Consider the following 56037-nt stretch of genomic DNA (forward strand, 5'->3'; position numbering starts at 1 on the left):
AAGTCGGTTCGTTTAGAGTAAGGCATAACGGCTCCTCAGTTTATGGATTCCTGTTAAGCCTGGCGCAACAGAATAAAAATACAAACAGCCACTTATCTCCCCTTCAAATTAAAAACCAGAAACAGGCCACACAAGTTACAATGATAAACAGATTTTACGGCATTTGGCGGTCAGATAGATGGTTAAAGAGAAATTGTTGTGGCCTGATTAATATTGCAATATTTGAGATAACTTCAGGTTAATACCGCTTCGACCATTTATTGCATTTAAGTAAAAAGCAGTAAATTTTTCCCGTTCGGACCGGTGAAAAGATAAACTGCGCCCTGCCCTAAAACTGATTATATTTCTAACAGCAGCACTCGCTGTGTCCGGATAATCATTAACCAGAGAGGATGGTGAATGCCTTCACATGAAAAAACACGTCACAAGGAATTCTCGCTGATACTTCCCCTTATCACGCTGGGTATACTCTATTTTTTTGGTGCAACCACATCATTTCCGATTGTAGTCGGTATCAACTTAGTGGCGCTGGTTGCCATTCTGAGCAGCGCCTTTAGCGTTGTACGACATGCCGACGTGCTGGCGCACCGGCTGGGCGAGCCCTATGGCTCTCTGATCCTGAGTTTGTCCGTGGTGATTCTGGAAGTGAGCCTGATCTCGGCGCTGATGGCGACCGGCGATGCTGCACCCGGGCTGATGCGCGATACGCTCTATTCGATCGTGATGATTGTAACCGGTGGACTGGTTGGCTTTGCGCTGCTGCTGGGCGGTAATAAGTTTGCGACACAATACGTGAATCTGGCGGGCGTGAAGCAATATCTGATCGCTATCTTTCCCCTGGCGATTCTGGTGCTGGTGTTTCCCAACGCACTGCCGGGCGGTAATTTCTCTGTCACTCAGGCACTGCTGATCGCGGCGATTTCAGCGGCGATGTATGGCGTGTTCCTGCTGATTCAGACCAAAACCCACCAGAGCCTGTTTGTCTATGAGCATGAAGATGAGAGCGATGATGGCGACCCGCATCATGGCAAACCGTCTGCCCACAGCAGCTTCTGGCATACCAGCTGGCTGATCGTGCATCTGATTGCGGTCATTGCCGTGACCAAGATGAATGCTAATACGCTGGAAAGCCTGCTGACGGATCTGAATGCACCGGCACAGTTTACCGGTTTTCTGGTGGCCCTGCTGATCCTCTCACCGGAAGGCCTGGGGGCGATCAGGGCCGTGCTGATGAATCAGGTGCAGCGCGCCATGAACCTCTTCTTTGGTTCAGTGCTGGCGACCATCTCACTCACGGTACCGGCGGTAACCATTATCGCCACCCTGACCGGACAGGAGCTGATATTTGGTCTGGAGCCGCCGCAGATGGTGATTATGATGGCGTCGCTGATTCTCTGTCAGCTCTCCTTCTCGACCGGACGTACAAACGTACTGAATGGTGCCGCGCATCTGGCGTTGTTTATCGGTTATCTGATGACCATCATGCTGTAACGTCACCCGTCTTCAGGCGAAAAAAAAGAGCGATTAATCGCTCTTTTTTTGCAGCAAACTTATTTGCTGGTATCGAGTTCCGGGAAGCTTTTCACCAGATCGTCAATCGCTTTCATCTGCACCAGGAATGGCTCCAGCTTATCCAGCGGCAACGCAGATGGGCCGTCACACAGGGCGTGTTCAGGATCCGGGTGCGCTTCGATAAACAGACCGGCAATGCCGACCGCCATACCGGCTCGCGCCAGCTCAGCCACCTGAGCACGACGACCGCCTGATGCCGCGCCAAACGGATCGCGCGTCTGCAGCGCATGGGTGACATCGAAAATCACCGGGCTGTTTTTGGTGACTTTCTTCATCACGTTAAAGCCGAGCATGTCGACAACCAGATTGTCGTAGCCGAAATTGCTGCCGCGATCGCACAGGATGACCTGCTCGTTGCCGCCTTCAGCGAACTTATCAACGATGTTGCCCATCTGACCCGGGCTGACGAACTGGGGCTTCTTGACGTTAATGACCGCGCCGGTTTTCGCCATCGCTTCAACCAGGTCAGTCTGACGCGCCAGGAACGCGGGCAGTTGGATCACATCAACCACTTCAGAGACCGGCTGCGCCTGGGACGCTTCATGCACATCGGTGATAATTTTGACGCCGAAAGCCTGCTTCAGCTCCTGGAAAATCTTCATCCCCTCTTCCAGGCCTGGGCCACGATAGGAGTGAATAGAGGAGCGGTTCGCTTTATCAAATGACGCTTTGAATACGTAAGGAATACCAAGTTTACTGGTGACGGTAACGTAGTGTTCGCAGATGCGCATCGCCAGGTCGCGCGACTCCAGTACGTTCATCCCGCCAAACAGTACAAATGGCAGATCGTTTGCGACTTTGATATCGCCAATACTCACGACTTTCTGTGTCATGCCCTTTCCTTTTCAGTGGGTCCGCTTAGTGCAGCGTGACCTGTTTTTGTTCGATTGCGTGAATCTGAACTTTGATCATTTCGCTGACCGGGTCTTCAGGACACTGCTCAACGAAGTACGTTAAATCATTCAGGGCGATATGTTCGCACTCCAGCTGCGCGTAGATCAAACCGCGATCGCGGATTTCGTAGGGATCGTCAGGATCGATACGCAACAGCACCTGACTGACGTTCAGCGCCAGCTCCATCTTCTTCTCTTCCATCAACGCCGCTTTCAGCGTGTCGAGCATCTTGCGCATCACCGTGACGGTTTTGGCTTCGTCGAGATCGTCGTCATACAGACGCGCTGTCGGGCTGATATTGCCTTTGAGCCACACTTCCAGCGTGTGCCGGTCAAGCGTTTCGCCATTAAACGGGTTGATCATCCACTTATCGCCATCAATCCAGTCGGCGCGCAGAATCAGCTGCGTCGGGAAGATCACCGGCATCAGCGGCAGTTCCAGCTCGGCGGCGATGTGCAGCAGGATAACGCCGAGTGACACCGCCGTGCCCCGACGGGTCTTCAGCACATTGTCGATCCAGAGGGCATCAGAAAGATTGTAGACGCCACTGGCACCGCAAAATCCCCACTGGCGATAGAACAGTTCCAGCAGCTTTTCGAGCTGCATGTCAGCATCTTCAGTATGGCTGACATAGTCACGTGCTTCGGCGACTAACGCCGCAAGTTGTGCTTCCACCGACAACGCCGGGAAATCGGCGCGGATGGCAAGCGTGGCACCAATCACCGCTTCACACAGCGGTGTCTGGCTGAAATCTAATTGTTCGGTCGAGGTCATGCTATCCCCATAACGGCATTTTGGTCAGCGCCAGCTTAATGATGGCCACCAGGGCGATTAACGCTACCAGAAAAGCGATCCAGCGGGTGCGATCAGTGCGTGGACGGCGACTCAATGCCACAAATCCTAAGGCGATGTAGATGATAACCGCTAAAAGCTTCTCCGTCAGCCAGCTTCCTTGCGGTGTAAAGGGATAGAAGTGGGTAATCATCACCAGCGAGACGCCGGTCACCAGTAACAGGGTGTCGTTAGCGTGCGGCAGGATGCGCACCCAGCGTTTCGTCATCATTGCCGATCCACGGCGCAGCCAGTAAAACCGCAGCAGGAACAGCGTCACGGTAAGCACCACCGTTAAGATGTGCAGATTTTTAATCAGGGGATAAAAGGCGAACATCATGAATCCTTTTCAAAGCGCTTTTATGAAGGGAACTGGCCTAAGGTCACACGCGGATTGCCACCGTAATCATCGACGGTTTCCACGGCGTGATAGCCTTTTTGCCGCATCAGCGTGGCCACCGCCTCGCCCTGCTGCCAGCCATGTTCCAGCAGCAGCCAGCCACCCGGCAGCAGCCACGTGGGTGCCTGCTCGATCAGCGTACGCAGATCCGCCAGTCCCGCTTCATCCGCCACCAGCGCGCTGCGCGGTTCAAAGCGCACATCGCCCTGCTCCAGATGAACATCGCTGGCATCTATGTAGGGTGGGTTGCTGACAATGAGGGTAAAGCGCTGTGGCGTCAGCGCCTGGAACCAGTGACTGAGCAGAAAGGTGGTGTTGGTGAGGCTGAGCTGCTGCGCATTACTGTTTGCCAGCTCAACGGCGGCTTCAATGCGATCCACGCCGGTGACCTGACAATCGGGACGCTCGCTGGCCAGCGCCAGCGCAATCGCTCCGGTGCCGGTGCCCATGTCCAGAATGGTTGCCGGTGTCGGGGGCAGATGCGCCAGCGCCTGTTCAACCAGCAGTTCGGTATCCGGGCGCGGGATCAGCGTGGCGTCATTGACGCGCAATGGCAGCGACCAGAACTCGCGTTCGCCCACCAGATGCGCCACCGGCTCACCGCGGGCGCGACGCGCCAGCAGGCTATCCAGCTGCGTCAGCTGCTCATCGCTGAGCACCGTTTCATCAAAGGCGATTAACCAGCTGCGTGGTTTGCCGGTCACAAAACCTAACAGGATCTCTGCGTCACGCTTCGGACTGTCACCACCGCACAGCGTGGCGACCGCCTGTTTCAGCCAGTGACGAATATCCATTAATCCTGACCAGCCAGCGCCGCCAGCTGATCGGCCTGGTACTCCTGAACAATCGGCTCAATCAGGCTGTCGAGTTTCCCTTCCATCACTTCATCCAGACGGTAGATGGTCAGGTTGATACGGTGATCGGTCACGCGGCCCTGCGGGAAGTTGTAGGTGCGGTTACGGTCAGAACGATCGCCGCTGCCCAGCAGGTTGCGTCGGGTACTGGCTTCGGCGGCGTGACGGCGGGCCATCTCTGCAGCGTGAATACGCGAGCCCAGCACCGCCAGCGCTTTGGCTTTGTTTTTATGCTGTGAACGTTCGTCCTGACACTCCACCACGATACCGGTTGGCAGGTGGGTAATACGAATAGCAGAGTCGGTGGTGTTAACGTGCTGACCGCCTGCGCCGGATGAGCGGAAAGTATCGATCTTCAGATCGCCCGCATTGATTTCCGGCAGTTCCGCTTCCGGGATTTCCGGCATCACGGCAACGGTACAGGCTGAGGTGTGAATGCGGCCCTGGGATTCGGTCTCCGGCACGCGCTGCACGCGATGGCCGCCTGACTCAAACTTCAGGCGTCCATAGGCACCTTCGCCGGTGACGCGGGCAATCACTTCTTTGTAACCGCCATGCTCGCCTTCGTTGGCGCTGATGATCTCCACGCGCCAGCGACGCGCTTCGGCATAGCGGCTGTACATGCGGAAGAGATCGCCGGCGAAAATCGCCGCTTCATCGCCGCCGGTTCCGGCGCGCACTTCGATAAAACAGGCGCGCTCATCATCCGGATCTTTCGGCAGCAACAGAACCTGCAACTGCTGCTCCAGCACGTCACTCTTCTCACGCGCTTCCTGTAACTCTTCCTGCGCCATGTCACGCATTTCAGGATCGTCGAGCATCTGCTGCGCGGTTTCGATATCTTCCTGCACCTGCTGCCAGTCGCGGAAGCAACGGGTCACATCGGTCAGCTGAGCATATTCGCGTGACAGCGCACGGAAACGCTCCTGATCGGCGATCACGCCTGCATCGCCCAGCATCGCTTCCACTTCTTCGTGGCGCTCCTGCAGGGCTTCCAGTTTGGCAACTATAGAGGTTTTCATTTAAATGTGGGATTCCCGTAACAGGTGGCGACAGCGGTGTGCCTAATCGAGACCCAGGCTGTCGCGTAAAATCTGCAGGCGTTCATTATCGCCGTCGCGGGCGGCCTGCTGAAGTGATTTGGTTGGAGCGTGTATTAAACGGTTGGTCAGCTTGTGCGCCAGTTCCTGCATGACTTTCTGCGGATCGGCACCCTGCTGCAGCGCCTGCAGCGCACGGCCTTCCAGCTCAGCGCGGATCTCTTCCGCCTGAGAACGATATTCACGGATCGTATTCACCGCGCCCTGTGAGCGCAGCCACGCCATGAATTCGCTGCTTTCCTGAACTACGATGCTTTCGGCCTGAACCGCGGCCGCTTTGCGCTGCGCCAGGTTCTGCTCGATGATCGCCTGCAGGTCATCCACGCTGTAGAGATAGGCGTTAGGCAGGTCGCCCACTTCCGGCTCTACGTCGCGCGGAACCGCAATATCGACCAGCAGCATTGGCTTGTTACGTCGCGCTTTCAGCGCGCGCTCCATCATCCCCTTACCGATAATCGGTAGCGGACTGGAGGTTGACGAGATAATAATGTCGGCTTCTGCCAGACGGGCGTCGATCTCCGCCAGGGTGATCACCTCTGCACCCACTTCCGACGCCAGCGTTTCGGCGCGTTCGCGGGTACGGTTGGCGATGATCAGATTTTTGACCTGATGTTCACGCAGATGACGCGCCACCAGCTCAATGGTCTCACCTGCGCCAACCAGCAAGACATTGACGGAGGAGAGCGATTCGAAGATCTGACGGGCCAGCGTACAGGCGGCAAACGCCACCGACACCGCGTTGGCGCCGATATCGGTTTCCGTACGTACGCGTTTGGCAACCGAGAAGGTTTTCTGGAACATGCGTTCCAGTTCACTGCTCAGCGCCTGACCGCGTGAGGAGTCGGCAAAGGCTTTTTTCACCTGACCGAGGATCTGCGGTTCGCCCAGCACCAGTGAGTCGAGTCCGCTGGCGACGCGCATCAGATGGCTGACCGCCTCGTTATCCTGATGCCAGTAGAGGCTGTTTCGCACATCCTCTTCATCCAGCTGATGATAATTGCATAACCAGCTCACCAGACGCGCCTGTAAGTCGGCCTGCTGCTCTACACTCAGGTAGAGTTCAGTCCGGTTACAGGTGGACAACACCACGCCGCTCTGCACCATTGGCTGTGATAACAGGCTGTTTAACGCCTGCTCAAGCGTCTCCGGCCCGAACGAGACGCGTTCGCGCAGAGCAATGGGGGCTGTCTTGTGATTGATTCCGAGAGCGAGCAGCGTCATAGCGGTTTTGGTTGGGATGTCCCAATAATGTCAGGGTTTTGTGAGGCGCATTCTACAAGATGCGGCAGATCAAGAAAAGCCATACAAAGGCTATGACTGTAATAAGATTAACCCGATCGTGCTCAATTTGCTGCATAACAGCATTGACGGTTAAAACCGGGACGGTTAGCGTTATCCGTTACGAATAATAAATGTGTCCGAGGAGATGACCACTTGATGCTTAATTCACCACGCAATCTGTTGCGCCTTTTGCCCCTTGCCAGCGTGCTGCTGGCAGCCTGTAGCGTCAACAAACCGCAAGGCCCGGGCCCCAGCGTTACCGCGCCACAGTGGCAACAGCATCAGCAGGCGGTCTCAAAGGTCACGCACTATCAGACCCGCGGCGCCTTTGCCTATCTTTCTGACAAGCAGAAAGTCTATGCCCGCTTTAACTGGCAGCAGACCGCGCCCGATCGCTATCGCCTGCTGCTGACCAATCCGCTGGGCAGCACCGAACTGCAGCTGGATGCGCAGGGCTCGGTGGTACAGATCGTCGATAACAAAGGCAAGCGTTACGTCAGCAACGATGCGCAGAAAATGATTTCGCAGCTGACCGGCATGAACATTCCGCTGGCGAATCTGCGCCAGTGGATGATGGGTCTGCCAGGCGATGCCACCGACTATCAGCTCAATGAGAGCTATCAGCTGAGCAGCCTGAACTACAGCCGCGACGGTCAGAACTGGCAGGTCTCTATTGCGGGCTACGACAGCAAAGTCACCCCGCCGCTGCCTTCGAGCCTGGAGCTGAAAGAGGGTGACCAGCGGATTAAACTGCGTATGGACGGCTGGACCGTTCAATGATCACCCACTGGCCTGCCCCGGCAAAACTGAATCTTTTTCTCTACATCACCGGCCGTCGTCCCGACGGCTATCACAACCTGCAGACGCTGTTTCAGTTTCTTGATTACGGTGACCAGCTGCAGATTACCGTCAATCAAAGCGGCTCGATTACACTGTTAACGCCCGTGGCAGGCGTTGCGGATGCGGATAACCTGATTGTCCGCGCCGCAAACATGCTGAAACAGGCGGCGCAGGATAACAATCGCCTGTCCGCTCACGCGGGCGCGCAGATTGCCGTTGAGAAAAACCTGCCCATGGGTGGCGGTCTCGGTGGCGGCTCCTCTGATGCGGCAACCGTGCTGGTGGCGCTGAATCATCTGTGGCAAACCGGCTTCACGCCGGATGAGCTGGCGGCGATGGGCGTGAAGCTGGGCGCGGATGTGCCGGTGTTTGTCCAGGGCTTCGCGGCCTTCGCCCAGGGGGTGGGTGAACAACTTCATCCCGCAGAGCCGGAAGAAAAGTGGTATCTTGTCGCCCATCCCGGCGTGAATATCAGCACCCCAGTAGTATTCAACGACCCCGAACTGACGCGAGATACTCCATCGCGCAGTTTATCGACGCTTTTAGCATCACCCTTCACCAATGATTGTGAAGCAGTGGTAAGAAAACGTTTTCGTGAGGTTGATGAGCTTGTTTCCTGGCTGCTAGAATACGCGCCGTCACGCCTGACTGGCACGGGCGCTTGTGTGTTTGCTGAATTCGACACCGAGTCTGCTGCCCGCCAGGTGCTGGAGCTTGCCCCGAATGGGGTACGCGCATTTGTAGCCCGGGGCGTAAATGTTTCGCCGCTACAGCGTACCCTGCGAGGCGATTAGCGAATGCGTGACAGTGTCACCACGTTCCGGACACTGCACGTTTCGCATCAACACACCCGTGTGAACGCACATGACCGTACGCGCCGGTTACAGTCATGCCGTTCATTCTCTGGACGCAAAGCCTGAGGTTCTTCTCGTGCCTGATATGAAGCTATTTGCTGGTAACGCCACCCCGGAACTAGCACAACGTATTGCCAACCGCCTTTACACCAGCCTGGGAGACGCCGCTGTAGGACGTTTCAGTGATGGTGAAGTGAGCGTACAGATCAACGAAAATGTACGCGGTGGTGATATTTTCATCATCCAGTCCACCTGTGCCCCCACCAACGATAATCTGATGGAACTGGTTGTGATGGTCGACGCGCTGCGTCGTGCTTCTGCTGGTCGTATTACCGCAGTCATCCCCTACTTTGGTTATGCCCGTCAGGATCGCCGCGTGCGTTCCGCGCGTGTACCTATCACCGCTAAAGTAGTGGCAGACTTCCTTTCCAGCGTCGGTGTTGACCGTGTTCTGACGGTTGACCTGCACGCCGAGCAGATCCAGGGCTTCTTCGACGTCCCGGTTGATAACGTATTTGGCAGTCCGATCCTGCTGGAAGATATGATGCAGATCGGTCTGGAAAACCCGATTGTTGTTTCTCCCGATATTGGTGGCGTAGTACGTGCCCGTGCTATCGCTAAACTGCTGAACGACACCGATATGGCCATCATCGATAAACGCCGCCCTCGCGCGAACGTTTCTCAGGTGATGCACATCATTGGTGACGTTGCTGGCCGCGACTGCGTGCTGGTCGACGACATGATCGACACCGGCGGCACGCTGTGCAAAGCGGCTGAAGCGCTGAAAGAGCGTGGTGCTAAACGCGTATTTGCTTACGCGACCCACCCGATCTTCTCCGGCAATGCGGTTGAAAACCTGCGTAAATCTGTGCTCGACCAGGTAATCGTCTGCGATACCATCCCACTCTCTCTGGAGATTAAGTCACTGCCGAATGTGCGCACGCTGACCTTATCTGGCATGCTGGCCGAAGCCATTCGCCGCATCAGTAACGAAGAGTCAATCTCGGCAATGTTCGAGCATTAATCTTTGCGGAACCGGGCCCTGTGCCCGGTTTTTTTATGCCTGCCGGGCGCCCGATTAACGCGCTTCTTTTTCTGATATTTTCGCGATAAATTTCCCCAAAATCGCCTATTTTCAACGCCACCCACTCTTTTGATAAAACGCCGCGTTCCCCGCTTCTGCCCTGTGCCGTTAAGTGGTAATTTGCAGCGCACTTTTCATAAGAACCCTGACCGCCATGAGCCTCGATATCTATACGTTATTTGTCTGCGAGCTTTATGTGCTGGGGTTTCTGAGCATCATCATGTTTTTTGCCTGGATCGGATCGCAGTATGATCGCGTTCTCGGCTTCACCTGCCTGTCGCTGGTTTTTACCCTGATTGCGGTATTCTTAAGTAGCCTGCGCAGCAGTGGCCTGCATTTCCTGCCCGTTGCAGTGGGTAACGTTTTAGTGATGCTGGCTTACGGCGGATTGTTAAATGCGTTCCGGCGCTTCTGCGGCAAGCCCATCGGCACTCACTGGCTATTGGGCGCCCTGCTCTGGGCACTCCTCTGCTGTTTCCCGGCATTCTATTACAGCTTACCCAAACGGGTGCTGGTGCTCTGCATCGCCTGCATCGCCTATACCGCCGCACTGATCCAGCTGGTCTGGCTGGCGCGTGCCACGCTAAAGGTGACCTTCTGGCCTGCGCAGTTGCTGCTGTGGATCCATCTGCTGTTTCACCTGGCTCGCCTGTTTCTGGACAGCGCGATTCCCAGCACGCTGCCTGGCGCCATTGGCGGATCAAACTTCTCGATTTACGTCATCCTGGAATCGATTCTGTTTGTCATCGGTCTGACATTTACTATCCTGGCCATGGTGAATGAACAGATGCAGTCAGTCTTAAAACATGCCTCGATGCACGATCCTTTGACCAGCGTCTGGAATCGTCGTGCTTTATTTAATGAAGCAGAGAAGATTGTGGCGCGATGCCGCCGACAGAACCGGCCGTTTAGCGCGATACTGTTCGATCTGGATCATTTTAAGAGCATTAACGATCGGTATGGCCATCAACAGGGCGACCTGATATTGATTCACTTTTGCGACATTGTCAGAGGGCTGATACCGGCTGAGGGGCGTTTTGCGCGACTGGGCGGAGAGGAGTTTGCGGCGATAATTCCGGCGGCCGCAACAGATGCAGAAGCATGGTGCGAGACAATTCGGCGGGAGGTCTGTGCGTCACAACCCAATTCAATTGCCTATTCGGTCAGCATTGGGTTTGCCACGGTCACACATCAGCAGCAGGGTTTTGACGATTTACTCGCACTGGCGGATAAAGCGCTCTATCACGCCAAGGCCAGCGGCCGGAACCGCATCGCGCAGCATCCGGTCACTGCTGCCATCAGTTAATGGTGAGAATTGTGCGACCGGCGACAACGTTTATCATAGTGACGATGCCAGTAATAACGATCTTCAACCTTTTCACGACCACTCAGACCCGCCCCGACCAGCCACATCATTGCACCAACAAAGATGCCTAAGATTGCGCCCTGCGCCAGTGCATCTGGCAGATCAAGCGAGGGAAGCTGGTTCATAATTGAGAAACCCACGCCCAGCACCATTGTGACTAATCCCAGTACCATCAAGCTGTTACCCGCTACGCGGCAGTGTTGATGTTTCATGCTGCACCTCCATCCATATGAGTCAATAACCGCACACAATGTTAAGTGCCATAAGCTTAGGCAATGGGTGAAGATAACGTTGCGGAGTGGATCACACATCAGCCATAAATAATTAACTGGCCCTGATTGCAGTCTGTTGATTTAGATAGAAAATGATTAATCACTGTCCTGAACCATTTCGATGCTTGTACTTTGTCATCTCGCTCGTGGCGAAGTAAACTAACGCCTTTTCGCGATAACAGCAGGATAATCATTGTGAGCAGCATTAAACTGATTGTGGGCCTTGCCAATCCAGGCGCTGAATATGCCGCCACGCGCCACAATGCGGGTGCCTGGTATCTGGATTTACTGGCTGAGCGCCACAATCAGTCACTGAAAGAGGAAGGCAAATTCTACGGCTATACCGCCCGCCTGGCGATAGCCGGAGAGGATGTGCGCCTGCTGGTGCCGACCACCTTTATGAACCTGAGCGGGAAAGCCGTGGCGGCGATGGCGACCTTTTATCGCATCGCGCCAGAAGAGATCCTGGTAGCACATGATGAACTCGATCTGCCACCCGGCGTGGCGAAGTTCAAGCAGGGCGGCGGGCATGGCGGCCATAACGGGCTGAAAGATATCATCAGCAAACTGGGCAACAACAACAATTTCCATCGGCTGCGCATCGGTATCGGACATCCCGGCGATCGCAACAAGGTGACCGGATTTGTGCTGGGCAAGCCGCCCGCCAGTGAGCAGAAGCTGATTGATGATGCCATTGATGAGGCGGCGCGCTGCACCGAACTGTGGCTGAAAGAGGATCGTATCAAGGCGATGAACCGGCTGCACGCCTTCAAGCCTGCTTAAACGCCCGAATCGTCGTGATTCCGTGTATAATGCGCGAAATTTTTCAATTCGTCTCCGACAGTCCGCCTTCGTGCGCACTGTCCATCCAGTTATAAAGGGTATCAAACCATGGGATTCAAATGCGGTATCGTGGGCCTGCCGAACGTCGGTAAATCCACTCTGTTTAACGCGCTGACTAAAGCGGGCATCGAAGCGGCTAACTTCCCCTTCTGCACCATTGAGCCAAACACGGGCGTGGTGCCGATGCCTGACCTGCGTCTCGACCAGCTTTCTGAGATTGTTAAGCCGCAGCGCGTGGTGCCGACTACCATGGAATTCGTCGATATCGCCGGTCTGGTAAAAGGCGCGTCGAAAGGTGAAGGTCTGGGCAACCAGTTCCTGACCAACATCCGCGAAACCGAAGCGATCGGCCACGTAGTGCGCTGCTTTGAAAACGACAACATCATCCACGTTGCGGGCAAAGTTAACCCGGCTGAAGATATTGACGTGATCAACACTGAGCTGGCGCTTTCCGATCTTGAAACCTGTGAACGTGCGATTCAGCGTGTGCAGAAGAAAGCCAAAGGCGGCGACAAAGATGCCAAAGCCGAGCTGGCTGCGCTGGAGAAGTGCCTGCCGCATCTTTCTGAAGCGGGCATGCTGCGTTCACTGAATCTGGATGAGGACGACAAAGCGGCAATCCGCTATCTGAGCTTCCTGACCCTGAAACCCACTATGTACATTGCTAACGTCAATGAAGATGGTTTCGAGAACAACCCGTACCTGGATCAGGTGCGCGCTATCGCCGAAGCGGAAGGTTCAGTCGTGGTGCCCGTGTGCGCCGCCGTTGAGTCGGATATCGCCGAGCTGGAAGATGAAGACCGTGACGAGTTCATGGCAGAGCTGGGACTGGAAGAGCCAGGCCTGAACCGCGTTATCCGCGCCGGTTACTCCCTGCTGAACCTGCAGACCTATTTCACCGCTGGCGTGAAAGAAGTACGTGCCTGGACCATCCCGGTTGGCGCGACAGCTCCACAGGCAGCCGGTAAAATCCACACTGACTTCGAGAAAGGCTTTATCCGCGCCCAGACCATTGCGTTTGAAGATTTCATCGCTTATAAAGGCGAGCAAGGTGCTAAAGAAGCCGGCAAGATGCGTTCAGAAGGTAAAGAGTACATCGTGAAAGATGGCGATGTGATGAACTTCCTGTTTAACGTCTGATTAAAGATTGTTGTCTTATGGGGTTCCATCAAAACCATGAAGTCTGACAGACTCCCTAAAATCCACGCCATGGCGTGGATTTTTCATTATGCGGTCGGGGGTAAAATTCAGGCGGACACGTCCTTCCCATTAGCCGTGCTGCAAAACACTTTCAGATCGACCCCGCCCGAGGCTTATCAGGCGGAGCCTTACGACATTATTGCACCAGGTTATGCTGCAGGGAATATTTCACAATATGGGCATTATTGGTAAATTTCATTCGCTTCATCATGCGTGATTTATAGGTGCTGACGGTTTTATTACTGATGGAGAGCGCATCGGCTATCGCATTAATCGACTCCCCGTGGGCCAGCATGATCATGATTTGCCGTTCGCGCATCGTCAGGCTCTCATGAGGCGCACGATTATTGCTCTGGTAGTCGGAGAAGATAATCTCCTGTGCCAGATCGTGATCGATATAGCGTGATCCCTGCGCCACGGTGCGAATCGCTTTGAGTAAAACATCCGGCGACTTGTCTTTGGTGATATAGCCCAGCGCACCATTATTTAACACCCGCCGGGTAATTTGCGGTTCGTTGTACATACTCAATACCAGAATGCGCAGCCGGGGATAGAGAGGCATCAGGCGGGTAATCAGATCTTCTCCGCTCATGCCAGGCATCGAAATATCGAGCAGCAGCAGATCGACTTCGTGCTGACGCAGGCGCTCCAGCACCTGGCCGCTATCCGATGCTTCGCATACCACGTCGATATTGTCATCAAGAGCAAAAATTTGCTTCAGGCCCTCGCGCATAATGGCATGATCGTCGGCAATCATCAGACGTATGCATTTACTCATCGGTTAATACTCCCGGTTTTCGGACAGGATGCGACTGATTTAGCGCTTACAGAGAGGGGGAATTTCAGTTTAACCCGGGTCCCTTTACCAGGTGTACTATCGATGGTCGCTTCTCCATTTAGCATGCGTCCTCGCTCCCTGATGCCGTGCAGCCCACATGTCCCTTTCTTCACTCGATTCAGATGAAAACCTTTACCGTTATCGACAACTTCGATGAGCAGCGCATCCGGCGTGAGTTTGACGAAGATATAAACATTGCTGGCTCTGGCATGGCGGACGACATTGGTGAGAGACTCCTGTACCACGCGAAACGCCGCCGTCAGCGTTGCTTCATCCAGCACCACGGTATGTTCATCAGGTGCCAGTAAAATGCAGCGGATTCCATTGTTTTTTATAAACTGATCGCGCAACCATTCCAGCGCCGGAATTAAACCAAGATTGAGAACGTTAGGCCGCAGGCGGGTCGAGACATCCCGTACCACCTGAATCGTGCTGTCCAGATGCACCATCAGCTGCTGAATTTTTGCCTGCTGCGCATCGACAGGCTGATCTTTACGCATCGCCAGCAGCGACAACCCTGTACGCAGAGCGGTTAAATGCTGGCCCAGCTCGTCATGAATATCACGCGCCAGCTGTTTTTTTTCCGCTTCCCGCGCCCGCTCGAGATTATGAGTTAACTGCCGCAACTCCTCTTCGGTCTTGCGGATTGCGGTGATATCGCGCCCAACCGCCAGCACGCTAACCAGCTCGCCCTGTAAATCATATTCCGGCACGCAGCGCACATGCAGGGTACGTTTATCACCCTGATGCTTTACCACCAGCTCATCTTCGGCCACTTTCTCATCAACCATCGTGCGTGAGACCAGCTTAAACAGGCTCAGTCCAATCCCCCCGCGCTGCACGCTTTCAGTCAGCGGCACCCGACTGATATCGTTTTCGCTAAGATTAAACCAGCTGCGGACCGCCAGGTTGGCATAGAGGCAACGGGTCTGCAAATCAAACCGTAAAATGAGGTCGGGAGAATTTTCCACTACCTGATGCAGCTGTTTTTCCCGAAGTTGCTGCTGCTCTTTTTGCCGGCGAATTTCATGCATATCGCGCACAATGCATAAGATATGCAGCTCACCATCCTGGTGATATCCGCTACAACTCACTTCTACGGGAAAAACGTTATGCCGGCCGGTATGATGTGAAGTGAATTGTATCCCTTCAGGGCGGGTACTGAGTTTCCACCACAGGGCAAAAACATCATTGTCGCGCAGCTCTTTATCAATGATGTCAAAGCTGAGCTGCGAAAATGCCTCGCGGGAATATCCCGTCAACTGGCAGGCCTTTTCATTGACATATTTGATATGCAGCTGGCTGTCTATCAAATATATCGCATCATGAATTTTGTTTAAGGCAATATTTGATAAACCGGTGATAGTAGTTTTGTCATTGTCATTCTGGTCAGATACACCCTGTAAAAGCATTATTCCCTCCACGGATTTATCAAGCCGCAGAGAATAACGTTCCGACGGCATGATAGTCATAACCCGCTAAATATTAACGAGCTGATAAGCTTAGCAGTTAAATTGCCATTTTTCGCAGGCCCATATTCAGGCGTAAATTCTCCCCTTTAATGTTTCCCGCGCGCGTGAGAGCCGAGAGCGCACGGTGCCTACCGGGATTTCTAACTGCTGAGCGATATCCTGATAGCTGCCCTCCTCCTCCACAAGGATAGACAGCATCACCCTGACGTCTTTCGGTAAAATTTCGAGGGATGCCAGCGTATGACTCAGTAATTGCCTGTTTTCCGTCAGATCGCTGGGATCATTATCCAGCAGCAGATCGGCGATAACTTCATCATTAAGATTATCAAACAGATAGTGGATCTGTTTTGATTTGTAGTAGTTGCGAATCAAATTAACTGCGATGCCAAATACCCACGTTTCCGGACGGGATGCGCCGCGAAACTTATGGCGATTACACAACACTTCCAGACAGGTCATTTGCAGGATGTCATCAGCATCTTCATGGCTGGCAATACGTTTTCGAATGAAATTTAACAGCTTCTTATTATGCGTAACGAAGATCTCATCCCAGTTTACGTTAATTGCTAAGGGTGACTCTGCGACAGCGGATACGAGCGTTGAATTAATCATTTTCTTATCTCTCTCATTAGTAGCAATTGATTTCGTTACATAGCAAGAGATATGCCATCTGCTGCTCAACAAATAAGCTGCTGTTTATGAAAACAATTAATTCTCCATACAGAATTATCTGAGACAGTTTTTACCCTTCCTTATCGATGAATAATGCAAAAAATTGCACTGATTTCCGGATGAAATTATTTCCACTTTTTTTTACCGCTTTTTTCGGAACCGGTAAGCGTTATTTGACACAGAAAGAGAGTAATAACCATTGAGGATGGCTGGCGATGCTCAAAATACAACATGCGATACCGGCGCTGGCGCACTCGCTAAAAGCTCTGCATAAAAACACGCCACAGACAGCAGGTAAAAACGACGTGCCGGATAATGTCCGCGCGCGGGAAACGTCACTGAATGACGCGATGGAAGAAATGGGCGCCGCGTTCAGTGAAAAGATGGAACGCAGGCAAAAGGCGCAGGACCGCCGTAATGCGTCACGGAACCAGCAGCGTGGCAAGCATGCGCTCAGCAAAGTCGGAGAGCTGAATGCACTATTTTCCCTACTCGACGGCGGCGATGAACAACAAACGCTGGAGCAGATGGCGTGGCTACGTGCCGCCCTGCGCCAGAATCCGCCGCCGGATAGCGACACACTTCTGGAAAAGACCGGCGGCGATCCGGCGCGCACCGCCCTGCTACTGCGTGTGATCGGCGAACAGGCACAGGATAAAGGCGACGGGGAACTGGCCGGGCTGGCCGGGGCCCAACTGGATAAGCTACAGCAAACCCACGGCCAGACCATTCGTGCAGGCAACAACACGGCGTCAGCCATCGCCGGGTATACCCGCGATCCGCAGCGTAAACAGTCGTTGCGCAACCTCTATTACGACGGCATCGTCCACCATCAGTCCGCAACCAGGATGCTGGATATGCTGCTGGAGCTGATCGGCTCGCGTAATCTGATCCCGACGCTGCGTACTCTGCAGCGCGCGCTGGCGGATGATATCGCCGCACTTGCCCCCTCAATCAGCGTTATTACCCTCGGACGTATCCACCGCGGACTGCGCGATGCTGCCGGGATAAGCCAGACGCTGAGCGACAGCACTGCCTTTTTGCAGCGTATGCGCAGCAAACTGCCCAGTGTTGCCATGAACAGCCTGACTCTGGCACGCCGGATGTTGCAAATCAGCCATAACGGCGCTTATCAGAGTGATTTTACCGGGCTGGCAGACGAGATTGTCGGCCAGAACAGGCAACATCTGCCGCTCTTTTTTAGTTCGCTTTTTCCGCTCCTGCACGGCGTGCCAGCCTCGCTGTGGCCCGCTCAGGAAAATCGTGACAACGCGTTAAAACTGCTGCGCGGCATGATTACGGACGTCACTAAAACTGAGCAGCAACAGCAACGCCGCAACCGGAACGCTGCGTCGTGAGGCAACAAAGATGAATACCCTGTTTCAGATATTGAATCGAATCGCGATCAGCGCCATGCAACGCTCCGAAGTGGTCGGTGCGGCTTTTGCCATGGCGCTGGTGTTTATGCTTATTATTCCCTTACCGCTGCCATTAATTGATGCGCTGATAGCGGTGAATATCTGCCTGTCATCTCTGCTGGTCGTGCTGGCCATGTATCTGCCTAAGCCGCTGGCGTTCTCAACCTTTCCCGCCGTGCTGCTGCTCACCACCATGTTCCGCCTGGCACTCTCTATCTCCACCACCCGCCAGATCTTAATTCAGCAGGATGCGGGCCATGTGGTGGCGGCTTTCGGTAACTTTGTGGTGGGCGGCAACCTTGCGGTAGGGATGGTGATGTTCCTGATCCTGACCGTGGTGAACTTCCTGGTCATTACCAAAGGTTCCGAAAGGGTAGCCGAAGTGGCTGCGCGTTTTACCCTTGATGCAATGCCAGGTAAGCAGATGTCCATCGACAGCGATCTGCGCGCCGGACTGATTGATGGGGTACAGGCCAGAAACCGGCGTAATGAACTGGCAAAAGAGAGTCAGTTATTCGGGGCGATGGATGGCGCGATGAAGTTTGTTAAAGGTGACGCTATCGCCGGGCTGGTGATTGTCGTGATTAACCTGATTGGCGGCATCAGTATTGGCGTGCTGCAGCTGGGCATGCCTGCTGGCGAAGCGATGCATATCTACTCGATTCTGACCATCGGTGACGGACTGATTGCACAGATCCCTGCGCTGCTGATCTCGCTGACCGCCGGGATGCTGATTACCCGCGTCTCGTCCGACAATGAGCAGACGGCTGACAATAATATCGGCCGCGAGATTGCCGAGCAGTTAACCAGCCAGCCGAAAGCCTGGCTGCTCTCCTCAATGGGGATGGTGGGCTTTGCCCTGCTGCCAGGTATGCCAACGGCAATTTTTTTGCTTCTGGCCGCGCTGACGATGATTAGCGGCGGTTTTCAGATCTGGCGTGTCAGAAAGACCCTGAGCCTTGCGCAGCCGCAAATGGAAAATGAGGTCATTCCCCCTGAGCTGAACGGCAAGGAGGATTTACGTCAGTTCAACCCAACACGACCTTATCTGATCAATTTCTCGTCCTCATGGCGCGGCCATCCGGAGATGCTGGAGCTGGTGCAGGATATTCGCCGCCTGCGTAACCGTATCGTTTACCACTTCGGCTTTACCCTGCCAGCGTTCGATATCGAGTTTCTCGACCAGCAGACGGAGGATGAGTTTCGCTTCTCGGTTTATGAAATCCCGAAAGTAAAAGGGACATTTAACGTGTCGCATCGGGCGGTGAAACGCCGCTGGCTGGACGAGATCGCGTCAACCGACAGGGAAAGCGTGGCAGAGGGCGACGAGCAGCGTCAGGAAGGCGATCTTATCTGGCTGGCGGCGGATCATCCGCTGCTGCAAAACGAAGAGGTCGAGCGCTGGACGGCGCGCGAAATCCTGGTAAAGCGCATGGAGAACGCTATTCACGCCAGCAGCCCGCATTTTATTGGTCTGCAGGAAACCCGCGCGCTGGTGAGCTGGCTGGAATCAGAGCAGCCGGAGCTGTCGCAGGAGTTACAGCGCGTGATGCCCCTCTCACGTTTCTCCAGCGTCCTGCAAAAACTGGTTTCAGAACGCATTCCGCTGCGATCGGTTCGGGCAATTGCCGAAGCGCTGATCGAGCATGGGCAGCATGAGCGCGACATCTGGCTGCTGACCGACCAGGTGCGCATCTCGTTAAAAAATCATCTCTGTTACCAGTATGCCCGTCCGGACGGCCTGCATGTCTGGCTGCTGACACCGGAACTGGAAGAACAGTTGCGTGACTCGCTTCGTCAGACGCAAAACGATCTGTTCTTTGCGCTAACCCATGAGCAGATCAGCGCCATTCTCCCGCTCATCGCCAACGCATTCCCGGTTGACACCCCGGAAAGCGCGGTGCTGCTGGTCGCCCAGGATTTGCGCAGCCCGATGCGCGGGCTTATTCAGGAAGAGTTCCACTATGTGCCGGTGCTCTCGTTTGCAGAGCTGCAACCCAATCTCGCAGTAAATGTGCTGGGGCGTATAGAGCTCGATCCGGCCGCTTACTCACTTACCACGTGGGAGAGTTAACCATGTTCGAACTGCGCGTGCTGTCTGGCCTGCATTTAGGCGCCGCGTTACCCCTCTTCGGTGATAAATGGCTGATTGGCCACGCCGATGAGGCCGATCTGATGCTTAGCGATGCTCGCGTTGCTGCCCGCCAGTGCGAGCTGCGCCGGGAAGAGACCCGGTGGCTGGCACAACCGCACGGCGGGGAAGCCTATGCCATTAATAGTGAAGAACCTTTTCAGGTCGCTGACGTCTGGCTCTGCGTCGCGCGTATCGACACGCCGTGGGCCGCCTGTATGCCGCCTGCCACCCCTTCTATGCCAGAAGAATCTGCTGAAACGCCGAATGAGGCCATACCCCCGGTCGCTGCCCGTAAAGGGATATTCACCCGCAGCATCCGCACGCTGGTCTGGAGCCTGATGTTGCTGCTCACCCTGACAGTAATGAGCTGGGTTTTGCAGCCCACCGTAGCCCAGACTCAGGTCACCTCCTCCCGGCCACTGAGTACTCCCGCAGAATTGCAGGCTCCGTTACAGAAAATGTTGCGCGAACGCGATCTGGCAAGCCTCGTGAAAGTGGACATGCATAATCAGCGAGTGCGTCTTACAGGCCGCCTCAGTAAGCCACAGATGCAAATCTATAAACGAATGCTGGAGCGCTTTAACGCAACGTACACCAGCGATATCCCGCTGGAAAACCAGGTCAGGCTGCTGAAGGTCAGACTGCCGTTTCGCATTGTGCAAATCACCACCGGTAGCCGCGCCAATATTGTCACTGATGATGGGCAGCGTCTGTTTATCGGCGATGAAGTCGACAACCTGCGGCTGGTGGCGATTACCAGTAACCAGATCGAGTTCAACGGGCGCGATAACATTAAGGTGAGCTGGTAATGACGATGACACTGGAGCAGTGGTATCAGCAGCAGCGGCGGCGGCTGACCTGCTTTTCGCCGGTCGAAAGCTTTGGTCGCATTACCGGGATCAGCGGGATATTGCTCGAAAGCAGCCTGCCCGAGGCGCGGATTGGCGATCTCTGCCAGATCGCCCGGGATGACGGGCAAAGCGTGCTGGCAGAGGTGGTCGGCTTTAACCCGCAGCACACACTGCTTTCCGCCCTTGGCCAGCTCGACGGCATTGCTCGGGGCGCGCGCGTGGTTCCGCTGCGTCTGCCGCACAGTATTGTGGTGTCGGACGCCCTGCTCGGCACGGTACTTGACGGCTTTGGCCGTCCACTGGATGCAGGCCAGCCTGGCGCGTTCGCCCTGCCCGGTACGGTGGATGATGCGGTGGGCGTACTGGGCGATGCCCCGGCACCCACCGATCGTCCGCGCATCGATACGCCGCTGCCGACCGGCATTCGCGCCATTGATGGTCCGCTGACCCTCGGCGTGGGACAGCGGGTGGGGATTTTTGCCGGCGCGGGCTGCGGGAAAACCACCCTGCTGGCAGAGATTGCCCGTAATACGCCCTGCGATGTCATTGTCTTTGGTTTGATTGGCGAGCGTGGGCGCGAATTGCGTGAGTTTCTCGACCACGAACTGGATGAGGCGCTGCGCAGCCGTACGGTGCTCGTCTGCGCCACCTCCGATCGCAGCAGTATGGAACGCGCCAGGGCCGCTTTTACTGCCACTGCCATCGCCGAAGCCTGGCGCGATAAGGGTAAGAACGTGCTGTTGATCCTCGACTCCCTGACCCGCTTTGCCCGCGCCCAGCGTGAAATCGGCCTCGCGCTGGGCGAGCCACCGGGTCGCGGCGGGCTGCCGCCTTCGGTTTATACCTTATTACCCACCCTGCTGGAGCGCGCAGGACAGACCTCACGGGGGGCCATCACCGCCCTCTATTCCGTGCTGATTGAAGCCGATTCAATGAACGATCCGGTCGCGGACGAAGTGAGATCCCTGATTGATGGCCACATTGTGCTGACCCGTCGTCTGGCGGAGCGCGGTCACTACCCGGCTATTGATGTGCTGGCAAGCCTGAGCCGAACCATGAGCAACGTTGCGACTCGCGAGCATAGCCGCGACGCCACGCAGCTGCGCCGCATGATGTCCGCCTGGCAGCAGGTAGAAATGTTAATCCGCCTGGGAGAATACCAGCCGGGACATGATGCCATGACCGATGCGGCAGTATCGGCTCAGGAGGCGATAAATGGCTATCTGCAACAGGCGATGCACGCGCCCTGCGGATATGACGACACACTGCATTACTTAGCGGAGGTAAGCCAGCATGCGCCGTCATCCGCTACCTGATCACGACATCACGACTGATGAGGGCAGCGCTGAATTGCAGCAGGCCTTCTCTCTGCTGCTGCCAATTCGCCGCCAGCGCTTACGCCGCTGCGAACGGTTGCAACGGCAAGCGGAGCAGGCGCTGTGCGAAGCGCAACGTCAGTCAGCCGAGGCGGAACACCAGCTTGAAGCCGCACTACAGCATTATCAGCAGCTGCGCGATAGCTTTGCCGGACACCACCAGTCGGGGCTGCAAAAACAGGAGCATCTGGTCGGGGGATTGGCCCGGGAGCGCCAGGCCAGCGACGCGGTGAGTGGACAGCGTAATCAGCTGCAACAGTGCCGCGCACAGCAGGTTATGCAGCAACAACAGGTGCAGCACACACAGCAGCAAACACAGGCGCGTCTGCGCGATGTGGAAAAACTGGAATATCTGATGGCGCACAGCGAGGCATTACGATGACAGCCTTACCCCACCCCCCGCAAAATAATCCAGCGCCGCCTGCACGGCCGGAGGTGCAGCGCCGTTCGCCGCAGACCGGACCTTCAGACGTCGCGACATCCGAGCGTAAATCCCGCGCCGAGCCGTTTCGCGAAGAGGGTTCGCTGTTCGACGCGCTGTTGCTCACCCCCAGCGAACTGCCGCAACCGCTTATCATACCCTGGGAAGGCTCCCCCTCTTTTGGGTCACAGTTATCCCATGAGCATGTGGCTCCCGCTTCTCCGGCCAGGGCCTGGCAACAACTGGAGCCCCCCCTGTGCGCCATGGCAGAAAAGCAGCCTGCTGGCCCGATATCGATGACGCTACTGCTGCCCCTTTTAGGCGAAGTGGATGCCCGCCTGAGTCCTTTTGCCGCGGGCTGGGATATCAGCCTGCGTTTTGCGCCACCTGCCATGACGATGATGGCCGCCCATCAGGAACGCTGCCGGGAGTCCCTGCGCCGCCGGATGGCCTGCGCTGTGCGCCTGCGTTTTGAGCAGCGCGGAGGCCGGGAATGAAACCCTTATCCCTGCGCACTCTGCCGCGCGAAGAAGCCAGCCTGCGCCAGCGTATCGGCCACGGCCTTGGCTATCCTTTTACCCTTGCAGGCGAAGCGGGTGAGCTTCAGCTGCGGCTCGCCCCCCCCGGCGAGCGGCCACCGACGCAGAGCTTCTCATGCAAGGCGGGAGGGTTATCTCTGGCGGAGAGCGAAGCGCTGCTGAGTCTGTTTTCCACTTGCCCGCTGCTGCCAGAACCCGGGGCGTGCGCTGACTGGTACTGGCCGCTCTTTAACCAGCATCTCAGCCCGGCATTGCGCGCGCTATTTGGCGACCTGACGCCGCAGGACGCGCTCTGCGCACCGGTTGAGGGGATGTGGCTTGCGATTAGCGTCACGATCGGTGAGGCGCAGGCGCAAAGTCAGTTATATCTTGCCCCCGCCACATTGGCGGCGTTGTTAAACCAGCCTGGCTGGGCTCCGCTCCCTGCACCGCTTTGCAGCGCCCTGCCGTTATCGCTGCCGATAGAACTGGGTGCGGTGTCGTTTGCTCCCTCGCAGTTACGCACACTTCGCCCCGGTGATGTGATTTTCCCTGCTACCTCGTATTTTTTCCCGACCGGTCGCGGCGAGCTTCGCCTTGCGCAATTGCACCTTAAGGGCGAATTGCTGTTCGGGGAGGGGCATCCTGCCCGTTTTCTTATTACCCGTCTGGAGAATAGTTACATGAATGTGACCCCCGAAGATAATCTGCCTGCCGATACACCTCAAGCGGATGAAGGCCTGACTGAAACAACGGCGCCTGTGGCATCACCTTTTGATGCGCTGCCGCTGGCCCTGACCGTGCGCTGCGGCCATCTCAGACTTACCCTGGGTGAGTTAAATCGTCTGGATGTTGGCTCGACGGTCACGGTCGAAAACGTCGTGCCCGGTGAAGCACTGCTATGTCACGGCGAGTTTCCGCTGGCGAAAGGCGAACTGGTCGATGTCGAAGGACGTCTGGGGTTGCAGATTACTCACATGCTGCCGGGCGTGGCGAGCGTCGGGGATGTGAACAGGTGATTCCGATGGAGATGGGGCCACTCAACCCGATTATGCTGGCGCTGTTTCTCGGCGCACTGGCACTGCTGCCGATGATGCTCATTATCTGTACCAGCTTTTTGAAAATTACGATGGTGCTGCAATTGACGCGCAACGCGATGGGCGTGCAGCAGGTGCCGCCAACGATGGCGCTCAACGGCATTGCGCTGGCGGCAACGCTATTTATTATGGCGCCGGTATTTAGCGATATGACCGACAGGCTGAAAGCGATCCCTGTCGATTTCAGCAGTATGGAGCGGCTCGAATATACCGCCGCTAATGGTATCGAACCGCTGAAAACGTTTATGCATAAAAATACCGATCCGGACATCGTCATCCATCTGCAGGAAAATGCCCAGCGTATGTGGCCAAAGAAAATGGCAGATTCGGTCACCCCCGAAAATATGCTGCTCATTATCCCGGCCTTCGTGCTATCGGAGCTGCAGAACGGTTTCAAAATCGGCTTTCTGATCTTTATTCCTTTTATTGTCGTTGACCTGATCGTCTCGAATATCCTGCTGGCGCTCGGGATGCAGATGGTGTCGCCGATGACCGTTTCGCTGCCACTGAAGATCCTGCTGTTTGTGCTCATCAGCGGCTGGACGCGGCTGCTCGACGGCCTGTTCTACAGCTATTTATGAGGTCATCATGGATATTCTGACGCTGTTTCGCCAGGGGTTATTGCTGGTGGTTATCCTCTCCGCGCCGCCGCTGCTGGTGGCAGTGATCTCCGGGGTAATTATTTCACTGGTACAGGCCGCGATGCAGTTGCAGGATCAGACCCTGCCGTTCTGCATCAAACTTATCGCGGTCGGCCTGACGCTGGCGCTTACCGGGCGCTGGGTCGGTGTTGAACTGATGGAGCTGGCGCAGGCGGCGTTTGCGATGATGTCAACGGTCAGTTCCTGATGCTGACAGGTTACCCACTCACCGATACGTTTCATGCCATCCTCGCGCTGGGACTTGGCATGGCGCGCATCTTTCCCTGCCTGTTACTGACACCGATATTCTCTTTTAGCGTCATAAAAGGGCTGCTGCGAACCGCCATTGCTGTGGCGCTGGCGCTGTTTATCGCCCCAGGCATCAAAGAACAAATTGATGTGCTTGAGCCGACAATGATGGCGCTGGCAGGGCTGGTACTCAAAGAGTTGATGATAGGCACCCTGCTCGGATTGTTGCTGGCGTTGCCTTTCTGGCTGTATGAGTCTGTTGGTGCGTTATTCGATAACCAGCGGGGTGCCTTAATGGGTGGACAAATTAACCCCCAGCTGGGGCCGGATGTGACGCCTCTGGGTAAGTTAATGCAGCAGGTGCTGATATTGCTGCTGGTCACAGGGCTGGGATTATCGACCATCACCCAGGTGATCTGGGACAGCTATCATCTTTGGTCCGCCACCCAGTGGATACCTTTCCCCGCAGAGGCGGGTTTTCACGTCTGGCTTACGCTTTTGGGGAAAATCTTCAGCGATATGGTGCTTTATGCCGGGCCGCCGGTGGCGCTGATGCTGCTGCTCGATTTTGCCATCGGTGTGATGAGTCTCTATAGCCCACAGCTACAGGCGACTGCCCTGACAATTCCGTTGAAATGCCTGCTCGGCATGTTGTTTTTTATCCTCTATCTGCCACTGCTGGACCATCTGGGTAATGCGCGGTTGTATGAACTGCGCGATCTTATCCCTGTCCTGTCGCAGATATTTGCCCCTTCAGCCGGGAGCGCACCATGAGCGAAAAAACCGAAGACGCTACACCGCAAAAACTCAGAGAGTCGCGCAAAAAAGGCCAGGTCAGCCAGAGCCAGGATATCCCTAAGCTGCTTATCTCAATCGGTATCCTTGAGACCCTGTTTGCTATGGTGGATACCGGGATGCAGCGGTTGCAGGCGATGATGCTGCTGCCGTTAACGCGTCTGCGCGACCCATTCGATCACGCGATGGAGGAAGTAATAAGTGATAGCGTCACCGTAATGCTGGTGCTGGTGGGCATCGCGTGCGCCATTGCCATGCTGCTGCGGGTGGTGGGCGGCTGGGTGCAGTTCGGCCCACTCTTCTCCACCGAAGCGCTGGCACCGAAACCGGATGCGCTTAACCCGTTTAATCACCTGAAGAATATGTTTTCCGCCCGCCAGTTTACCCAGCTTTTGACCAGCATCTTTAAAGCGGTGGTGATAGGCCTGGTGGTATGGCAGGCGATCATGCCGGACCTCGGTGGCCTTGCTCAGCTGGCGCTTGGCGATCTCAATGGTTTCTGGCAGGGGGTGATGGCGCTGTTTATGAAGGTGTCACGTCGGGTGCTGATGGTGATGCTAATAATCAGCCTGTTCGATTTTGGTATTCAGCGCTATTTCTTCCTCAAACAGCAGCGTATGAGTCATGAAGATATCAAAAACGAATTTAAGCAGAGCGAAGGCGATCCGCATATGAAAGGCCACCGCCGTCAGCTGGCTCAGGAGATCCTGAATGAAGAGCCGGTGCCTGCCCGTGAGATTAACGTGGAAGACGCGGATGTGTTGCTGGTTAATCCCACCCATTTTGCCGTCGGTCTCTATTATCGCCCGGATGAAACGCCGCTGCCGCGTCTGCTGTTTAAGGCTTGCGATGAAGAGGCGCGGGCATTAATTGAAGAGGCGCAGCGTAAAAAGAGACCGGTTATCCGCTTTATCTGGCTGACCCGCACTCTGTGGCGCACCACGCGCGAAGGGGCTTATGTTCCACGCGAAACGTTAAATGCCGTCGCGCACGTCTATCGTCTGCTGCGGGAGCTGGAGGATCACTATCTGGATGAGGTGATTGAGATTCGGGAAGAATAGTGCGGAGGGTAACTCCGCACTATCTTATCAGGCATTAACATCTGCATCTCACGGGCCTGCTGAATAAAAGCCAGTATTAAACGCCGGGGTGAAACCGGCAAGCGGTTGCTGATAACAGAGCCGCCTGCGGTCTGCTGCAGGAAAACTGACGTAATGGAATAGCATTACCAGCACTGGCATGCGGGCAAAGAGTGCGCCGCACACAGGCTTCCCGGAAACGGAAGGTGAATAGCTATGGTCGATTATCGTTAAAATATGGCCCCATCGATCAGCCGGGGCCTGGGACTGCCGAAACGTGATTAGTTATCTACCGTTATCCGCGTGTAGTCGTTCGGGCCATTACGCAGTTGTGGTTGCCACCAGATGGTCAGGTTATGCAGGTCTGAAGAGGGGCGACAGCCCACGTCATTACATCCGCCCTGCGGCCGCGCGCAGGCACTCAGCACCAGCGCGGCGGCGGTAAGCACAATTATTCTCACTAACATGCTTTTTCCTTATCAGCTCAGTAGAGGTTTTTGGCCGGTGCACCGCCTGCTGAAGAGAGCAGCGAAGCGCGAGAAGGACGTGACGGAGCATTGCTATCAAATGCGACGAATACCTCCGCCGACTCACCCGGGCGCAGTTCTCCGCGCGGCCAGACCGCTACCGCCAGCGTGCGGTCACTGCGGCACAGACTCTCATCAAAACGCTGCGTCTGCTGGGTGCTATTGGTGATCACTCCAACGGTTATCTGTACGCTGCTGTTGCCGTACCACTGATGGCGGCGGAAATCGCTCCCGAAAGCGCCCGAAATGCGGCACAGGGAGGAAAGCGTCTGGCCCGTGCCACCGCTGGTCATCCCCGCTGGCACGCGGTTCAGCGCCAGGTCGCGCATCGCGCCTTCCACCATCCCTTTGACGTCGGTGTACTTATGACGATTAGTCACCTCATCCATCGCGGTATTCAGCTGTTCGCGCGACTCGGCAGCGATATACCGGGTCGGATCGACCTGGTCACCAATTAAATGCGGCGTAATAATAAACAGCCGCTCACGCTGGGAGGTCTCATAGCGCGTTGAGGTAAAGAGCTTGCCGATCAGCGGAATACTGCCGAGGATCGGGATGCGTCGCTCACGGTCGCCCGTCTCTTTGGAATGGAACCCGCCCAGAACCAGCGAGCGTCGCGCCTCCACCAGCGCCTGGGTGCTGACCGCTGCGTTATGGGTTCCCTGCGCATCGCCCTCATCATCTTTATTGAGCTTGCCATCTTCCACATCAACAATGAGCTGGATAGCCGATTTTTGTGAAGTGGTGATTGCGCGTGGCGTCACCCGCAGGCTGGTGCCTGCGGTGACAGACTGAATATCCGCCACCCTCTCGCCAATGGCGCGTATAAAGGCAGTATCGCTGAAATCAATCACCGCGGGCTGATTCTCCAGCGTGAGGATAGTGGGGTTAGCGATAATGGATGCCGTCCCTTCCCCCTCCATCGCTTCGATACTGGCAAAAAAACGCTGGAAATCGGTCACAAACAGTGTACTGGCACCGGAGAGCATATTGGCGCCGCTGGCGACACTGCCAAACTGACCGGCCAGGTTGCTGGAGAAGCGTTTCAGCGCGCTGCGGTCGATATCGACAATCACTGCATCAATTTCGATCAGCTTTTGCGGAACATCAATGGCGTTAATTAATGCCTGATAAGCGTCCCGGGTTTTCGGATCGTCACGCACCAGCAGCAGGTTGTTACGCACATCCGCTGATACTTTACCCGCCAGACTGCTGACAGGCGCCTTTTTACGTCCGGAGGCCGGCATATTGCGATTAATCAGCTCGTTTAAAACACTTTGCGACTGTTCACGTGTTGCCTGTTCATCCTCTCCCTGGCCTGATGACATTCTTCCGGAAGAGGCGTTGCTGGACTGACCCAGCAGTTCATTCAGAATGGTGGCCACCCCCGGCACCAGCAGCTCCTGATCGCGATAGCGAATGGTGCGATCCGCCACGGCCGCATAACGCAGCGGGAATGCCATCATATCTTTATTGGCCCCGGCTTCAGGTTTGCTTTCCGATTTACGGGCAAATTCCGTTATCTGGCGCACATACTCCGGCGGACCGGTCACCAATACCACGCCTTCATCCGGCAGTTCGCCCCAACCGAAGCGGGGTTCCAGCAGGCCGACACCGCGCAGCGCCTCTTTCAGATCCGGCGCGGCTTCCGGGGAAATCTCAATACGCTGGGAAGTTTGCGCTGCCTGCGGGCTGACGTAGAGCGTGTTGTTATAAACAAACCACTGAAAGCGATACTCAAGCGCCAGGCGATTAAGGAACGCTTCCGGGCTGTCTGCGCGCAGTTTACCGGTGACATTGCTGTCGCCCAGCGTGCCAAGATTGACCTCAACACCAAAGCTGCTGGCAAAATCGTCAAGAATAATATTAAGCGGGGTATTATCTGCCGAATAGGCATACGCACCATTCTTCCACTCATCCGGCACACGAGCGTTTGTGATGCCCATACTCAGTAGCAGCAGGGTAATGGCCGCCAGCAGGCGGCCCGGAAAAGAAAACGTAAACACGCCTGACTCCTTGATGACAGGGGCTTAGTTAACAGCGTCGATGATCGCTTTACGGATGCCAAACCTGAACTGGGTGTATTGCGAACTTGCCCAGCTGGCGTTGGACATATCCTGCAGGCGATTCTGGAAAGCATACATATCCGCAATGCTGAACGATTCGCCCGAAACATCGCGGGCAAACTGATAGGCTTCATGATGTTTGCGGTTTGAGTTGGAAGATAACTGACGCTGTAACAGATCGCTGGAACTCATGATATTGACTCCTCTTGTTGGACACCCCTGTTAAGTGGCGCGACAAGCGAAGCAGTTCCACTGTTTTTGCTTTTTTTATGCATTCTCTTCTGCCAGCGCTGGCGCGAGCTGCTGGCACAGCGTCCGCCAGTTAACCATCAGCTCGCCTGCGTCGGTAATAAGCCGCAAGCGATCTGGCTCAAGCGCCGGGTCGGCGCACAGCGTCCAGCGAAGCTGCGGCTGCGCGACCAGCCAGCCGTTAATCTCCTGCTCCTGCCCGCTGGCGCAATACAGCGTCGCCTGCTGCTGACGCGGATAGTGACGCAACAACTGTCTGAGCAACGCGTGAAAACGACGCTCATCATCCACCTCATCGAGCAGGTGTTGCAGTGCCTCGTTCAGAACCTTGCCAGCGAGTAACACCAGCTGCGTCTCTTCGGCTGCGCGCTGTTCCTGCCAGTCCGCAAAGAGCGTCTGCGCCTGCTGCCAGAACCGGGCTTCCCCTTCGCGCTGGCTGGCCGCCCTTTCGGCTTGTGCCTCGGCGCGTGCCTGCTCGCGGATCGTTTGCGCCTGTTTATGGGCCAGCTCGATAATGGAAGCCGCTTCAAGCCTGAGCGCAATTTCCTCGCGGCGCAGCACATTACCCGGTGGGGCGCTGCCGCCCTGCAGATGCAGGCTTTTAAGTTTCCACATCGCGCGTCTCTCCCGAATGTTGTTGCACCTGCCAGAGCGCCGTTTCCCATAAAGGACGCAAACGATGGCCAGGCAGTGAAAGTGCCGGGTTTACCGGCACGTCGCTTACAGGGAAGAGTAGCCGCAGGCGCGGCCAGATAGCCGGAAATAACGCCTGCAGCAGACAGAGGCTGTCGGCGCTGCCGCCAGTAGTGAAAAGCCCGGCGGGCAGCCAGCACTCAATGCGCATTCCTTTCGCCAGACGCCGCAACCAGATCTTTAGCTCTGCGGGTAGCGGCATGGCTCCGGCGCAAATTTCCGCGACTAAAATCAACAGTTGCGCGCGCTGTTCGCAGCTTAAGTCGCTGATGGCCAGCACCATCGGCTCCGGCGCGACCAGTTCGCCTGACACACCCAGTGTGTGGTGCCAGCACGAGGCATGCTGGCGGAGATAGTGCCTCTGCAAAGGCGCAGACAACCGGGCCAGTGGCTGGGTGCACCAGCTTTCATCAGCCTGTAACCAAAAGTCAGCGTGCCACCAGCGTAACCAGCGCAGGGTAATTTCCTCATCAGGCGCAGCATTGAGCATAATCAATCACTTCGCCTGTGCAGCCAGGCGCTTACGACTCAGAGCCTGACGAATGAACGCATTTGCCACGAGTAACAGCAGCAGCACCCCAAAGCATGTTGTAACTATCTTAATCATCCCGTAATGTTCCGGGCTAAGCTGAAACGGCCCCAGTTGCACCATTTCAATTTTATCCTGCCAGGCTTTCGCCGGGACAAAGACAATCGCCAGATCGCGGTCATCGCGCCCGCCCAGCCCCGGAATGCTGGTTGCCACCAGCCGGCGAATGCGCGGTTCGATACTGTCCGGATCGAGGTTTTCATGATATTTGATAAATACCGAGGCGGAAGCGGGCTGAACCGGCTCGCCGGGGGCGATACGCTCGGGCAATACGACATGCACACGCGCCACCACGACGCCATCAATTTGTGACAGTGTCGCTTCTACCTCCTGTGACAGCGCATAGATATAGCGGGCGCGCTCCTCCAGCGGACTGGAGATAACACCACTTTTCTGAAAAACCGCGCCAAGGCTGGTTCGCGCCTGATGAGGCAGTCCGGCGGCATTGAGGATATTCACCGCCCGCTCAATGTCACTGCGCGCGACGCTAACGCTAACCCCCTCTTTAGAAACCTGTTTTTCCGCCTCAATCTTAAAGCGGCTCAGTTCTGCCACCACATCGTTGGCATCGTTTTCTGACAGTCCGCTGTGCAACTGAGTCTGATCACCGCAGCCGGTAAGCAGCAGCGCCAGGCACAGAGCACAGAAGCATTTAATGACAGCGCCATTCATAAGATTCACTGCAGGTTGCTGAGTTTATCGACTGACTGAACGGTTTTGGCAATCACTTTGGCGTTCATCAGACTCTCGATATAGTAATCAGAGAGCTGCGCATTGGCGCGGGAGAAATCTTCCGCACTGGATGACCGCGAAGCGACTCTGAGATCGTTAAAGGCTTCTTTTTGCGCACGCTGGTTGCCGCTCAGCGATTGCAGAATATTGCCGACCACGCCAGGCTCTGAAGAGCTCATCTGGCTGCTGTCAGGCGCAGGGCCATTAAGCTTTGCATTAAACCATTGAATATCTTCCGCCGACGGTGCTTCCTGGTACATTTCGACTGACGGAACCGGTTCTGAAGTGAGCAAGGAAGATTGAGAGACTTTCATCAGTAAAACTCCTGTGGCATTAGAGAGCAGGGAGACAAAAAAACACCTCCCTGCCGGAGTCGATTAGTACTGAATTTTGACCTGGGCTGCGGCTGACGCGGCCTGCGCATTACTTTCGGCGATGCCGTTAATGCGCTGGAACTCTACATCGCGATCCATTTTATCGGCCTGGTTTTCCTGCATCTTGTCCATCGCCTGTTGCGAACGGACCATATATTTCGCACCGTTGTAAGCACCGGCAACCTGAGTGTAAGCAGAAGCTGCGTTGGTGATCCCGTTGGAAAGTAAGCTAGCACCTGACATAGTCATTCCTCGCGTTGATGATAGGTTGTAGTTGGGTGTTGCATTCATTAAGTAATCAATGAAGCTATCCGGTTCCATCGCAAAGAAAATATTTATGCAGATTAAGCCTGCTGGCCCACGGCAAGAGAGGTGGGCGATATATCAGGCGGTAAGTTTTAACAGCTTCAGACGGTGATAAAGGGTGCGCCTGGGAATTCCTAACTCAAGAATGACATCATCGATACGATTGTCGTGCCGGTTCAGGCAGTCGTGGATCAGGCTGCGCTCAATGCGCCGCATTCTGTCTTTTAATAACACGCGCCCTTCCTGCTTTATCTCACAGCACAGCGGCGGTAAGCCCAGCACAAAGCGTTCTGCCGCCGCTTTCAGCTCGCGGATATTTCCCGGCCAGCTATGCAGCAGCAGGGTCTCATCAAGCGCGAGCGATCCTGCCGGCAGAGGCTGATTCAGACGCAGCGCCGCCTCCTGCGTAAACTGGCGAAACATGGGCAAAATCAGTTCTGGTCGTGATCGCACGGTTGGCGTGGCAATTTTAATTGTGTCGAGGCGAAAGAAGAGATCCCGACGAAAACGGCCCTGAGCCACCAGCTGCGCCAGTGGAATTTGTGAGGCGACGACCACCCGCAGATCCAGCCCGATACTTTTGGTGCTGCCCAGTCGCTCTACCGCGCGATTTTCCAGTACACGCAGCAGCTTAGCCTGCATCGTGAGCGGCATACTGTCTATTTCATCCAGAAACAGCACGCCGTGATTAGCACTCTCAATATACCCGGCACGGGAACTGCTTGCGCCGGTGAACGCCCCGGCCATGACCCCAAACAGCTCGCTTTCGGCAAGTGTCTCCGGGATGGCCGCACAGTTGACCGGCACCATCGGGCCACGACAGCCGGAAAGTTGATACAGCCGTTGGGCCAGTGCATCTTTCCCTGTACCCGTTTCTCCCTCGATTAAGACATCTATGTTTAACGGTGCAATCGTATTTAAAATCTTATACAGATGAGTATGGATATCGGTTACGGGCTCCGGGTAACCCGCCGCCGCATCCGGGCGGGAATCAACCTGGCGTAAGACGTTATCCTCACTCTCCTCATCGACAGTCCCGTGGCCTGACTGTGTCCTGTAAAGACGAACCATACATTCTCCATTAGCTTCGCATAAGCGCGCCTTACATGAGGCGCGCTGCTCGTTCAGCACTTGTGGATGTTCTGGAAGCAGAGCCTGATGCAAAGAATTACAAATTTACCGCGGCCTCACTCTCACCCAATCAGGTCATCCCCGCTATCAGTCCAGGATTATTATCTTGTAGGGATAGACGCTCACCCGGTAAGGATTACCCTACAGGACTCACAGAAAAACCTTCAAAAACAGAATGATAATTTCTTAATGGCGGTGCCGCTGGATTTTTATAAATCTGAACCCGCATCACAAAGGGAACATTTTTAGTGGAACCATCACGGGACAACTACCACTCACAGTGCGAGGTAGCATCAGCCTGAACGGTAAAATTGTGCAATTGGCAGTGATCAGGATTGCAAAATGTTACAGCTGTTGCTGCCCAATCAATCGCTGACTTATTAACTCTGAGGAATAAATTCATGAAGATTCCAGGATTTGGTGGTGGGGCTACAAACGCGAACAAAATCGATATGCCTCCGGCAAATATGCCAGGCAAGACGGGGGGCAGTCCGTCAGGTAAACCTGACTTACCCGATCAGCCCGGAAAATCGTCGTTACCTTTTCTCAATAATGCGAAAACAGGCCCGCTCAATTTTGCCAGTAATGCCTTTGACGGCCTGAGCACACTGGCTTCGCTGACCGGTTCAGGCGGAAGTCAGAAAAACGGCCAGGCAAACGGTGCAAACTCGCCTGACGCCCCGTCGGGCGGCGGCTTACTACAGCAGATTATGATGCTGACAGGCCTGCAACAGCTGTTGGGCGGCGGTAATAAGGCGCAGCAGCCGGAGCAACCGGGCACGCCTGCACCTTCACAGGGCACGAATCACAGCGGCAATCCGCTTGAGCAGCTGATGCAGATGCTTCAGCAACTGCTCCAGCAGATGATGGGGATAGATAAAGGTAAAGGGGCAGACAGCGGAGAATCTGGCGGTAATGCACCACAGGCACCGGCTCAGGGAGCAACTGACAATGGGGGGCAACAGGGCGGAATGATGCAAAACCTGCTGTCCCTGTTAGGGCTTTCTTCATTGTTGCAGGGGCTTTTGGGCGGCGGTGAGGGGCAATCTTCCCAGAAAAATCCGCAAAGCTAACTCAGGGGGCTTGTATGGTTATGCCAATACCTGGCGGGGGGGGAATAACCCCCGCTTTTTCACCCGGCAGGCCACTGCCGGGTAACCTGCCATTATCCACTCCCCTGCCCGGCTCCGCGTTCCCGGTCCCGGGCAGCGATCTCCCCATCAGCTACTCCGGTGGGAGCGGAACGCCGCTGGCGGGCCTGTCCGATCCGATCCGGGAGCTTGATCAGCTTTTAACGCAGGCTGGATTGGGGGCGCTTGTCGATCCGGCAGCCGCTGAAGAAGGGACGGTGCCCACGGCGTTATTTACCAGCGAAACATCCGGTGAAGATATTCCACAGGCACCGGGCGATGGCATGCGAACCAGTGAGAAGGACATCCGCGTCAGGCCGACGGAGGAGAATCTGAAGGGTCGTCCACCGGGTGATAACCGCAGCGCCGAACAGATCATTGATGAAAACCCGGTGCTGAAAAACCTTGGCAACCAGAAAGATATCAAGCAGGCAGAGCTAAAAGAGCGCTTCGGCGACTGGACGGATGCCAATAAAGATCCGAAGAGTCGTGCTGATGCGGCGTATAACATGGCCTGCGTGTTAAACAGCATAAAAGGCCTGAATGCGCGTGATGGCAGCGAGCGGAAGGAGATCTCAGCTAACGACAAAATAGAGGGCATCACCAAAGATGGTGACGCGCGCCACGGTACCGAGGCGGGTGTACTGAAGGATATCGCCGAACAGGGTCTGAAGATGCTGCCGGAGAATAAACAGTTGCCGGAGACGAATGATTCGCACGTTCGTATGGATGGTACCAATAAAGACAACTTCCAGTGGGGCATGGGTGAGTTCGGCAAAATATTGTCGAACATCCCGATTCTCAAATCTGTTGCCGCGCCTTTCTTTAACAATATTGGCGAAGCCCGCAATGTGGGCGAAGTCTTTACCGGTGGCCTGAAAGGACTGGCCGAGGGTGGAATGAGCGCGGCGCGTGGGCCGATTGGCTGGGGCATCACGGCAGCGACCGATACCGTACAGATTGCGGTGGAAAATAGCGGGGGGAAAGGCAAGAACGAACCGCCGCCGTTTGCCTGATTTTGAGGCTGCTCATGTTTGTCCCTGTACCCGGTACAGGGACTTTTTTTGCGCGTTATGCAGGTAACGTGCCTTTGCCGCTGGAGATAATGTCGGCAAAGTTGAGCACTTTTCCAACATAGGTCGGATCGCCGGTTCCGGTTTTCGAGATATCCGTCAGATCGTTGACATTCACATTCCCCGGGCCTGAGTTATAAGCTCGCAACCCGGCACCGGGATCGCCCCCAAAAGCCTCCCGCTGCTCTTTCAGATAGAGCGCGCCAGCCATGATGCTGTCTTCAGGGCTGGACGCGCTGGCATCTGGCCCCAGCAGATGCGGGTATCTGCTTTGCAGATCGGCGAAGGTGTTGGAATTAACCTGCATCAGGCCGCTGTCGGAAAGGCCATTACCGCCGTTCACGGTGGTCGCCTCTGTTTTTCCGCGTGACTCCTGCCAGATTTGCGCTGCCAGCACTTCAGGCGCCTGGCTAGTCTCTTTGGCGGCACGCATTATCGCCTGCTCATGATCCAGTAACGGGGCAGGTAAATGTAACCCCGACTCGCCTTTTATCAGCGGGACGCCGCCGGATGCTGGCGTCTGCCGGGCAGGCGTATTTAGTGCAGCATCAGAATCCGTACCTGGCTGTGGCATTGTACTGGCCGTTAGCGGTTGCTGTGCAGAAGCGGATTCAGTCGGGTTAACAGGCTGCTGCATCGCGGCATTAAACGGTGCGGTGAGCGAAGCCCCCTCTTCTGCTGAGGTGCCCGGCATATCGGCACCGCCGCCACGCCCGGCTCCTGCGCTGTTATTTTGCTGCTGACCAGCGAAGAGCTGTTGCAGCATTAATAGCAGTTGCAGCAATGCCTCTATTTGCGGCCCCAGTTGCTGCATCAGCCCCTGCATCTGCATCGGATCCCGGTTGCTCACACTGTCGGGCGTGGCGGTGAGACTACTGAAATCCGTGCCGCTCATGGCATCATTGCCAAAGTTAATCGCCTGGCCACTGGCGCCAGAATCTGGCGGAGTAAACGAGGCTAAATTTTTTTCATCGAGCGCGCTAAAATCAGGCAGTTGCGGCTGTATCGGCCCGAAAGCCGAACCTGACGAGATATTCATTCTTCTCTCCTCTCAACAAAGCATCATCGTTAGCGCCAGCCAGACTGGCGCCTTTCTCCCGCTATGACCGGGGTACGATTGAGTGGAAAGCGCGAGGCGGGAGTTCCGGGCAGCGCGTGAGACAGCGCAAATTCGGCGTAAAAAAAAAGCCGCATCGCTGCGGCTTTTAAGGTGTGGTATCAGGAGGCTTTTTTCGTTTCTTCAGGTTCTGGCGATCCTGCAGGCCCTGCAGCTTCTGATGACGCAGATGACCCGGATGTCACTGATGATGCTGATGATGTCGGTAAGGAGTCCGGCAGCGGTATCATCTCGGCAATGCGCTCGCTCATCTTCTCTGCTTCAGCTTCAAGGACGGCGATGATGGCCTCATAGTCAGCCTGGGTTAACTTCTCAGGCTGTGGGCTTTTGATATTCGCCAGGTCCGGGAACGAGTGCCACCATGCAGAGGTATCACCCGCAGCGCGCATTTCTGATGAACGCTCAGGCGGGGTATTACGTAATGGCCCGGAGTTATGCGAATGTACGCTGTCGCTGTCCGATTCGCCTTCTTCTGACGGCCCTTTCGCCCGGGTACCGGTGCTGGGTGCTGGCGTACCGGCAGGCGTTCTCGCCTCGGTACCGACACTCGGTGCTGGCGTGCCTTCCGGGGTTCTCGCCTCAGTACCTACACTCGGTGCTGGCGTGCCTTCCGGCGTTCTCGCCTCGGTACCCACGCTGGGTGCTGGCGCGCCTTCAGGTGTTCTCGCCCCTGAACTCACCGGGGCTTCCTCTTCTGTCGCGTCGGCGGGCTTCGGGTGCAGCTTGTTTGCCACTGCTCGCTCAGCCTCCTGATAAAGAAGACCGAACACCCCCTGTTGCAGGTAAGAATAGGCGTTTGGCACCAGGGCCGCCGCATTGCCAATGCTTTCGCGGGAAACGCGGAAGCCGGATTTGTTCGCCAGATCCAAAGCGGTCTCTGCCGCACTTGTCTTGCCGGAGGTGAAAAGCTTCTCTGCACCACCTTTGGTCACACGTGCCGCCCCCGCTCCGATGCCCAAACCGAGCGCTTCCATCGTCTCAGAGGCTACCGCACTTAATGCACTCAGCGTTGTAACGCCTTCAACCCAACGTTTTGGTGCTTTGGCGTGTTCCCACACCGCATCGAAGTGGCTCCCCTCGCCACTATTCGTGTGCCCGCTGGACAGCGACATATAACGATCCTTCCAGTCGTTACGGCCAAATAAAAACTCCGCGCCATGCAGGTTGTCGTAGTAGTTTTCCACAACTCCACTCAATGCACCGGCAGCGGAAGTCAGGCCAAAACCTGCAATCTGGTTGATGGCATAACCCGGCTTGAGCGCACCCTGTATAATCCCCAATGGCTCTGGCCGCGGCTTATTTTCGGGTAATAGCTGGGTTGCACTGGAAATTCCACCCGTCACCGGGTTGCGGACGTTAAAGCCCGTCCCGCCCAGCGCCGTCATTTTTAATTTATGCCCAAATGTCTCGCGTTTTTCTGCCTCATCTTTCATAAGAGGCTCCAGTGCATCCATATCTGCCTGCATCCATCTCGAATCCTGGATGCTGCTACCGATAACCCGAGTGAGCACCGCTTTAAAAGCCACTGCAGTCATCCCCCCCGCTACGCCAGCGACAAAGTTGTGCATGGGCGTGCCCGGCTCCAGCTTCATTGCGCTAGCTATCCCCTTGCCGACCAGATCGCCAGGTACACCGGAAAGGGCATAGGTCATTCCAATCGCCCCCTTTGCCTTGGCCATGATCATCGTGTCGCAGCTGTGAGCCAGTTTGATGACATCTTTTACCTGATCGTCCGTCTGGTGCAATTCATCGTGCAGGGTGACAGCGATTCCTGCCAGGTAATCACGCACGTTTTCTCCGCCTTTACACGCGTTATGCAGAGTAGCTGTAATACGGCTAATCTCTGCAGAACGAGCCCTCGCAGCAGGGGTTGTAGCAGTGACTTCAGTTGTTGATGGCCCACCGCGCGTGGGCATTTCAATCGTTTCGTGATGTACAGGGGAAGGTGTGCGTCTAATTCCATCCATAATTCTCACTCCGCCAGGTTGTGCCGGTTATCACTAACCGGTCAGTTGATAACTTGCGAAATGAGCAACTCACCCCGCAGCGTCAGGGTTGAGTGATGCGCGAGCGAGCCTGGTTTCAAATCAGGAAGAAATTCTAAAAATTTTGTGATGCATCTCACAAAATAGCCGGATGGGTAGCGGTGAAGCACGGCACTTACTTCAGCCCCGAATAAACTGCGTTTCACACTGCCGGGCGATCTCCCACAGTCTGTTACGGATGACCTGCTTAAGCTGCAGAGTGGACTGCGACTGTGGCTGATCACGGCGGCTGATCAGCATCACTTCAAACGGCAGGGGCTGTGCTATGGGTAGCAGCTTTAGCTGTTCGGCATAGCGACAGGCGGTGAAGAGATCCACGACGCCCGTGCCGCCGCCTGCCAGCACCATATCCGCAATGACCGAATAGGTTTTAATCGACAACGACACGGCGGGATTCAGTTTTTTATCGCGCAGCGCTCGGTGAAGTACGCGTCCAAGCGGATCCTGAGCCTGCATCATCAGTAGATTATTGTTGCATAACCACGCAAGCGTAACGGGTTCATTACGGGGGTGATTGAGCGGTAACAGCGCGACCATCGAAGACTGAAACAGAGGTTCAGCCAGAAGATCCGCATCGACCTGCTGACCAAAAACCAGCGCGAAATCGAGCTGATTATCCAGAATCATCTGGCATAAGGTACTAAAGTGCTCGGTGACCAGTTCGACACTGACCGAGGCCATCTGTTGCCGCCAGGTGACCAATGCGGGCGCCAGCACCATCTGACCAAAAGCGTGAGCCGCGCCGACGCGAACTAATTGCCCTTCGCCCCGCCGCAGCTGTTCGGTAAGCTGGGTGATAGATTGCAGGCGCTGGCAGAGATCGTCTATTTCAGGCAGCAGACGTCGTCCTTCTGCCGTCACACTCATTCCCTGTATACGTCGCTCAAACAGCGCAAATCCCAATTGCTGTTCAGCATGATTCAGAACACGGCTGATATTCGGCTGCGAGACATTGAGCAAGCGCGCCGCAGCGCTGATGCTGCCGGTCTGTACGATGGCCTGAAAGACCTCTATATGGCGGAGCCGCATGACTATTTACCCTGGATGGAATACCGAAAACGAAGGCCTCTCCGACAGGCTGTACGATCAGGTCCAGGCGGAGGGTGAGAAAGCAATCATTATCCTGTTGCAAAAACTGTACCGCAAAACCGGTGCAGGCTCAGCTGCCTGTCTCGCCCCCGTCCGTACCCGGCAGTCCCGACTGAAGCCTCTGCAGGGAGCGGGTCTCGCGCTGCCGTGGTGCAGTTAAAGGAGCGCTGGTCAGCAGCGTGGGTTGCGCGGATTTAAGCCAGCAGCGATTCTGACTCGTCAGAAGGAAGATACGCATGCACAGCCCGCACTACAGGCGTGTGCCTGGCAGCGCGGTTTCAGGAGAACCGGAACGGCGGGCTTAACGGGCTGACGTTGCATGCAGCCCGGGATAATTTCGCTATGACTGTGTGCTCGCCAGATAGGAGAATGCACTGAGTAAGCTGATTAACGTCTCCATATTCTCCGCCTGATACGCCACGGTAACGGCATCCAGGCGCGTGACGCCGGGGATCAGGCTGAACAGATCGGCCAGCACCGGTTTAGTGGCCTGAAGGCGCATAGCGTAAGGTGCCGTCAGGCGGCTCGTGCTCACCTGAGGGGGATGTTGCAGTGCGGCGCTTGCTGCGGCAGCGATCGCACGCTGTGCCGCTTGTGGGCTGATTGATTCCGCGCAGGTATGCGAAATGGCGCGTTTTACACAGACGTAATTGACTGCTGAGTAGTGTTCCGCAATCCAGCTCTGTAACTGATCGTCGCCGGTGACCAGCAGCAATGGCGTGCCGTGCTCAGCAGCGGCGGCCGCATAAATATCGGTTTCGCCCATCACCAGACCATTGATATGGATACGCCAGAATGCCCGGCCGTTGATGGTATGCGCCAGTACGCCGGGTTCACCTGCTGCGCTGTGAAATCCCACCAGAAACAGCCCGTCGAACGTCTGCTGCTCTATCCCTTCCACCATCGACAGGACACGGGGTTTCCCCTGCACCAGCCGGGCGCGGGGATCAATATTTTCCGCACGCAAATTGGTCATCTGCGCATGGCTGTCTGCCACCACCACTTCCGTTGCCCCGCCTGCAAAAGCCCCCTCAATCGCAGCATTCACTTCCTGCTCCATCAGACCACGGGCCAGCTGATGCTCCGGGTGACCGGGTGTACATTGCTCCGGGCGCATGACCCCCGCGATGCCTTCAATGTCGGCCGAGATAAAAATTTTCATGTCGTTAATCTATCCAGAATCTGCGTCAGTGAGGGGCGATGATGACCGCGAAAGCCGGTAACAGCCTCAGCGCTCAGCAAAGCATCCAGTACAGCCTGTTCAGTTGCATCTGCCGCTGCAGCAAGCAGCGGCTCCAGCGTGTCGTCCTGTGGCGGTTGCGGCAGAGGTTGCGTTGAAAACGCTACCGCAATATCGCCCGAGCCGTGGCCCCAGTAACTGCCCAGCCGTCCCAGGCCGGCACCGGCTCGCTTCGCGATGCGCTTTAACTGACGTGCGTCCAGCGGTGCATCCGTCGCCATGATGATGATGACAGAACCGGCATCCAGCTGCGGCGACTCACCGGCCAGCAGCGGCGCAATCATCTCGCCAGCCCGAACGCCATCAAGCGTTAATGCCTCCAGTGCGCCGAAATTGGCCAGCACCAGCACGCCAAGCGTGGCGTTGAGCGAGGGAATAACCCGCGAGGCGGTTCCGATGCCCCCTTTCAGGCTGAAACAGCTCATCCCGCGCCCCGCGCCGACGCTGCCGCGCGCGAAGTCCGCTGAGGCCGTCTGCAGCGCCTCCTGCGCCATCGCTTCAGTGATGGCCAGCGCCTGGATATCATTCAGCCAGCCATCGTTGCACTCCAGCACCAGCGGATTGACCGTGGGCAGTGTTCGTCCCAGTTCCGGGTTACGACTGATGGCATCCCGCACCAGCGAGGTAAACAGCGTGCCGACCGCCAGCGTGTTACCGAGCAGAATCGGCGTCTGAAGCACGCCAAGCTCCTCTATCTGAATCAGTCCGATGGGTTTCGCAAAGCCGTTCAGGACCTCAACCCCACACGGCAGCGGCGTGAGAAACAGATTGTCGCCCGGCGGTACGATAGCGGTTACGCCAGTCTGCTTTCCGCCTTCATTCAGCGTGCAATGTCCGACACGCACGCCCGCAACATCGCTGATTCGATTGGCGGGTCCGCAGGCGCTTCGCGGCTGCCCAAGCTGACGCAGATCACGCCAGCGTTTCAGCAGCAAATCGCACTGCAATTGTTGGAAATCCATAGTCAGCCCTTGAGTTTGGGATCAAGCGTGTCGCGCAGCGCATCCCCAAGCAGATTGAAAGCCAGCACGGTAATAAAGATCGCCAGCCCCGGAAATACGCTCATGTGCCACGATCCGGCCATCATCATGCTTCGGCTCATCGCCAGAATATTGCCCCATTCAGGCACGTCAGGCTCCGGACCCAGTCCAATAAAACTCAGGCCCGCGGCTGTCAGAATACTGGTGCCAATGCGCATAGTGAAATAGACAATCACGCTGGAAAGCGTGCCGGGCAGAATATGCCGCAGAATAATGACGCTGTCTGGTGCACCGGCACAGCGCACGGCTTCAACATAGGCAGCCTGTTTCAGAGAGAGCGTCGAAGCCCGCACGATGCGGGCAAATACCGGCACGCTGAATACCGCGACGGCGATAATGACATTGTTCAGGCCCGTCCCCAGCAGCGCCACCACCGCAATGGCCAGCAGCATACCGGGAAACGCGAATAATACGTCGGCACCGCGCATGATCAGCATATCGACCCAACCGCCGTAATAGCCCGCCAGTAAGCCCAGCATGACCCCGACCAGCATGCCGATCGTCACCGACAGCACGCCGATATAGAGCGAGATCCGCGCGCCATAGATAATGCGGCTGAGCAGGTCGCGCCCCAGTTCGTCGGTCCCCATCCAGTGTGCCGCCGTTGGTGGCGACGATAACGCCATCCAGTCCGGAGCCATGGGATCCCAGGGCGCCAGCCAGGGCGCAAAAATCGCCACCACAATCAACAGCAGCACAAACCCGCCTGAGACCAGCGCCAGAGGATTCCGCACAAGAGCGTGCAGGAAATCGCGCCACGGCGAACGAATAATCTGAGGCGGATTTTCAGTCAGCGATTGAATACTCATTTTGGCTCCTGTCGCAGACGAATGGCCGGATTAACCACCGCGTAAAGCAGATCGACCAGCAGATTAATCACAATAAATTCAAACACGAACAGCATCACCAGCGCCTGAATCACCGGCTGATCCTGCGCTTTGATCGACTCAATCAATAACCAGCCTAACCCTGGCCAGTTGAAAACACTCTCCACCACGATGGATCCGCCCAGCAGAAAACCGAACTGCAAGCCCAGCATGGTAATCACCGGGATGAGCGCATTACGCATCACATGTTTCCACGTCACCAGGCGGTTACGCAGCCCTTTGGCTTTGGCGGTACGCACGTAATCTTCCTGCGCCACCTCAAGAAAGGCCGAACGGGTAAAGCGCGCCATTACCGCCGCAACCGACGAACCCAGCGTAATGGCGGGCAGGACAATATCGCTGGCCCTGTTAAAGCCGCTGACCGAGAACAGCCCAAAAGGCATCGCAACGAACTGGATGAGCAACAGCCCCAGCCAGAAGGCTGGCATCGAAATGCCGCCGACCGCCACGCTCATCAGCGTCCAGTCCTGCCATCTTCCACGTTTCAGTGCAGCCATAACGCCGAATAACAAACCGAGAATGACGGACCAGGTAAAACCCGCTAAGGCGAGCCACAGCGTCGGCATAAAGCCCTCCCTGATCACCTCCAGCACCGGTTGCTGGGTGCGATACGTGGTGCCCAGGTCGCCCTGCAACAGGCTGCCGATCCAGTGGAGATACTGCTGCGGCAGCGGATCGTTAAGCCCAAGATGCTGACGCGCCGCTTCGATCGCCTCAACCGGCGCATCCGGTCCGGCATAAATACGCGCCGGGTCGCCCGGCATGAGCTTGATAAAACCGAAAACCAGCAAGGAGACCACCAGCAAAACCGGGATCATCTCCAGCAATCGGCGAATGATGTATGCAAACATGCCATTCCCTGAAATGAGGTACGACTGGCCTCCTCGCGTCCCTCATCCGTTCCGGACAGGGGACGAGGAAGAAGAGACCGTCTTATTTAAAGGACGCCTGAGTGAACAGTAAATTGCCATCAGGCAGCATCGAAACGCCGCTCAGCGTGTTGCGTTTGCCGACCAGATTGTCTGGCGTGCCAAGGAACGCCACTGGTGCTTCTTTCCACAACACCTTTTGCGCTTGTGCATAGGCGATGCCACGCTTTGCCGGATCGGCCGTCGCCAGCCCGGCAGCAATCGCTTTGTCTGCATCAGCGTTACTGAAGTAGGAGACGTTATACGAGGTCGGAACCCAGGACTCGGTGGCAAACAGCGGACGCAGCGCCCAGTCGGCATCCCCTGTAGAGGTCGACCAGCCGCCATAATAGAGGTCAAACTCCGCCTTTTTCGGGTCCTGTACGCCCCACAATTTTGCGTTGCGCGTGCCGGAATCCATCGGTGTTACCGTGGCACGAATGCCTGCCGTAGCCAGTTGCGCTTTCAGCACCTGAGCGGCACGGACGCTGGCCGTGGCGTTGGTCACCCAGAGCTTAAGATCCAGTCCCTCCGGATAACCCGCCGCTTTCAGCAAGGCTTTGGCCTTATCCGGCGCATAGCCGTAATCAGGATCGCCCTGTTTCTGATAGAACTGTACGCCTTCCGGAATCGCGGATGTGGCAGGTTTACCCAGACCGGCAAAGGCCACTTTCAGCCACAGATTACGGTCAATCGCATAGTTGATTGCCTGACGCACCCGAACATCGGCCAGCGGCTTGTGCTGCGTGTTGATCGCCATGTAATAAAGGTAAATGCTCGGATCGCGCTGAATGGAGAGGTGGCTGTCCTGCTGAACGGCTGCGATGAGGTCTGAAGGCAATGGCCAGATGGCGTCCACCTGACCCGACTTCAACGCTGCCACCCGTGTCGCATCTTCGGGACTTGGAGAGAAGATGACATGGTCGACTTTAGGCCATCCCTGCTGCCAGTAACCTGCATATCTGACCAGCGTAACGGCTTTGCCCGGTTTCCAGTCGACAAAGGTAAACGGACCGGTTCCCACCGGATGCAGTCGCAACTGCGCTTCGTCCGGATATTGCTTAAGAATTGACGGGCTCCACATCACTGCGGAAGGATGCGCCAGGGTGTTGATAAAGGCACCGAACGACTGATTCAGATCGATTTTTACCTGGTCGGGTGCCAGCACCGTGACCTTATCAATCATTTTGTAGAGGCTGTTACGCTTCAGCCCTTTTTTCTGATCTGCCAGACGATCAAGGTTCGCTTTGACGGCGTCTGCATCAAAAGGGGTACCGTCCTGGAAGGTAACGCCTTTGCGCAGCGTCAGCGTAAATTCGGTGGCACTGTCATTAGAGGTATAACCGGTCGCCAGCCAGGGTTGCAGCTTCATCCGGGAATCAAACTGGAAAAGGCGCTCAAAGATGCCGCTCTGAACCGAGTAGCTGACATTATCCGAGGTGTCGTGCGGATCCAGCCCCGTGATATCGGCATACATTGAAATGCGCAGATCCTGTGCCTGCGCAGTCATGACCAGCGTCGTCGTCAATGCGAGGGCGAGCGAAGTACGGCGAAACAGCGTTTTCATAAATTCTCCTGGTCGTTAAGGATTATTGCAATGCAATGCCGTCAGCTACCCAGTGCTGGGGGGCAACCTGCCGATATCGGGTTTTAGTGACCGTTTCACCCACCTTACGCAACGGCGAGGGGATTTCGCTGTCATCGAAAATACGGGGCTGACGGTTTTCGGGATCCGCTACCGGCACGGAGGCCAGCAGTCGTTGGGTATAGGGGTGTTGCGGCTGATTAAATACCGACTGACGCGGTCCAAGCTCCACAATCTGGCCGAGGTACATCACCGCGACGCGATTAGCAATACGCTCGACGACCGCCATATCGTGAGAGATGAAAATCCATGCCACGCCCGTTTGCTGCTGCAGGTCCATCATCAGATTGACCACCTGCGCCTGAATCGAGACATCAAGGGCCGATACCGCTTCATCCGCAATAATCACTTTCGGTTTCAGCGCCATGGCGCGGGCAATGGCAATACGCTGACGCTGACCGCCAGAAAATTCGTGCGGATAACGACGCGCGTGCTCTGGCAGGAGACCGACGCTCTTCAGCAGCGCATCGATCTGTGGGGAAGCCTGTTCAAGCGAAGAGACCATGCCATGTAACAGCAACGGCTCGGCAATGGTGAAACCCACTGTCAGGCGGGGATTCAGTGACGCATAGGGATCCTGAAACACCATCTGAATTTCACGGCGGAGCGGCTGGAATTCTGCCTCTTTCAGGTCAGAAATTTCCTTTCCTTCAAAGTGAATACTTTCAGCTTCACTGTTGATGAGGCGCATCAGCGCCCGTCCGGTTGTCGATTTGCCGCAGCCGCTTTCACCCACGATGGCCAGGGTCTCACCTGGCCACAGACTGAAATCAATCTGCTCAACCGCATGCACATGATGCGTCAGGCTCGATAAGATGCCGCTGCGAATCGGGTAATAGACTTTTAATCCGCGCACATCCAGCAGCGGCGCAACGTCATAGCGAGCGGTATGCTGTTCGCCTTGCACAGTCTCGCGGGCACCGGGCAGAGGAAAGCGTTGCGGCCATGTGTGTTCCCGCATATCACCGAGTTTTGGTACTGCCGCCAGTAACGCTTTGGTATACGCATGCTGCGGGGCGGCAAAAATCTCAGACACGGTTCCCTGCTCTACCACTTCGCCACGCAGCATGACCACCACGCGATCGGCGATTTCCGCTACCACGCCCATATCATGAGTAATAAACAGCACCGCCATTTGTTTCTCACGCTGCAGCTCACGCAGAATATGGAGAATGCGCGCCTGCACGGTGACATCCAGCGCTGTGGTAGGCTCGTCAGCAATCAGGAGTTGTGGGTCACAGGCAAGGGCCTGCGCAATCATCACACGCTGCCGCATGCCGCCTGACAGCGAGTGAGGATAGCTTTTCATGACGCGATCCACATCGGCGATACGCACCTGGCGCAGCAATTCACGCACCCGCGTATGGGCCTGCTTTCTGTCGCACTGCTGATGATCGCGTAACGCCTCGGTAAGTTGATCATCAATGCGCAGCACCGGATTCAGCGAGGTCATGGGCTCCTGAAAGATCATCGCCATTTCACGGCCACGCAACGTGCGGCGCTGAGCGTCATCCAGCTTTTCTAACGCATGCATTTTTCCGCTACGGTCGCGGAACTGCATGCTGCCGCCATCGACACGTCCGTTGTTTGCCAGCAAGCCCATCACAGCCAGCGACGTGACAGATTTACCTGAGCCGCTTTCACCCACTACGGCGACGATTTCACCTGGATGAATGTCAAAACTGATGCCTTTGAGTGCCTGATTCTCACCGCTGCGTCCATGAAACGAGACGCTGAGATCCTGAATCGCCAGCACGGGAGAGGCAGAGGCAGCGCGGGTTGCAGGGGAAGTACGTTGTGTGTCCGTCATCGTCGCCTCACAGAGTTATAGCCAGATACGGCCTTGGGAGTAGCTCAGGAAAGGAGAACTGTCGGCGGCTAGCCAGATGGGGCCATCCAGATCGACGAACTCAGCGTTAACCGCGACGGGCAATGCGGCCTCCATAGCCAGTGACGAGCCCAGCATGCAACCGACCATAATGCGCATATTGAGCGTCCGCGCTTCATCCACCATCGCCAGCGCTTCAGTCAGGCCACCGCACTTATCCAGCTTGATATTGATCATCTCGTAGCGATCGCGTAGTCCGGCAATATCCGCCCGCGTATGGCAACTCTCATCGGCACAGACCGGTATGGGATGTTTGAAACGTAACAGGTCATGGTCCTGTCCGGCGGGAAGGGGTTGCTCCACCATCGCGATGTTGAAGGCCTTCAGTGCCACCAGCAGGCTTTCCAGTTCCAGACCCGACCAGGCTTCATTGGCATCGATAATGAGCGTGGCATGCGGTGCCGCCGCGCGAATCGCCGCCACTTTTTCCAGAATCGCATTACGGTCGAGCTTAATTTTGAGCAGGAGGGTGCCACGTGACATAGCATCCGCCGCCGCCTGAGCCATACATTCCTGCGTATCGAGGCTAAGGGTTTCTGCCGTAATGACCGACTCTGGCTGAGAGCAGGTGCTCTTTTGCCAAAGCGTCTGATTAGCCCGTGCGCCATCAAGTCGCCATAGCGCACAGTCCAGCACGTTGCGCGCTGAACCGGCGGGTAAGCGGTGTTGCAGATCATGATGGCTGAGGCCCGACTCAATGTCAGTGCGTACCGCTTCGAGCATGGCCTGAACGCTATCCGGCGTCTCATCGTAGCGGGCCGTTGGTGTGCATTCGCCCTGCCCGATGAATCCCTCCTGCTCCAGGGTGACACGGATGACCGTCACGGCGGTACGGGTACCGCGTGCGATAGCAAAGGGTCGCGCCAGCGGCAGCTCCACCACATCAATCTGCAACTTTCTCATTTCAGCCACGCTCCTGAAGCAGTGCGGCGATCTCATCAATACCAAAACGCACCGGATCTGTGGCAGGTAAGCCAAACTCAGCGCTGATTTCGGCGCAATAAGCGAGCGCCTCTTCTTCGCTGTAATTGGAGGTATTGATAGCAAAGCCAGCCAGCTGAACCGACTCACTGGTCACCTGTGCGGCGCGCAGATTGGCTTCAACGCACGCCTGCAGGCTGACCATGGGCTGGTGTGGCAAATGACGCATGTGGGGTCGTCCCATTTCATGGCACATAACCAGCCAGTGTGGTTGCGCACCGTGCATCAGCCCCATACTCACGCCCGCATAAGAGGGATGGAACAGTGAGCCCTGGCCTTCAACGATGTCCCAGTGGTCCTCGTCATTCGCCGGTGAAAGCGCTTCTGCTGCACCGGCAATAAAATCAGCGATGACCGCATCCACAGCAATGCCCTCCCCTGCGACCAGAATGCCGGTCTGCCCCGTGGCACGAAAATCAGCTCTCAGGCCGCGCGCACGCATCGCCGCTTCCAGCGCCAGTGAGGTGTACATCTTGCCCACTGAGCAGTCTGTACCCACGGTCAGTATCCGCTTACCTGAACGCTTCTTACCGCTGCCAACATTGAGCGCTGGACGCATATGACGCAGGTCAAAAAGCTCAACGCCAGAAGCCTGTGCAAGCGTCACCAGTTCCGGTTCATCCACCAGTCGGTGGTGCAGCCCACTGGCCACATTCATGCCTGCTTTAATGGCACTTTTGATCGTTTCAAGCCAGTGCGCTGGCAGATAGCCCCCGGCATTGGCAGTGCCAAGCACCAGCGTTTTTGCGCCGCGCGCTTTGGCGCCGGGAATATCCAGTTCATCCAGACCCAGACTGACCGTGCAGCCCGGCAGTTTAATTTCGCCAACGCACTGCTCCGGCCGCCAGATATGAATACCGCGCGCCGTTTTTGCCGCAAGGGGATCGGTAACATCGCCAAGAAAGAGTAAATAGGGTTGTGGGATTAGCATGTTGTCTCTCGTTTCAGCCAAAAGATCAGGTTCTGAAACCACTATTTCATGCGCTCTGAAAGGTGACGAATGCTTGTTTAGCAGGAGGGTATAACGGCAGGTTATAGCCAGAGGTAATAGTGATGATGGATGGGTTTTTCAGGGGGATTGGACAGGGTATGGATTAAAAGAAGGAGTGGGTCATAGGAAAAAGATCGTGTTGAGAGAAAAATAAAAGAGAGTCGCGGAATGGGTATTCCGCGATAATAGCACTTCAGACCAGTATGGGTTATTTCATGCGACGCTGCCGGGCGACGCTGGCGAGGCGTTGTGTCCGGCAGTAAATGGCAAACAGGATGAAAGCCTGCCCATTAAGTATCCAGCGAGCACCCACCAAAGCCGCGAGTGCCAGAAGCAGCCACAGACCCGAGTGGCTACCCGTAACTACGCTGTAGCTCAAGAGTAAAACGGTCGATATAAACAACATCGCACAGACGTAAGCCAGCCCCGCCACACCGGCTGTATGGCCTCGCGCAAGCAGGTAACTGGCCGTGAGTATCGCGCCAATAACGACGATTGAGGGAACAAAAAAACTCAACGCATGTATCTGTGGACTGAGCGGAGGTAAAGCGTGCAGAAACGTCAGCAAATTAAATGCAAATGAAACCAGCAACAGCATCAGCACTATCGCAACCGGGAAGCCGTTTTGCCGGGGAAGCGACTCAGCAGGCTGTTTAAAATAACGTTCAAGCTCTGTAGTGGAACGGGCAAGTATCGAATTATCCTGCCGTGCGATTAGCTGATCTATTTCGCGACCATGTTGCAGTAGTTCAGTGATATTTCGCCCGACAAGCCATGATAGAAATTGCATTAAAATACCGCCAGTGATTGAATTGTCCCCACAATATAGCGCCCGGAGCGTGGCACATTACCTGGAGCAGCAATGATACCACTGACAGCACTGCCTGCCACAGCAGCTGCGCTCGTAACGACCTGCGCGAGTTGCTTAACAAGTTCTTTTTGCACCGACTCTACAGGGAAACGCTTTGGATAAAGTCCTGCACGGATGGCGGCTTTAAGCTCTTTATTACTTATACCAGGGTTTTGTGCCTTAATGATTAATTCAGTAAGGCGAGTCCGGTCCTGCCTTGGATAGTTCCGGAGCCACTCCGTTGCTTTTAAAGAAGAGACTGATTTCATCGCTCGCCATGTTGCAAGGGCTTCTTTTAACGCACCGCCCACACTGGCTAGTGAAATAAGGTCAAGAGACGTTGAAGTGGCAACGTACCAATCCTGAGAGTCCAGCCACGCTACGTTTTCACCACCATTTTCGACGAGATCATAAACCCGGTAAATACCATTGACACATTGCACGCCTGTTGCGGCAGCGCCAGCATAACCAATAGCAACAAGCACGCCGCTACTGCCAGCGGTTATAGGCGTTGCAGAAGCGCCGATAACCGCTACGCCAGCAGTGATAATCATTGCACCACAGGAAAGCACGGTCGAGGCAATCTCCGTTCCCATTGAGGTTACGCTTACTGCTTCACTAAGTGACTTGCCCGTATTAGACGCTGTGGCTTGTCTGGGCGTTTTGGTCACAATCAGATGTGTAACGATACCACTTTGACCATTAGGATGACGCTGACCAGGCCGAACAAGATAACGCTGTGCGCCATCCGCATAGATAATGCCAGCCTGATAAAACTCCCGAGTACAATCCATTGCAGCACCCAGCGCTTTGAAATCAAAATCAGGTGCCCCATAACCGGTCATCCTGGCGATGTCGTAACCCGGTAAGTTATTCTCGGGATTCATTCCTGGCAGGTTCATTTTATCTCCTTATAGGCTTAAAATAATAAAAAGAGAGTTATTAAGACATTAAACTCTAAATGGAAACCTCATCCTTACCGCATCAGAATTACATATCATTAAATAGGCGACACACGAAGAAGCTTACCATTTCTTGATTGAACAAAAAACACCAGTCATTATATTCATGAACTCTAAAATTAAGACACACAATAACAGACTTATATTAAATCAGAAAAACAACCTTATAAAAATCTATTGCCATTTTAATAAAGCAATAAACATTTAACACAACTTTGTAGAAAATAACATTTACCTTTCTGTTATCACATAATCCCCTGGTCCGCGCCAGAAAATTTCCTTATAAGGCATATCGATCTTACCCTTTTCCTTTAAATACTCCATAACCTGAGATGGTGCCCATCCATGACCATATGAAAACAAAGCGCCAATTTCGACAAGTTTTTTTATCGCTATGATTTTTTCACTTTCGCTTTCAAAATAAACACAACATGAACTCCCCTTCTCGAGAAATCCACGCGTTGAAAAACATGATATGTTCTGGCTGCAACCCACCGATTTAAATGCCACCTTTTCATCATCTAATATAGTTACAATAATGGCGCTTAGCATTTAAGTCCTTTAGTGTTTTTTGAAAAATATTGTTTTTATCTATATTTTTCAAGCTTGCGAAATTTCTTTTTAAACTGTGTTATAAGATCTATGCATTCAACATAGCCGAAGGACACACATCGTATTTTTGTTATTATTAATTTAAATTTTAAATTTATTCCATTTGATGTAATCTTTCCATGCTTTTTCATCTTTAAAGCCTGAACGATAATTACAAACGATAGTACCAGTTCTGTTATGAGGATCATATGCGGCATCAATATGCCCCCATGCACCATACGCAGGAAGGTCAATACTTGTTTGCTCTTTAAACCAATCCCTTAACTTCCGGGTGACTTTACCATCAGGTTTGTTTTGCTCGCCCATTAATAATTTATCAGGAGCAAAACTCCAACTTTTTACTGTATCATTCATATCACTCGGACAAGAAAAGAAAACCACTAAGTAAATATCACCCTGTCTATTTTTACTTATATTAAAAACAGCTCGGTAGGCAACAGTATTCACACCATTATCAGGCCACGGCTCCCAAAAAATATCATCAATACTAAACAACTCCTGTCTAGTCGAAGTAGAAGAAAGAACTAATCCATTTCCAAAACTCAACCTTCCATCGTCTTTATTTACATCCATTTTATTTCCCCATACTGAATGGATTTCCAACAGGTTCCAGCACTGTTCTAAAGTTAGAAAGGAAAAATTGCGTTCCACCACCAGCACCAAATTTTATCGGATCCTGTGACAGTGCTTCGCCGGTTCCAGCAACTGTTTCACGTTTTACCCTGTAAGCCTGTATCTGCCCACGATAGCCAAATTTCGGATGTGGTAACACTTGTAAACTTTTCCAAAGTGACTCTCTGCTTCCTGCAGCAGCATCTAAGGTTGCTTTGTCAAAATAAAAACCAGACTGTCCAGGAACACCACCATAAACAATATCATTTTCTTTCAATATAGTATTCTGCCAGGTGTCACGGCCTTTATAGACACCTCTCCCCTGCCACTGTCTTGCAAAGGCGCCTTGGTTGTGATCATTATTTTTTGTCGGGTTATTAGGTTTACATGAACGCCTCAGCCCCCACGGATCCACCCAACCCAGCGCGTTCGGCGCATACTGGTAAAGGTTGATCCCGCCCGCCAGCCCTATCGGGTCCTGCTGGATAAATCGTCCGCTGTCCGGGTCATAATAACGAAACAGATTGTAGTGCAGTCCGGTTTATTCGGCCCCTGCGGTGCCTCACCCCCTTGGGGCCATCGCTGAAGCGATGTTCAAATTTGCTTATGCAAATTTGTCCCGGTCCAGGTACTGGCCCTGCATACGCAGGTTCTGCTGAACGACCGGCATCCGCTGGTTGGACTCGCGCAGCAGCTTGCCCCACGGGCTGTTGATACCTTCCCAGGCTCTTTGCCCTTCACCGTCAGTCAGCAGTTCCGGCATTCCGTTGGCCGCATTATGGAACCAGTAAATCTCCGGGCTTTCCACGCCATCAATACGGGCCAGCGGCTCATAGCTCTGACTGTCGCTGTAAACGTAGGTCAGCGGGATCCCGTCGTGGATTTCCTGCAGCAGGCGGTAGCCTTCCCACACAAAGCGCGTCGTGACGGCGTTGCCAGACGGCCTGCCCTGCAACAACTGCTGGCTGGTTTTACTGATGCGGCACCCAAGCGGATCGTAGCGGAAACTCACCTTAGTACGCGGCCTATTACGGTCCCGCGGCTCGCTGATGACGTCTGTCAGGCGATGCTCACCATCGTAACGGTAGCGCCAGCGGGTGTGCCCGTCATCTTTCTCAGTGGTTCGGCCATGAATATCGTACTGCCAGCGGATACCGTTCAGTCCGGTAACGCGGTTATGCATGACATGAGCGGCACTATGGCGATCCAGCGGGTTGCCTGCGCCATCCCAGCGCCACTGTTCATTACCCGGCTGCGCACCGTTCTGAGACAACAGCCGCCCGGCGTTATCGTAGTTCCATAATGTCTGGCTGAACGGATTATCGTCGCGCTCTTCACGGATCAGGTTGTTGCCGTAATCGAAGTTAGATCGGCAAGAATCACGTATAGTCTCTAAAGAATCAATGTAATTAACTAAAAGGTTCTTTAGTTAAAATGAAAATAAAGAAATTAATCCTTTAGAAAAAGACCAATCAAATGAGAAGAATATCTAGAAGGTTGAATTTCCGAAAATGTAAAAAACACTACTACCTTATGATTTTCAAAATCACATTCCGTCTCAAAAAAGCTGATAGCTTCTCCATCATAATGATAACGACCCGAATCTTTAACTTTCTCCTTTACTCCTTTTATTTTTTTTGAGTAAGTTTTCTTAAAATCTAACTCTTCTGAATTGAAACTTCTTGAACCATATACCGAAAAGACTATTTTTCCAGAACAGCATGGACATTCAAAAAAATTCTTTTTATGGATAAAGTCAGTTTCATTACCATCATGTAACAAAACTTTATTTTGAATGAAATTTTTCATAACTTTCTCAAGACTCCATCTTTAATAAGATCTTCAATATAATCAGCTGTTTCGTATTGTTTGTTCATTCCTGGTTTCCCAAACCAAGGAATTGCCGGACCTGAATCAACTTCATAAGGTTTTAATACCTCATAGGTGGATAGTGGCTTTGTTAAAGTATAATCCGGAAGCGCCCTTCCCTCAAACGAAGCTCCGGCCGGAGAAAGAAATGTTCCAGGATCTCTGAAAACACCATCTTCAATCCATCCACCATAACGATCTACGTATTCTCCGGGTTGAAGGGTTTCTTTCACTGAAGTAACAAAACCGCGGTTAGGAGGCCAAGCACCTTCACCCATAAATTGTTCTAACGCTGCCCAGTCTTGTTTTTTCCATAAAGCATATGCTTTGGATGCTTGTTTCCTTGAAGTGAATTGTTTTTTATTCGACTTTTTCTGGAAATCATTCCATTCGTTTTTACACCTACTCAACCCCCATGGATCCACCCAACCCAGCGCGTTCGGCGCATACTGGTAAAGGTTGATCCCGCCCGCCAGCCCTATCGGGTCCTGCTGGGTAAACCGTCCGCTGTCCGGGTCATAATAACGAAACAGATTGTAGTGTAGTCCGGTTGATTCGGCCCCTGCGGTGCCTCACCCCATTGGGGCCATCGCTGAAGCGATGTTCAAATTTGCTTAAGCAAATTTGTCCCGGTCCAGGTACTGGCCCTGCATACGCAGGTTCTGCTGAACAACTGGCATCCGCTGGCTGGACTCGCGCAGCAGCTTGCCCCACGGGCTGTTGATACCTTCCCAGGCTTTTTGCCCTTCACCGTCAGTCAGCAGCTCCGGCATTCCATTGGCCGCATTATGGAACCAGTAAATTTCCGGGCTTTCCACACCATCAATACGCGCAAGTGGTTCATAGCTCTGGCTGTCGCTGTAAACGTAGGTCAGCGGGATCCCGTCGTGGATTTCCTGCAGCAGGCGGTAGCCTTCCCACACAAAGCGCGTCGTGACGGCGTTCCCCGACGGTTTTCCCTGCAACAGCTGCTGGCTGGTTTTACTGATGCGGCGCCCAAGCGGATCGTAGCGGAAACTCACCTTAGTACGCGGCCTATTACGGTCCCGCGGCTCGCTGATGACGTCCGTCAGGCGATGCTCACCATCGTAACGGTAGCGCCAGCGGGTCTGGCCGTCATCTTTCTCGGTGGTGCGGCCATGGATATCGTACTGCCAGCGGATACCGTTCAGTTCGGTGACACGGTTGTGCATGACATGGGCGGCACTATGGCGATCCTGCGGGTTGCCTGCGCCATCCCAGCGCCACTGTTCATTACCCGGTTGCGCACCCTCCTGTGACAACAGCCGGCAGGCGTTATCGTAGTTCCATAATGTCTGGCTGAACGGATTATCGTCGCGCTCTTCGCGGATCAGGTTGTTGCCGTAATCGAAGTCGCGCCGGCGGGACCAGACGCGCGGTGCAGGACGCTGTGAGTCACCCTTAAACACGTCACGGCGGCGCAGTCTGCCTAAGCGATCGTACTCACTGCGCATGGTC

General features: G+C 55.0%; 58 protein-coding genes and 2 pseudogenes (2 of these 60 running past the window's edge). 21 read left to right on the top strand and 39 right to left on the bottom strand.

What is annotated here, in order from left to right; genetic code table 11:
* A protein-coding gene (gene chaB, locus ACO6VX_RS06345; RefSeq protein ID WP_010245846.1) for a putative cation transport regulator ChaB crosses the window boundary here: on the bottom strand, positions 1 to 26 show its 5' portion. Its footprint begins 205 nt before the window's first position; the window shows 26 of its 231 coding nt (coding positions 1–26); it begins with the start codon at positions 24 to 26; its stop codon lies beyond the left edge, outside the window.
* Between the two features lie 373 nt (positions 27 to 399).
* Between chaB and chaA the strand changes: the two genes are divergently transcribed.
* On the top strand, positions 400 to 1491 hold the full coding sequence (chaA, locus tag ACO6VX_RS06350) for a sodium-potassium/proton antiporter ChaA (RefSeq protein WP_010669990.1): 1092 nt from the start codon (positions 400 to 402) through the stop codon (positions 1489 to 1491).
* Between the two features lie 59 nt (positions 1492 to 1550).
* Here the strand turns inward: chaA and kdsA are convergent, their stop codons facing one another.
* Genes kdsA through hemA form a run of 6 tightly spaced genes read right to left on the bottom strand, consistent with a single transcriptional unit; the run spans position 1551 to position 6872 of the window.
* Positions 1551 to 2405 (bottom strand): 3-deoxy-8-phosphooctulonate synthase, encoded by an 855-nt coding sequence (gene kdsA, locus ACO6VX_RS06355; RefSeq protein ID WP_010669989.1) that lies wholly within the window; start codon positions 2403 to 2405, stop codon positions 1551 to 1553.
* Between the two features lie 25 nt (positions 2406 to 2430).
* Positions 2431 to 3240, bottom strand: a complete 810-nt coding sequence (gene sirB1 / locus ACO6VX_RS06360) for an invasion regulator SirB1 (protein WP_010669988.1) — start codon at positions 3238 to 3240, stop codon at positions 2431 to 2433.
* Between the two features lies 1 nt (position 3241).
* On the bottom strand, positions 3242 to 3634 hold the full coding sequence (locus ACO6VX_RS06365) for a SirB2 family protein (protein ID WP_022625782.1): 393 nt from the start codon (positions 3632 to 3634) through the stop codon (positions 3242 to 3244).
* A gap of 23 nt (positions 3635 to 3657) precedes the next feature.
* Positions 3658 to 4491 carry a peptide chain release factor N(5)-glutamine methyltransferase gene (gene prmC / locus ACO6VX_RS06370; protein ID WP_346556231.1) on the bottom strand — a complete coding sequence of 278 codons (834 nt, stop codon included), beginning with the start codon at positions 4489 to 4491 and terminating at the stop codon, positions 3658 to 3660.
* A complete protein-coding gene (gene prfA / locus ACO6VX_RS06375) occupies positions 4491 to 5573 on the bottom strand; it encodes a peptide chain release factor 1 (protein ID WP_010245863.1) in 1083 nt (360 codons plus the stop codon). Before prfA ends, prmC begins: the two co-directional genes overlap by 1 nt.
* Before the next feature lie 42 nt (positions 5574 to 5615).
* A complete protein-coding gene (gene hemA / locus ACO6VX_RS06380; protein WP_010669985.1) occupies positions 5616 to 6872 on the bottom strand; it encodes a glutamyl-tRNA reductase in 1257 nt (418 codons plus the stop codon).
* A 216-nt stretch (positions 6873 to 7088) separates the two neighbouring features.
* Between hemA and lolB the strand changes: the two genes are divergently transcribed.
* From lolB to ACO6VX_RS06400, 4 genes are all read left to right on the top strand, one after another.
* Complete coding sequence (gene lolB, locus ACO6VX_RS06385) at positions 7089 to 7712, top strand: lipoprotein insertase outer membrane protein LolB (RefSeq protein ID WP_010669984.1); 624 nt, start codon at positions 7089 to 7091, stop codon at positions 7710 to 7712.
* Entirely contained in the window at positions 7709 to 8566 is an 858-nt protein-coding gene (gene ispE / locus ACO6VX_RS06390) for a 4-(cytidine 5'-diphospho)-2-C-methyl-D-erythritol kinase (RefSeq protein ID WP_033757424.1), read from the top strand. The genes lolB and ispE overlap by 4 nt, the downstream gene beginning before the upstream one ends.
* Before the next feature lie 136 nt (positions 8567 to 8702).
* Positions 8703 to 9650 carry a ribose-phosphate diphosphokinase gene (gene prs / locus ACO6VX_RS06395; RefSeq protein ID WP_422457935.1) on the top strand — a complete coding sequence of 316 codons (948 nt, stop codon included), beginning with the start codon at positions 8703 to 8705 and terminating at the stop codon, positions 9648 to 9650.
* A gap of 214 nt (positions 9651 to 9864) precedes the next feature.
* On the top strand, positions 9865 to 11016 hold the full coding sequence (locus tag ACO6VX_RS06400; protein WP_346556232.1) for a GGDEF domain-containing protein: 1152 nt from the start codon (positions 9865 to 9867) through the stop codon (positions 11014 to 11016).
* Here ACO6VX_RS06400 and ychH read toward each other — a convergent pair.
* Complete coding sequence (gene ychH, locus ACO6VX_RS06405; RefSeq protein WP_010245880.1) at positions 11013 to 11288, bottom strand: stress-induced protein YchH; 276 nt, start codon at positions 11286 to 11288, stop codon at positions 11013 to 11015. The genes ACO6VX_RS06400 and ychH overlap by 4 nt on opposite strands.
* Before the next feature lie 255 nt (positions 11289 to 11543).
* Between ychH and pth the strand changes: the two genes are divergently transcribed.
* Positions 11544 to 12131: an aminoacyl-tRNA hydrolase gene (gene pth / locus ACO6VX_RS06410; RefSeq protein ID WP_010245882.1), complete on the top strand. Its 588-nt coding sequence runs from the start codon at positions 11544 to 11546 to the stop codon at positions 12129 to 12131.
* A 108-nt stretch (positions 12132 to 12239) separates the two neighbouring features.
* Positions 12240 to 13331, top strand: a complete 1092-nt coding sequence (gene ychF, locus ACO6VX_RS06415) for a redox-regulated ATPase YchF (protein WP_010245885.1) — start codon at positions 12240 to 12242, stop codon at positions 13329 to 13331.
* A gap of 196 nt (positions 13332 to 13527) precedes the next feature.
* On the opposite strand, the gene ACO6VX_RS06420 is transcribed toward ychF, so the two are convergent.
* From ACO6VX_RS06420 to ACO6VX_RS06430, 3 genes are all read right to left on the bottom strand, one after another.
* Entirely contained in the window at positions 13528 to 14169 is a 642-nt protein-coding gene (locus ACO6VX_RS06420; RefSeq protein WP_010245888.1) for a response regulator, read from the bottom strand.
* Positions 14166 to 15701 carry a PAS domain S-box protein gene (locus ACO6VX_RS06425; protein WP_335569990.1) on the bottom strand — a complete coding sequence of 512 codons (1536 nt, stop codon included), beginning with the start codon at positions 15699 to 15701 and terminating at the stop codon, positions 14166 to 14168. The genes ACO6VX_RS06420 and ACO6VX_RS06425 overlap by 4 nt, the downstream gene beginning before the upstream one ends.
* 66 nt (positions 15702 to 15767) lie before the next feature.
* The gene (locus ACO6VX_RS06430) at positions 15768 to 16313 is read right to left on the bottom strand and encodes an RNA polymerase sigma factor (RefSeq protein WP_010245893.1); all 546 of its coding nucleotides are present in this window, start codon (positions 16311 to 16313) and stop codon (positions 15768 to 15770) included.
* 275 nt (positions 16314 to 16588) lie between these two features.
* On the opposite strand from ACO6VX_RS06430, the gene sctW reads away from it, so the two are divergent.
* Genes sctW through sctU form a run of 11 tightly spaced genes read left to right on the top strand, consistent with a single transcriptional unit; the run spans position 16589 to position 26934 of the window.
* Positions 16589 to 17731: a type III secretion system gatekeeper subunit SctW gene (sctW, locus tag ACO6VX_RS06435; RefSeq protein ID WP_010669978.1), complete on the top strand. Its 1143-nt coding sequence runs from the start codon at positions 16589 to 16591 to the stop codon at positions 17729 to 17731.
* Between the two features lie 10 nt (positions 17732 to 17741).
* Positions 17742 to 19865 (top strand): type III secretion system export apparatus subunit SctV, encoded by a 2124-nt coding sequence (gene sctV, locus ACO6VX_RS06440; protein WP_033771569.1) that lies wholly within the window; start codon positions 17742 to 17744, stop codon positions 19863 to 19865.
* 2 nt (positions 19866 to 19867) lie between these two features.
* A complete protein-coding gene (locus ACO6VX_RS06445) occupies positions 19868 to 20734 on the top strand; it encodes an FHA domain-containing protein (RefSeq protein ID WP_422457939.1) in 867 nt (288 codons plus the stop codon).
* On the top strand, positions 20734 to 22092 hold the full coding sequence (gene sctN, locus ACO6VX_RS06450) for a type III secretion system ATPase SctN (RefSeq protein ID WP_274605036.1): 1359 nt from the start codon (positions 20734 to 20736) through the stop codon (positions 22090 to 22092). Before ACO6VX_RS06445 ends, sctN begins: the two co-directional genes overlap by 1 nt.
* Positions 22070 to 22534, top strand: coding sequence for a type III secretion protein (locus tag ACO6VX_RS06455; protein WP_422457940.1), 465 nt, complete (start codon positions 22070 to 22072; stop codon positions 22532 to 22534). The genes sctN and ACO6VX_RS06455 overlap by 23 nt, the downstream gene beginning before the upstream one ends.
* A complete protein-coding gene (locus tag ACO6VX_RS06460) occupies positions 22531 to 23070 on the top strand; it encodes a type III secretion system HrpP C-terminal domain-containing protein (RefSeq protein WP_010669974.1) in 540 nt (179 codons plus the stop codon). The genes ACO6VX_RS06455 and ACO6VX_RS06460 overlap by 4 nt, the downstream gene beginning before the upstream one ends.
* Positions 23067 to 24110 (top strand): FliM/FliN family flagellar motor switch protein, encoded by a 1044-nt coding sequence (locus tag ACO6VX_RS06465; RefSeq protein ID WP_033771567.1) that lies wholly within the window; start codon positions 23067 to 23069, stop codon positions 24108 to 24110. Before ACO6VX_RS06460 ends, ACO6VX_RS06465 begins: the two co-directional genes overlap by 4 nt.
* Before the next feature lie 5 nt (positions 24111 to 24115).
* A complete protein-coding gene (gene sctR, locus ACO6VX_RS06470; protein ID WP_010669972.1) occupies positions 24116 to 24769 on the top strand; it encodes a type III secretion system export apparatus subunit SctR in 654 nt (217 codons plus the stop codon).
* Positions 24770 to 24776: 7 nt separating this feature from the next.
* Positions 24777 to 25037, top strand: a complete 261-nt coding sequence (sctS, locus tag ACO6VX_RS06475; protein WP_010245915.1) for a type III secretion system export apparatus subunit SctS — start codon at positions 24777 to 24779, stop codon at positions 25035 to 25037.
* Entirely contained in the window at positions 25037 to 25852 is an 816-nt protein-coding gene (gene sctT / locus ACO6VX_RS06480) for a type III secretion system export apparatus subunit SctT (RefSeq protein WP_010245919.1), read from the top strand. The genes sctS and sctT overlap by 1 nt, the downstream gene beginning before the upstream one ends.
* On the top strand, positions 25849 to 26934 hold the full coding sequence (sctU, locus tag ACO6VX_RS06485; RefSeq protein WP_033771566.1) for a type III secretion system export apparatus subunit SctU: 1086 nt from the start codon (positions 25849 to 25851) through the stop codon (positions 26932 to 26934). The genes sctT and sctU overlap by 4 nt, the downstream gene beginning before the upstream one ends.
* 299 nt (positions 26935 to 27233) lie before the next feature.
* Here sctU and hrpT read toward each other — a convergent pair whose 3' ends face one another.
* From hrpT to ACO6VX_RS06530, 9 genes are all read right to left on the bottom strand, one after another.
* Positions 27234 to 27419 carry an HrpT family type III secretion system protein gene (gene hrpT, locus ACO6VX_RS06490; RefSeq protein WP_010669971.1) on the bottom strand — a complete coding sequence of 62 codons (186 nt, stop codon included), beginning with the start codon at positions 27417 to 27419 and terminating at the stop codon, positions 27234 to 27236.
* A 17-nt stretch (positions 27420 to 27436) separates the two neighbouring features.
* Positions 27437 to 29485 (bottom strand): type III secretion system outer membrane ring subunit SctC, encoded by a 2049-nt coding sequence (sctC, locus tag ACO6VX_RS06495; protein ID WP_010245927.1) that lies wholly within the window; start codon positions 29483 to 29485, stop codon positions 27437 to 27439.
* A gap of 24 nt (positions 29486 to 29509) precedes the next feature.
* Complete coding sequence (locus ACO6VX_RS06500) at positions 29510 to 29737, bottom strand: hypothetical protein (protein ID WP_010245930.1); 228 nt, start codon at positions 29735 to 29737, stop codon at positions 29510 to 29512.
* 75 nt (positions 29738 to 29812) lie between these two features.
* Entirely contained in the window at positions 29813 to 30409 is a 597-nt protein-coding gene (sctL, locus tag ACO6VX_RS06505) for a type III secretion system stator protein SctL (protein WP_187494502.1), read from the bottom strand.
* Positions 30396 to 30977, bottom strand: coding sequence for a serine kinase (locus tag ACO6VX_RS06510; RefSeq protein WP_236352275.1), 582 nt, complete (start codon positions 30975 to 30977; stop codon positions 30396 to 30398). Before ACO6VX_RS06510 ends, sctL begins: the two co-directional genes overlap by 14 nt.
* A 6-nt stretch (positions 30978 to 30983) precedes the next feature.
* Complete coding sequence (gene sctJ, locus ACO6VX_RS06515) at positions 30984 to 31748, bottom strand: type III secretion system inner membrane ring lipoprotein SctJ (RefSeq protein WP_236351790.1); 765 nt, start codon at positions 31746 to 31748, stop codon at positions 30984 to 30986.
* A gap of 5 nt (positions 31749 to 31753) precedes the next feature.
* Positions 31754 to 32122 carry an EscI/YscI/HrpB family type III secretion system inner rod protein gene (locus ACO6VX_RS06520; RefSeq protein ID WP_010669966.1) on the bottom strand — a complete coding sequence of 123 codons (369 nt, stop codon included), beginning with the start codon at positions 32120 to 32122 and terminating at the stop codon, positions 31754 to 31756.
* A 63-nt stretch (positions 32123 to 32185) separates the two neighbouring features.
* A complete protein-coding gene (locus ACO6VX_RS06525) occupies positions 32186 to 32425 on the bottom strand; it encodes a hypothetical protein (RefSeq protein WP_010245940.1) in 240 nt (79 codons plus the stop codon).
* A 141-nt stretch (positions 32426 to 32566) separates the two neighbouring features.
* Positions 32567 to 33559, bottom strand: a complete 993-nt coding sequence (locus tag ACO6VX_RS06530; RefSeq protein ID WP_124889899.1) for a sigma 54-interacting transcriptional regulator — start codon at positions 33557 to 33559, stop codon at positions 32567 to 32569.
* Positions 33560 to 34020: 461 nt separating this feature from the next.
* Here ACO6VX_RS06530 and ACO6VX_RS06535 point away from each other — a divergent pair, with 461 nt between their 5' ends.
* Together ACO6VX_RS06535 and ACO6VX_RS06540 are read left to right on the top strand one after the other, a co-directional pair.
* Positions 34021 to 34692, top strand: a complete 672-nt coding sequence (locus ACO6VX_RS06535; RefSeq protein WP_010669965.1) for a hypothetical protein — start codon at positions 34021 to 34023, stop codon at positions 34690 to 34692.
* A 14-nt stretch (positions 34693 to 34706) separates the two neighbouring features.
* Complete coding sequence (locus ACO6VX_RS06540; RefSeq protein WP_236351791.1) at positions 34707 to 35765, top strand: hypothetical protein; 1059 nt, start codon at positions 34707 to 34709, stop codon at positions 35763 to 35765.
* Between the two features lie 55 nt (positions 35766 to 35820).
* Here ACO6VX_RS06540 and ACO6VX_RS06545 read toward each other — a convergent pair whose 3' ends face one another.
* The 3 genes from ACO6VX_RS06545 to ACO6VX_RS06555 all read right to left on the bottom strand — a co-directional run bounded on the left by ACO6VX_RS06545 (position 35821) and on the right by ACO6VX_RS06555 (position 40013).
* Positions 35821 to 36861, bottom strand: a complete 1041-nt coding sequence (locus ACO6VX_RS06545) for a transglycosylase SLT domain-containing protein (protein WP_124889897.1) — start codon at positions 36859 to 36861, stop codon at positions 35821 to 35823.
* A gap of 179 nt (positions 36862 to 37040) precedes the next feature.
* Positions 37041 to 38729 carry a hypothetical protein gene (locus tag ACO6VX_RS06550; RefSeq protein ID WP_236351792.1) on the bottom strand — a complete coding sequence of 563 codons (1689 nt, stop codon included), beginning with the start codon at positions 38727 to 38729 and terminating at the stop codon, positions 37041 to 37043.
* 375 nt (positions 38730 to 39104) lie between these two features.
* On the bottom strand, positions 39105 to 40013 hold the full coding sequence (locus tag ACO6VX_RS06555) for a LysR family transcriptional regulator (protein ID WP_061901519.1): 909 nt from the start codon (positions 40011 to 40013) through the stop codon (positions 39105 to 39107).
* Here ACO6VX_RS06555 and ACO6VX_RS06560 point away from each other — a divergent pair.
* Complete coding sequence (locus ACO6VX_RS06560; protein WP_122888960.1) at positions 40012 to 40233, top strand: hypothetical protein; 222 nt, start codon at positions 40012 to 40014, stop codon at positions 40231 to 40233. The genes ACO6VX_RS06555 and ACO6VX_RS06560 overlap by 2 nt on opposite strands.
* Before the next feature lie 180 nt (positions 40234 to 40413).
* Here the strand turns inward: ACO6VX_RS06560 and ACO6VX_RS06565 are convergent, their stop codons facing one another.
* From ACO6VX_RS06565 to ACO6VX_RS06640, 16 genes and pseudogenes are all read right to left on the bottom strand, one after another.
* Positions 40414 to 41235 (bottom strand): M55 family metallopeptidase, encoded by an 822-nt coding sequence (locus ACO6VX_RS06565; RefSeq protein WP_010669960.1) that lies wholly within the window; start codon positions 41233 to 41235, stop codon positions 40414 to 40416.
* On the bottom strand, positions 41232 to 42275 hold the full coding sequence (locus tag ACO6VX_RS06570; RefSeq protein ID WP_236351794.1) for a P1 family peptidase: 1044 nt from the start codon (positions 42273 to 42275) through the stop codon (positions 41232 to 41234). The genes ACO6VX_RS06565 and ACO6VX_RS06570 overlap by 4 nt, the downstream gene beginning before the upstream one ends.
* A gap of 2 nt (positions 42276 to 42277) precedes the next feature.
* On the bottom strand, positions 42278 to 43162 hold the full coding sequence (locus ACO6VX_RS06575; RefSeq protein WP_033786129.1) for an ABC transporter permease subunit: 885 nt from the start codon (positions 43160 to 43162) through the stop codon (positions 42278 to 42280).
* Positions 43159 to 44091: an ABC transporter permease gene (locus tag ACO6VX_RS06580; RefSeq protein ID WP_033767043.1), complete on the bottom strand. Its 933-nt coding sequence runs from the start codon at positions 44089 to 44091 to the stop codon at positions 43159 to 43161. Before ACO6VX_RS06580 ends, ACO6VX_RS06575 begins: the two co-directional genes overlap by 4 nt.
* A gap of 82 nt (positions 44092 to 44173) precedes the next feature.
* Positions 44174 to 45715: a glutathione ABC transporter substrate-binding protein gene (locus tag ACO6VX_RS06585; RefSeq protein ID WP_236351795.1), complete on the bottom strand. Its 1542-nt coding sequence runs from the start codon at positions 45713 to 45715 to the stop codon at positions 44174 to 44176.
* A 22-nt stretch (positions 45716 to 45737) separates the two neighbouring features.
* On the bottom strand, positions 45738 to 47603 hold the full coding sequence (locus ACO6VX_RS06590) for an ABC transporter ATP-binding protein (protein WP_033767041.1): 1866 nt from the start codon (positions 47601 to 47603) through the stop codon (positions 45738 to 45740).
* A 15-nt stretch (positions 47604 to 47618) separates the two neighbouring features.
* The gene (gene dgcA / locus ACO6VX_RS06595; protein ID WP_033767035.1) at positions 47619 to 48584 is read right to left on the bottom strand and encodes an N-acetyl-D-Glu racemase DgcA; all 966 of its coding nucleotides are present in this window, start codon (positions 48582 to 48584) and stop codon (positions 47619 to 47621) included.
* 1 nt (position 48585) lies between these two features.
* Positions 48586 to 49593, bottom strand: a complete 1008-nt coding sequence (gene dgcN, locus ACO6VX_RS06600) for an N-acetyltransferase DgcN (RefSeq protein ID WP_033767033.1) — start codon at positions 49591 to 49593, stop codon at positions 48586 to 48588.
* Between the two features lie 268 nt (positions 49594 to 49861).
* Positions 49862 to 50443 carry a hypothetical protein gene (locus ACO6VX_RS06605; RefSeq protein ID WP_033767031.1) on the bottom strand — a complete coding sequence of 194 codons (582 nt, stop codon included), beginning with the start codon at positions 50441 to 50443 and terminating at the stop codon, positions 49862 to 49864.
* Positions 50443 to 51405: a hypothetical protein gene (locus tag ACO6VX_RS06610; RefSeq protein WP_089414263.1), complete on the bottom strand. Its 963-nt coding sequence runs from the start codon at positions 51403 to 51405 to the stop codon at positions 50443 to 50445. The genes ACO6VX_RS06605 and ACO6VX_RS06610 overlap by 1 nt, the downstream gene beginning before the upstream one ends.
* Positions 51406 to 51696: 291 nt before the next feature.
* A complete protein-coding gene (locus ACO6VX_RS06615) occupies positions 51697 to 52017 on the bottom strand; it encodes a hypothetical protein (RefSeq protein ID WP_062757480.1) in 321 nt (106 codons plus the stop codon).
* A gap of 141 nt (positions 52018 to 52158) precedes the next feature.
* Positions 52159 to 52650 (bottom strand): hypothetical protein, encoded by a 492-nt coding sequence (locus ACO6VX_RS06620; RefSeq protein ID WP_062757479.1) that lies wholly within the window; start codon positions 52648 to 52650, stop codon positions 52159 to 52161.
* A gap of 1 nt (position 52651) precedes the next feature.
* Entirely contained in the window at positions 52652 to 52966 is a 315-nt protein-coding gene (locus ACO6VX_RS06625) for a hypothetical protein (protein ID WP_176442657.1), read from the bottom strand.
* Between the two features lie 108 nt (positions 52967 to 53074).
* Positions 53075 to 54067 (bottom strand): annotated as a pseudogene (locus ACO6VX_RS06630) (RHS repeat domain-containing protein); the annotation flags it as partial.
* 71 nt (positions 54068 to 54138) lie between these two features.
* On the bottom strand, positions 54139 to 54498 hold the full coding sequence (locus tag ACO6VX_RS06635) for a hypothetical protein (protein ID WP_064691217.1): 360 nt from the start codon (positions 54496 to 54498) through the stop codon (positions 54139 to 54141).
* Positions 54495 to 56037: pseudogene (locus ACO6VX_RS06640) on the bottom strand (glycohydrolase toxin TNT-related protein); its annotated part runs 242 nt beyond the window's last position; the annotation flags it as partial. The pseudogene ACO6VX_RS06640 and the gene ACO6VX_RS06635, both read right to left, overlap by 4 nt.

Origin of the sequence: Pantoea sp. BJFS-204 (genome assembly GCF_049310725.1) — a bacterium.
Classification (GTDB): domain Bacteria; phylum Pseudomonadota; class Gammaproteobacteria; order Enterobacterales; family Enterobacteriaceae; genus Pantoea; species Pantoea agglomerans.

Bases quoted from the DNA above. Each gene is read 5' to 3' on its own strand.
- ACO6VX_RS06605 (WP_033767031.1), bottom strand. From the start codon at position 50,443: ATGCAATTTCTATCATGGCTTGTCGGGCGAAATATCACTGAACTACTG.
- ACO6VX_RS06565 (WP_010669960.1), bottom strand. From the start codon at position 41,235: ATGAAAATTTTTATCTCGGCCGACATTGAAGGCATCGCGGGGGTCATG.
- ACO6VX_RS06545 (WP_124889897.1), bottom strand. From the start codon at position 36,861: ATGAATATCTCGTCAGGTTCGGCTTTCGGGCCGATACAGCCGCAACTG.
- ispE (WP_033757424.1), top strand. From the start codon at position 7,709: ATGATCACCCACTGGCCTGCCCCGGCAAAACTGAATCTTTTTCTCTAC.
- ACO6VX_RS06620 (WP_062757479.1), bottom strand. From the start codon at position 52,650: ATGGATGTAAATAAAGACGATGGAAGGTTGAGTTTTGGAAATGGATTA.
- ACO6VX_RS06400 (WP_346556232.1), top strand. From the start codon at position 9,865: ATGAGCCTCGATATCTATACGTTATTTGTCTGCGAGCTTTATGTGCTG.
- sctR (WP_010669972.1), top strand. From the start codon at position 24,116: ATGGAGATGGGGCCACTCAACCCGATTATGCTGGCGCTGTTTCTCGGC.
- ACO6VX_RS06420 (WP_010245888.1), bottom strand. From the start codon at position 14,169: ATGAGTAAATGCATACGTCTGATGATTGCCGACGATCATGCCATTATG.
- ACO6VX_RS06425 (WP_335569990.1), bottom strand. From the start codon at position 15,701: ATGACTATCATGCCGTCGGAACGTTATTCTCTGCGGCTTGATAAATCC.
- ACO6VX_RS06510 (WP_236352275.1), bottom strand. From the start codon at position 30,977: ATGCTCAATGCTGCGCCTGATGAGGAAATTACCCTGCGCTGGTTACGC.
- prmC (WP_346556231.1), bottom strand. From the start codon at position 4,491: ATGGATATTCGTCACTGGCTGAAACAGGCGGTCGCCACGCTGTGCGGT.
- ACO6VX_RS06500 (WP_010245930.1), bottom strand. From the start codon at position 29,737: ATGAGTTCCAGCGATCTGTTACAGCGTCAGTTATCTTCCAACTCAAAC.
- ACO6VX_RS06430 (WP_010245893.1), bottom strand. From the start codon at position 16,313: ATGATTAATTCAACGCTCGTATCCGCTGTCGCAGAGTCACCCTTAGCA.
- ACO6VX_RS06525 (WP_010245940.1), bottom strand. From the start codon at position 32,425: ATGTCAGGTGCTAGCTTACTTTCCAACGGGATCACCAACGCAGCTTCT.
- ACO6VX_RS06610 (WP_089414263.1), bottom strand. From the start codon at position 51,405: ATGAACCTGCCAGGAATGAATCCCGAGAATAACTTACCGGGTTACGAC.
- ACO6VX_RS06575 (WP_033786129.1), bottom strand. From the start codon at position 43,162: ATGAGTATTCAATCGCTGACTGAAAATCCGCCTCAGATTATTCGTTCG.
- ACO6VX_RS06445 (WP_422457939.1), top strand. From the start codon at position 19,868: ATGTTCGAACTGCGCGTGCTGTCTGGCCTGCATTTAGGCGCCGCGTTA.
- hrpT (WP_010669971.1), bottom strand. From the start codon at position 27,419: ATGTTAGTGAGAATAATTGTGCTTACCGCCGCCGCGCTGGTGCTGAGT.
- ACO6VX_RS06460 (WP_010669974.1), top strand. From the start codon at position 22,531: ATGACAGCCTTACCCCACCCCCCGCAAAATAATCCAGCGCCGCCTGCA.
- dgcA (WP_033767035.1), bottom strand. From the start codon at position 48,584: ATGAGAAAGTTGCAGATTGATGTGGTGGAGCTGCCGCTGGCGCGACCC.
- sctT (WP_010245919.1), top strand. From the start codon at position 25,037: ATGCTGACAGGTTACCCACTCACCGATACGTTTCATGCCATCCTCGCG.
- ychH (WP_010245880.1), bottom strand. From the start codon at position 11,288: ATGAAACATCAACACTGCCGCGTAGCGGGTAACAGCTTGATGGTACTG.
- sctJ (WP_236351790.1), bottom strand. From the start codon at position 31,748: ATGAATGGCGCTGTCATTAAATGCTTCTGTGCTCTGTGCCTGGCGCTG.
- kdsA (WP_010669989.1), bottom strand. From the start codon at position 2,405: ATGACACAGAAAGTCGTGAGTATTGGCGATATCAAAGTCGCAAACGAT.
- ACO6VX_RS06465 (WP_033771567.1), top strand. From the start codon at position 23,067: ATGAAACCCTTATCCCTGCGCACTCTGCCGCGCGAAGAAGCCAGCCTG.
- sctU (WP_033771566.1), top strand. From the start codon at position 25,849: ATGAGCGAAAAAACCGAAGACGCTACACCGCAAAAACTCAGAGAGTCG.
- prfA (WP_010245863.1), bottom strand. From the start codon at position 5,573: ATGAAAACCTCTATAGTTGCCAAACTGGAAGCCCTGCAGGAGCGCCAC.
- ACO6VX_RS06570 (WP_236351794.1), bottom strand. From the start codon at position 42,275: ATGGATTTCCAACAATTGCAGTGCGATTTGCTGCTGAAACGCTGGCGT.
- sctS (WP_010245915.1), top strand. From the start codon at position 24,777: ATGGATATTCTGACGCTGTTTCGCCAGGGGTTATTGCTGGTGGTTATC.
- ACO6VX_RS06555 (WP_061901519.1), bottom strand. From the start codon at position 40,013: ATGCGGCTCCGCCATATAGAGGTCTTTCAGGCCATCGTACAGACCGGC.
- hemA (WP_010669985.1), bottom strand. From the start codon at position 6,872: ATGACGCTGCTCGCTCTCGGAATCAATCACAAGACAGCCCCCATTGCT.
- lolB (WP_010669984.1), top strand. From the start codon at position 7,089: ATGCTTAATTCACCACGCAATCTGTTGCGCCTTTTGCCCCTTGCCAGC.
- ACO6VX_RS06530 (WP_124889899.1), bottom strand. From the start codon at position 33,559: ATGGTTCGTCTTTACAGGACACAGTCAGGCCACGGGACTGTCGATGAG.
- chaA (WP_010669990.1), top strand. From the start codon at position 400: ATGCCTTCACATGAAAAAACACGTCACAAGGAATTCTCGCTGATACTT.
- ACO6VX_RS06635 (WP_064691217.1), bottom strand. From the start codon at position 54,498: ATGAAAAATTTCATTCAAAATAAAGTTTTGTTACATGATGGTAATGAA.
- ACO6VX_RS06580 (WP_033767043.1), bottom strand. From the start codon at position 44,091: ATGTTTGCATACATCATTCGCCGATTGCTGGAGATGATCCCGGTTTTG.
- ACO6VX_RS06455 (WP_422457940.1), top strand. From the start codon at position 22,070: ATGCGCCGTCATCCGCTACCTGATCACGACATCACGACTGATGAGGGC.
- ACO6VX_RS06540 (WP_236351791.1), top strand. From the start codon at position 34,707: ATGGTTATGCCAATACCTGGCGGGGGGGGAATAACCCCCGCTTTTTCA.
- ACO6VX_RS06590 (WP_033767041.1), bottom strand. From the start codon at position 47,603: ATGACGGACACACAACGTACTTCCCCTGCAACCCGCGCTGCCTCTGCC.
- sctL (WP_187494502.1), bottom strand. From the start codon at position 30,409: ATGTGGAAACTTAAAAGCCTGCATCTGCAGGGCGGCAGCGCCCCACCG.
- dgcN (WP_033767033.1), bottom strand. From the start codon at position 49,593: ATGCTAATCCCACAACCCTATTTACTCTTTCTTGGCGATGTTACCGAT.
- ACO6VX_RS06585 (WP_236351795.1), bottom strand. From the start codon at position 45,715: ATGAAAACGCTGTTTCGCCGTACTTCGCTCGCCCTCGCATTGACGACG.
- ACO6VX_RS06535 (WP_010669965.1), top strand. From the start codon at position 34,021: ATGAAGATTCCAGGATTTGGTGGTGGGGCTACAAACGCGAACAAAATC.
- sctN (WP_274605036.1), top strand. From the start codon at position 20,734: ATGACGATGACACTGGAGCAGTGGTATCAGCAGCAGCGGCGGCGGCTG.
- sctW (WP_010669978.1), top strand. From the start codon at position 16,589: ATGCTCAAAATACAACATGCGATACCGGCGCTGGCGCACTCGCTAAAA.
- ACO6VX_RS06560 (WP_122888960.1), top strand. From the start codon at position 40,012: ATGACTATTTACCCTGGATGGAATACCGAAAACGAAGGCCTCTCCGAC.
- ACO6VX_RS06520 (WP_010669966.1), bottom strand. From the start codon at position 32,122: ATGAAAGTCTCTCAATCTTCCTTGCTCACTTCAGAACCGGTTCCGTCA.
- sirB1 (WP_010669988.1), bottom strand. From the start codon at position 3,240: ATGACCTCGACCGAACAATTAGATTTCAGCCAGACACCGCTGTGTGAA.
- ACO6VX_RS06615 (WP_062757480.1), bottom strand. From the start codon at position 52,017: ATGCTAAGCGCCATTATTGTAACTATATTAGATGATGAAAAGGTGGCA.
- sctV (WP_033771569.1), top strand. From the start codon at position 17,742: ATGAATACCCTGTTTCAGATATTGAATCGAATCGCGATCAGCGCCATG.
- ACO6VX_RS06365 (WP_022625782.1), bottom strand. From the start codon at position 3,634: ATGTTCGCCTTTTATCCCCTGATTAAAAATCTGCACATCTTAACGGTG.
- ychF (WP_010245885.1), top strand. From the start codon at position 12,240: ATGGGATTCAAATGCGGTATCGTGGGCCTGCCGAACGTCGGTAAATCC.